Annotated in this window: 56 protein-coding genes and 1 tRNA gene (1 of these 57 only partly in view); 30 read left to right on the plus strand and 27 right to left on the minus strand. The window is 63.6% G+C overall.

The annotated features are described in order from the left end of the window. A partial coding sequence (locus AC1DXN_RS15700; RefSeq protein ID WP_477421591.1) for an aminotransferase class I/II-fold pyridoxal phosphate-dependent enzyme occupies positions 1-639 on the minus strand: 639 nt, incomplete at its 3' end. A gap of 279 nt (positions 640-918) precedes the next feature. Between AC1DXN_RS15700 and galE the strand changes: the two genes are divergently transcribed. The 3 genes from galE to AC1DXN_RS15715 all read left to right on the plus strand — a co-directional run bounded on the left by galE (position 919) and on the right by AC1DXN_RS15715 (position 5,105). Then, positions 919-1,914, plus strand: coding sequence for a UDP-glucose 4-epimerase GalE (gene galE, locus AC1DXN_RS15705; RefSeq protein WP_477241802.1), 996 nt, complete (start codon positions 919-921; stop codon positions 1,912-1,914). Positions 1,915-2,024: 110 nt separating this feature from the next. Beyond that, positions 2,025-3,275 (plus strand): D-amino acid dehydrogenase, encoded by a 1,251-nt coding sequence (locus AC1DXN_RS15710; RefSeq protein WP_477274948.1) that lies wholly within the window; start codon positions 2,025-2,027, stop codon positions 3,273-3,275. A 3-nt stretch (positions 3,276-3,278) separates the two neighbouring features. Further along, a complete protein-coding gene (locus AC1DXN_RS15715; RefSeq protein ID WP_477274946.1) occupies positions 3,279-5,105 on the plus strand; it encodes an alanine racemase in 1,827 nt (608 codons plus the stop codon). Here AC1DXN_RS15715 and AC1DXN_RS15720 read toward each other — a convergent pair whose 3' ends face one another. The 7 genes from AC1DXN_RS15720 to AC1DXN_RS15750 all read right to left on the minus strand — a co-directional run bounded on the left by AC1DXN_RS15720 (position 5,106) and on the right by AC1DXN_RS15750 (position 12,254). After that, positions 5,106-6,482, minus strand: a complete 1,377-nt coding sequence (locus tag AC1DXN_RS15720; RefSeq protein WP_477274944.1) for an FGGY-family carbohydrate kinase — start codon at positions 6,480-6,482, stop codon at positions 5,106-5,108. Beyond that, a complete protein-coding gene (gene rhaM / locus AC1DXN_RS15725; RefSeq protein WP_477274942.1) occupies positions 6,479-6,796 on the minus strand; it encodes an L-rhamnose mutarotase in 318 nt (105 codons plus the stop codon). Before rhaM ends, AC1DXN_RS15720 begins: the two co-directional genes overlap by 4 nt. Continuing rightward, entirely contained in the window at positions 6,796-7,797 is a 1,002-nt protein-coding gene (locus tag AC1DXN_RS15730; protein WP_477274940.1) for an ABC transporter permease, read from the minus strand. Before AC1DXN_RS15730 ends, rhaM begins: the two co-directional genes overlap by 1 nt. After that, positions 7,794-8,771, minus strand: coding sequence for an ABC transporter permease (locus tag AC1DXN_RS15735; RefSeq protein ID WP_477274938.1), 978 nt, complete (start codon positions 8,769-8,771; stop codon positions 7,794-7,796). The genes AC1DXN_RS15730 and AC1DXN_RS15735 overlap by 4 nt, the downstream gene beginning before the upstream one ends. Beyond that, positions 8,768-10,309, minus strand: a complete 1,542-nt coding sequence (locus tag AC1DXN_RS15740; protein WP_477274936.1) for a sugar ABC transporter ATP-binding protein — start codon at positions 10,307-10,309, stop codon at positions 8,768-8,770. Before AC1DXN_RS15740 ends, AC1DXN_RS15735 begins: the two co-directional genes overlap by 4 nt. Positions 10,310-10,393: 84 nt before the next feature. Beyond that, positions 10,394-11,389: a rhamnose ABC transporter substrate-binding protein gene (rhaS, locus tag AC1DXN_RS15745; protein ID WP_477241818.1), complete on the minus strand. Its 996-nt coding sequence runs from the start codon at positions 11,387-11,389 to the stop codon at positions 10,394-10,396. A gap of 55 nt (positions 11,390-11,444) precedes the next feature. Next, positions 11,445-12,254 carry a DeoR/GlpR family DNA-binding transcription regulator gene (locus tag AC1DXN_RS15750; RefSeq protein ID WP_477421593.1) on the minus strand — a complete coding sequence of 270 codons (810 nt, stop codon included), beginning with the start codon at positions 12,252-12,254 and terminating at the stop codon, positions 11,445-11,447. A gap of 187 nt (positions 12,255-12,441) precedes the next feature. Here AC1DXN_RS15750 and AC1DXN_RS15755 point away from each other — a divergent pair, with 187 nt between their 5' ends. The 3 genes from AC1DXN_RS15755 to ggt all read left to right on the plus strand — a co-directional run bounded on the left by AC1DXN_RS15755 (position 12,442) and on the right by ggt (position 17,868). Beyond that, positions 12,442-14,544 carry a bifunctional rhamnulose-1-phosphate aldolase/short-chain dehydrogenase gene (locus tag AC1DXN_RS15755; protein WP_477274933.1) on the plus strand — a complete coding sequence of 701 codons (2,103 nt, stop codon included), beginning with the start codon at positions 12,442-12,444 and terminating at the stop codon, positions 14,542-14,544. Between the two features lie 150 nt (positions 14,545-14,694). Next, positions 14,695-15,987 (plus strand): L-rhamnose catabolism isomerase, encoded by a 1,293-nt coding sequence (gene rhaI / locus AC1DXN_RS15760; RefSeq protein WP_477241824.1) that lies wholly within the window; start codon positions 14,695-14,697, stop codon positions 15,985-15,987. A 141-nt stretch (positions 15,988-16,128) separates the two neighbouring features. Next, positions 16,129-17,868 (plus strand): gamma-glutamyltransferase, encoded by a 1,740-nt coding sequence (ggt, locus tag AC1DXN_RS15765; protein ID WP_477274931.1) that lies wholly within the window; start codon positions 16,129-16,131, stop codon positions 17,866-17,868. Between the two features lie 10 nt (positions 17,869-17,878). Here ggt and AC1DXN_RS15770 read toward each other — a convergent pair whose 3' ends face one another. The 3 genes from AC1DXN_RS15770 to AC1DXN_RS15780 all read right to left on the minus strand — a co-directional run bounded on the left by AC1DXN_RS15770 (position 17,879) and on the right by AC1DXN_RS15780 (position 21,617). Continuing rightward, positions 17,879-18,223, minus strand: coding sequence for a hypothetical protein (locus AC1DXN_RS15770; RefSeq protein ID WP_477249589.1), 345 nt, complete (start codon positions 18,221-18,223; stop codon positions 17,879-17,881). Between the two features lie 150 nt (positions 18,224-18,373). Beyond that, on the minus strand, positions 18,374-19,729 hold the full coding sequence (locus tag AC1DXN_RS15775; RefSeq protein ID WP_477274929.1) for a sigma-54-dependent transcriptional regulator: 1,356 nt from the start codon (positions 19,727-19,729) through the stop codon (positions 18,374-18,376). A 13-nt stretch (positions 19,730-19,742) separates the two neighbouring features. Beyond that, a complete protein-coding gene (locus tag AC1DXN_RS15780) occupies positions 19,743-21,617 on the minus strand; it encodes a sensor histidine kinase (protein ID WP_477274927.1) in 1,875 nt (624 codons plus the stop codon). Between the two features lie 225 nt (positions 21,618-21,842). On the opposite strand from AC1DXN_RS15780, the gene AC1DXN_RS15785 reads away from it, so the two are divergent. Further along, the gene (locus AC1DXN_RS15785) at positions 21,843-23,177 is read left to right on the plus strand and encodes a dicarboxylate/amino acid:cation symporter (protein ID WP_477274925.1); all 1,335 of its coding nucleotides are present in this window, start codon (positions 21,843-21,845) and stop codon (positions 23,175-23,177) included. A 165-nt stretch (positions 23,178-23,342) separates the two neighbouring features. Further along, positions 23,343-23,918 carry a histidine phosphatase family protein gene (locus tag AC1DXN_RS15790; protein WP_477274923.1) on the plus strand — a complete coding sequence of 192 codons (576 nt, stop codon included), beginning with the start codon at positions 23,343-23,345 and terminating at the stop codon, positions 23,916-23,918. Between the two features lie 6 nt (positions 23,919-23,924). Here the strand turns inward: AC1DXN_RS15790 and AC1DXN_RS15795 are convergent, their stop codons facing one another. The 13 genes from AC1DXN_RS15795 to AC1DXN_RS15855 all read right to left on the minus strand — a co-directional run bounded on the left by AC1DXN_RS15795 (position 23,925) and on the right by AC1DXN_RS15855 (position 31,426). Beyond that, positions 23,925-24,680 carry a pseudouridine synthase gene (locus AC1DXN_RS15795; protein ID WP_477274921.1) on the minus strand — a complete coding sequence of 252 codons (756 nt, stop codon included), beginning with the start codon at positions 24,678-24,680 and terminating at the stop codon, positions 23,925-23,927. Between the two features lie 73 nt (positions 24,681-24,753). Beyond that, on the minus strand, positions 24,754-25,824 hold the full coding sequence (locus tag AC1DXN_RS15800) for a DUF4432 family protein (protein WP_477274919.1): 1,071 nt from the start codon (positions 25,822-25,824) through the stop codon (positions 24,754-24,756). A 143-nt stretch (positions 25,825-25,967) separates the two neighbouring features. Next, positions 25,968-26,246 carry a PilZ domain-containing protein gene (locus AC1DXN_RS15805; RefSeq protein ID WP_477249603.1) on the minus strand — a complete coding sequence of 93 codons (279 nt, stop codon included), beginning with the start codon at positions 26,244-26,246 and terminating at the stop codon, positions 25,968-25,970. Positions 26,247-26,490: 244 nt separating this feature from the next. Next, a complete protein-coding gene (locus AC1DXN_RS15810; protein WP_477274917.1) occupies positions 26,491-26,928 on the minus strand; it encodes a hypothetical protein in 438 nt (145 codons plus the stop codon). Positions 26,929-27,081: 153 nt separating this feature from the next. Then, positions 27,082-27,157, minus strand: a tRNA-Phe gene (locus AC1DXN_RS15815). A 194-nt stretch (positions 27,158-27,351) separates the two neighbouring features. Continuing rightward, a complete protein-coding gene (gene yacG, locus AC1DXN_RS15820) occupies positions 27,352-27,549 on the minus strand; it encodes a DNA gyrase inhibitor YacG (protein ID WP_477274915.1) in 198 nt (65 codons plus the stop codon). Next, the gene (locus tag AC1DXN_RS15825) at positions 27,546-28,172 is read right to left on the minus strand and encodes a Maf-like protein (protein ID WP_477274913.1); all 627 of its coding nucleotides are present in this window, start codon (positions 28,170-28,172) and stop codon (positions 27,546-27,548) included. The genes yacG and AC1DXN_RS15825 overlap by 4 nt, the downstream gene beginning before the upstream one ends. Positions 28,173-28,197: 25 nt before the next feature. Continuing rightward, entirely contained in the window at positions 28,198-28,416 is a 219-nt protein-coding gene (gene infA / locus AC1DXN_RS15830) for a translation initiation factor IF-1 (protein ID WP_006200926.1), read from the minus strand. Between the two features lie 151 nt (positions 28,417-28,567). Beyond that, positions 28,568-29,035: an arsenate-mycothiol transferase ArsC gene (locus tag AC1DXN_RS15835; protein WP_477274958.1), complete on the minus strand. Its 468-nt coding sequence runs from the start codon at positions 29,033-29,035 to the stop codon at positions 28,568-28,570. Next, positions 29,023-29,508 (minus strand): UPF0262 family protein, encoded by a 486-nt coding sequence (locus tag AC1DXN_RS15840; RefSeq protein WP_477248909.1) that lies wholly within the window; start codon positions 29,506-29,508, stop codon positions 29,023-29,025. The genes AC1DXN_RS15835 and AC1DXN_RS15840 overlap by 13 nt, the downstream gene beginning before the upstream one ends. 6 nt (positions 29,509-29,514) lie before the next feature. Further along, positions 29,515-30,807 (minus strand): histidinol dehydrogenase, encoded by a 1,293-nt coding sequence (gene hisD, locus AC1DXN_RS15845; RefSeq protein ID WP_477274911.1) that lies wholly within the window; start codon positions 30,805-30,807, stop codon positions 29,515-29,517. A gap of 10 nt (positions 30,808-30,817) precedes the next feature. Continuing rightward, positions 30,818-31,252, minus strand: coding sequence for a DUF2948 family protein (locus AC1DXN_RS15850; RefSeq protein ID WP_477274909.1), 435 nt, complete (start codon positions 31,250-31,252; stop codon positions 30,818-30,820). Positions 31,253-31,291: 39 nt separating this feature from the next. Next, on the minus strand, positions 31,292-31,426 hold the full coding sequence (locus AC1DXN_RS15855) for a hypothetical protein (protein WP_477274907.1): 135 nt from the start codon (positions 31,424-31,426) through the stop codon (positions 31,292-31,294). Between the two features lie 141 nt (positions 31,427-31,567). Between AC1DXN_RS15855 and tsaB the strand changes: the two genes are divergently transcribed. The 12 genes from tsaB to trmB all read left to right on the plus strand — a co-directional run bounded on the left by tsaB (position 31,568) and on the right by trmB (position 42,638). After that, a complete protein-coding gene (tsaB, locus tag AC1DXN_RS15860) occupies positions 31,568-32,245 on the plus strand; it encodes a tRNA (adenosine(37)-N6)-threonylcarbamoyltransferase complex dimerization subunit type 1 TsaB (RefSeq protein ID WP_477274905.1) in 678 nt (225 codons plus the stop codon). Further along, on the plus strand, positions 32,245-32,739 hold the full coding sequence (gene rimI / locus AC1DXN_RS15865; RefSeq protein WP_477241576.1) for a ribosomal protein S18-alanine N-acetyltransferase: 495 nt from the start codon (positions 32,245-32,247) through the stop codon (positions 32,737-32,739). Before tsaB ends, rimI begins: the two co-directional genes overlap by 1 nt. A 31-nt stretch (positions 32,740-32,770) precedes the next feature. Continuing rightward, on the plus strand, positions 32,771-33,571 hold the full coding sequence (gene olsA, locus AC1DXN_RS15870; protein ID WP_477274903.1) for a lyso-ornithine lipid O-acyltransferase: 801 nt from the start codon (positions 32,771-32,773) through the stop codon (positions 33,569-33,571). A 63-nt stretch (positions 33,572-33,634) separates the two neighbouring features. Beyond that, complete coding sequence (gene miaB, locus AC1DXN_RS15875) at positions 33,635-35,044, plus strand: tRNA (N6-isopentenyl adenosine(37)-C2)-methylthiotransferase MiaB (protein WP_477274901.1); 1,410 nt, start codon at positions 33,635-33,637, stop codon at positions 35,042-35,044. 83 nt (positions 35,045-35,127) lie between these two features. After that, positions 35,128-36,120 carry a PhoH family protein gene (locus AC1DXN_RS15880; RefSeq protein ID WP_477241582.1) on the plus strand — a complete coding sequence of 331 codons (993 nt, stop codon included), beginning with the start codon at positions 35,128-35,130 and terminating at the stop codon, positions 36,118-36,120. Between the two features lie 17 nt (positions 36,121-36,137). Then, positions 36,138-36,644, plus strand: a complete 507-nt coding sequence (gene ybeY, locus AC1DXN_RS15885) for an rRNA maturation RNase YbeY (RefSeq protein ID WP_477274899.1) — start codon at positions 36,138-36,140, stop codon at positions 36,642-36,644. Positions 36,645-36,672: 28 nt separating this feature from the next. Beyond that, positions 36,673-37,761 (plus strand): hemolysin family protein, encoded by a 1,089-nt coding sequence (locus AC1DXN_RS15890; protein ID WP_477274897.1) that lies wholly within the window; start codon positions 36,673-36,675, stop codon positions 37,759-37,761. A gap of 14 nt (positions 37,762-37,775) precedes the next feature. Continuing rightward, positions 37,776-38,246 (plus strand): VOC family protein, encoded by a 471-nt coding sequence (locus AC1DXN_RS15895; protein WP_477274895.1) that lies wholly within the window; start codon positions 37,776-37,778, stop codon positions 38,244-38,246. Positions 38,247-38,324: 78 nt separating this feature from the next. After that, positions 38,325-39,917 carry an apolipoprotein N-acyltransferase gene (gene lnt / locus AC1DXN_RS15900; protein WP_477274894.1) on the plus strand — a complete coding sequence of 531 codons (1,593 nt, stop codon included), beginning with the start codon at positions 38,325-38,327 and terminating at the stop codon, positions 39,915-39,917. A gap of 138 nt (positions 39,918-40,055) precedes the next feature. Continuing rightward, the gene (locus tag AC1DXN_RS15905) at positions 40,056-40,475 is read left to right on the plus strand and encodes a helix-turn-helix domain-containing protein (protein ID WP_477241592.1); all 420 of its coding nucleotides are present in this window, start codon (positions 40,056-40,058) and stop codon (positions 40,473-40,475) included. A 171-nt stretch (positions 40,476-40,646) separates the two neighbouring features. Next, positions 40,647-41,912, plus strand: a complete 1,266-nt coding sequence (gene metK / locus AC1DXN_RS15910; RefSeq protein ID WP_477274892.1) for a methionine adenosyltransferase — start codon at positions 40,647-40,649, stop codon at positions 41,910-41,912. 24 nt (positions 41,913-41,936) lie between these two features. Then, complete coding sequence (gene trmB / locus AC1DXN_RS15915; protein ID WP_477274890.1) at positions 41,937-42,638, plus strand: tRNA (guanine(46)-N(7))-methyltransferase TrmB; 702 nt, start codon at positions 41,937-41,939, stop codon at positions 42,636-42,638. Here the strand turns inward: trmB and AC1DXN_RS15920 are convergent. Together AC1DXN_RS15920 and AC1DXN_RS15925 are read right to left on the minus strand one after the other, a co-directional pair. Next, positions 42,614-44,029 carry a sensor histidine kinase N-terminal domain-containing protein gene (locus AC1DXN_RS15920; protein WP_477274888.1) on the minus strand — a complete coding sequence of 472 codons (1,416 nt, stop codon included), beginning with the start codon at positions 44,027-44,029 and terminating at the stop codon, positions 42,614-42,616. The two genes, trmB and AC1DXN_RS15920, sit on opposite strands and share 25 nt — an antisense overlap. Then, on the minus strand, positions 44,029-44,703 hold the full coding sequence (locus tag AC1DXN_RS15925) for a response regulator transcription factor (protein WP_477241888.1): 675 nt from the start codon (positions 44,701-44,703) through the stop codon (positions 44,029-44,031). The genes AC1DXN_RS15920 and AC1DXN_RS15925 overlap by 1 nt, the downstream gene beginning before the upstream one ends. 118 nt (positions 44,704-44,821) lie before the next feature. Here AC1DXN_RS15925 and AC1DXN_RS15930 point away from each other — a divergent pair, with 118 nt between their 5' ends. The 4 genes from AC1DXN_RS15930 to AC1DXN_RS15945 all read left to right on the plus strand — a co-directional run bounded on the left by AC1DXN_RS15930 (position 44,822) and on the right by AC1DXN_RS15945 (position 49,204). Further along, entirely contained in the window at positions 44,822-45,886 is a 1,065-nt protein-coding gene (locus AC1DXN_RS15930; RefSeq protein WP_477274887.1) for an ABC transporter substrate-binding protein, read from the plus strand. Between the two features lie 307 nt (positions 45,887-46,193). Continuing rightward, entirely contained in the window at positions 46,194-47,138 is a 945-nt protein-coding gene (locus AC1DXN_RS15935; RefSeq protein ID WP_477241600.1) for a Bug family tripartite tricarboxylate transporter substrate binding protein, read from the plus strand. Then, on the plus strand, positions 47,135-47,620 hold the full coding sequence (locus AC1DXN_RS15940; protein ID WP_477274885.1) for a tripartite tricarboxylate transporter TctB family protein: 486 nt from the start codon (positions 47,135-47,137) through the stop codon (positions 47,618-47,620). The genes AC1DXN_RS15935 and AC1DXN_RS15940 overlap by 4 nt, the downstream gene beginning before the upstream one ends. A gap of 27 nt (positions 47,621-47,647) precedes the next feature. After that, on the plus strand, positions 47,648-49,204 hold the full coding sequence (locus AC1DXN_RS15945; protein WP_477274883.1) for a tripartite tricarboxylate transporter permease: 1,557 nt from the start codon (positions 47,648-47,650) through the stop codon (positions 49,202-49,204). A gap of 5 nt (positions 49,205-49,209) precedes the next feature. Here the strand turns inward: AC1DXN_RS15945 and AC1DXN_RS15950 are convergent, their stop codons facing one another. Continuing rightward, positions 49,210-49,374 (minus strand): hypothetical protein, encoded by a 165-nt coding sequence (locus AC1DXN_RS15950; protein WP_477274881.1) that lies wholly within the window; start codon positions 49,372-49,374, stop codon positions 49,210-49,212. Between the two features lie 286 nt (positions 49,375-49,660). Here AC1DXN_RS15950 and rimP point away from each other — a divergent pair, with 286 nt between their 5' ends. From rimP to truB, 6 genes are all read left to right on the plus strand, one after another. Next, complete coding sequence (rimP, locus tag AC1DXN_RS15955) at positions 49,661-50,305, plus strand: ribosome maturation factor RimP (protein ID WP_477274879.1); 645 nt, start codon at positions 49,661-49,663, stop codon at positions 50,303-50,305. 49 nt (positions 50,306-50,354) lie between these two features. Continuing rightward, the gene (gene nusA / locus AC1DXN_RS15960) at positions 50,355-51,950 is read left to right on the plus strand and encodes a transcription termination factor NusA (protein WP_477241610.1); all 1,596 of its coding nucleotides are present in this window, start codon (positions 50,355-50,357) and stop codon (positions 51,948-51,950) included. Positions 51,951-51,988: 38 nt separating this feature from the next. Further along, complete coding sequence (locus AC1DXN_RS15965) at positions 51,989-52,639, plus strand: RNA-binding protein (protein WP_477274877.1); 651 nt, start codon at positions 51,989-51,991, stop codon at positions 52,637-52,639. Next, the gene (infB, locus tag AC1DXN_RS15970) at positions 52,636-55,206 is read left to right on the plus strand and encodes a translation initiation factor IF-2 (protein WP_477241614.1); all 2,571 of its coding nucleotides are present in this window, start codon (positions 52,636-52,638) and stop codon (positions 55,204-55,206) included. The genes AC1DXN_RS15965 and infB overlap by 4 nt, the downstream gene beginning before the upstream one ends. 110 nt (positions 55,207-55,316) lie before the next feature. Then, positions 55,317-55,760, plus strand: a complete 444-nt coding sequence (rbfA, locus tag AC1DXN_RS15975; protein WP_477241616.1) for a 30S ribosome-binding factor RbfA — start codon at positions 55,317-55,319, stop codon at positions 55,758-55,760. Continuing rightward, positions 55,760-55,845 carry the 5' portion of a tRNA pseudouridine(55) synthase TruB gene (gene truB / locus AC1DXN_RS15980; RefSeq protein WP_477241618.1) on the plus strand. Its footprint extends 892 nt past the window's final position, so the window shows 86 of its 978 coding nt (coding positions 1-86); the start codon lies at positions 55,760-55,762; the stop codon falls past the right edge of the window. The genes rbfA and truB overlap by 1 nt, the downstream gene beginning before the upstream one ends.

The raw sequence follows: 55,845 nt of genomic DNA on the forward strand, positions 1-55,845 counted from the left end.
GCGTTGTAGCGCTCGGGCGTTGTAGCGCTCGGCCAGCTCGACGATCTGCCGGATCGGCGCGATGTCGCCATCCATCGAATAGACGCTTTCGAAGACGATCAGCTTGGCGCGCTCGCGACCGGCCGCCTGCAGCAGGCTTTCGAGATGAGCGACGTCGTTGTGGCGGAAGATCTTCTTCTCGGCGCCCGAGCGCCGCACGCCTTCGATCATCGAAGCGTGGTTCAGCTCGTCCGAGATGATCAGGCAGTTGGGCAAAAGCCGCGCAATGGTCGAGATCGAGGCTTCGTTGGAGACGAAGCCGGAGGTAAAGACCAGGGCTGCTTCCTTGTCGTGCAGGTCGGCCAGTTCCAGCTCGAGCTCGACCAGCGGGTTGCTGGTGCCGGAAATGTTGCGGGTGCCGCCGGCGCCCGATCCCATCTTGCCGGCTGCGGCCTGGAATGCGGCGATGACGTCGGGATGCTGGCCCATGCCGAGATAGTCGTTGGAGCACCAGACGGTGATTTCCTCGGCGCGGCCGTTGGAACGCCAGATGGCACGGGGAAATTTTCCGACGATGCGCTCGAGGTCGGCGAAGACGCGGTAGCGACGCTCTGCATGGAGCTGGTCGATCGCTTCCTCGAAGAACCGCTGATAATTCATGTCGACTTTCCAATTTTGCGCGGGATCATAATCATTGCCCCATTCGGCGTCCACCGGACCTTTTTGGTCAAAATGCCACGCCCCAAGCCTGTTCCTAACGATCCCAGATCGTGGCCTATTCCCTTGATGTGGATCAATTTTGTTTCCGTACGATGCCACAGGCCGGTGAGACTGTTACAGATTTAACATTCAGGCGTTTCTAATGGCCTTGCCACAGGCTTTCCAGTAAGGCGGTCGTTGAGACAGTTTCCGATAAATCATGAGTAAAAGAGGACGCGGATGACGGTTTTGGTAACGGGCGGCGCCGGCTATATCGGCAGCCATATGGTCTGGGAATTGCTGGATGCGGGCGAGAGCGTCGTCGTTCTCGACCGGCTTTCGACCGGTTTTGAGTGGGCAGTGGCGCCCGAGGCCAAGCTCGTCGTCGGCGATGTCGCCGACAAGGAGCTGGTTGGCGGGGTCATCCGCGACAACAAGGTCGACGCTATCATCCATTTCGCCGGCTCGATCGTGGTTCCCGAATCGGTCTCCGATCCGCTTGGCTACTACGAGAACAACACTTCAAAGACGCGCACGCTGATCGAGACCGCGGTGCGCGAAGGCGTGCCCCATTTCATTTTTTCCTCGACAGCTGCCGTCTATGGCGCCGCCGGGCTGGAGCCGGTGCGCGAGGATGCCCGCCTGGCCCCCGAATCGCCCTACGGCCTTTCCAAGCTGATGAGCGAATGGATGCTGCGCGATGCCGCTATTGCCCACGGGCTGCGCTATACCGCGCTGCGCTATTTCAACGTTGCCGGCGCCGATCCGAAGGGCCGCACCGGCCAGTCGACGCCGGGCGCCACCCACCTGATCAAGGTCGCCTGCGAGACCGCGCTCGGCAAGCGCCCCTTCATGCAGGTCTTCGGCACCGACTATTCGACGCCGGACGGCACCTGCATGCGCGACTATATCCATGTCAGCGACCTGGCGGCGGCACATCGCCTTGCCCTGCAGCGGCTGCGTGACGGTGGCACCAGCCTGGTCGCCAATTGCGGCTACAGCCATGGCTATTCGGTGCTAGAGGTGATCGATAGCGTGCGCCGCGCCTTCGGCCATGATTTCGAGGTGAAGATGGGCGATCGCCGCCCCGGCGACGCCGCCGCCGTGGTCGCCAATTCGGAGCTGGCGCGCGGCGAACTCGGCTGGACGCCGCAGCGCGACGACCTCGACCTGATCGTGGCCGACGCGCTGGCCTGGGAACGCATCCTGACCAGCAAGAATTCCGCGCGGGGCTGAGGACAGTTCTTCATCCAAGGGCTCGTCGGCTGGGCGCTTAAGCGCTATTGAAGGGGTTCGCGGCGAAGCGTGGAGGCGCTTCGGCCGAATTGATCCTTTTGGGGGGCCGCATGAAGATATTGGTGCTCGGAGCCGGCGTGGTCGGTACGGCGGCGGCCTACTACCTGGCCAGCGACGGCCACGAGGTGACCGTGATCGAGCGCCATCCGGCGGCGGCACGCGGCACCAGCCAGTCGAATGCCGGCCTGGTCTCGCCCGGCGACGCCACCGCCTGGGCCTCTCCCGCCGCTCTGAAGACGTTCCTGCGCGCGCTTTATAACCATGATCTCGGCATCAAGGTGCGGCTGCGCTTCGATCCGTATTTCATCGCCTGGAGCCTGCGCTTCCTGCGCCAGTGCACGAAAGAGCGCCTGCGCGCCAACAGCCGGGTCAAGTTGCGCCTGGCGCTCTATTCCCGCGACTGCATCAATGCCATCTCGTCCGACGCCGGCATCCACTATGACGAGCGCAAGAAGGGCATTCTCTATTTCTTCCGTTCGCAGCACAGTCTCGACACCGGCACCGACAATTACCGCTTTCTTGCCGAACACGGCCTGCCGATCGAGATCGTCGGCCGCGACCGGCTGATCGAGATCGAACCCGGTCTTGCCGGTGTGAAAGACAAGATCGCCGGTGGCGTCTATTCGCCGATCGACCAGACCGGCGATTCCAGCCAGTTCACGCAAAATCTCGCCGCTTACGCCGCCGAAAAGCTCGACGTGAAATTTCTCTACGACACCACGGTTGAGGGCCTCGACATAGAGGGCGACCGGGTACGCGCGGTGATCACCTCGGCCGGACCGATAGCGGGCGACGCGGTGGTGATCGCGATGGGGCCGGAGAGCGGTCTGCTCGGCCGCCGCTACGGCATCGACCTGCCCGTCTACCCCGTCAAGGGTTACACCGCGACCATTCCCTTGGAGGACGAGAGCAAGGGGCCGACCATGGGCGGCGCCGACGAGGACCAGCTGATCGGCTATTCCAGGCTCGGCAACCGGCTGCGGCTCGCCTCGACCGCGGAGTTCACCGGCTTCGACCGCACCCACAAACCAGGTGATTTCGCCACCATGTTCAGGACCGGCAAGGATCTTTTCCCCGGTGCCTTCGACGAGAAGAAGGCCGTTCTCTGGGCGGGCCTGCGGCCGATGATGCCGAACTCGGTGCCGGTCATCGGCCAGGCGCGCTACAAAAACCTCTACCTCGACACCGGCCACGGCCATGTCGGCTGGACCATGGCTTGCGGCTCGGGAAAATTCCTCGCCGATCTGGTCGCCGGCCGCAAACCGGAGATCGACCCGCAAGGGCTGGTCTACGGGGGCTAGGCCATGTCGGGACCGCAAGTCGCCATCGACCTTGGCCGCATCGAGCGCAATGCGCGCACCATCGTCGACCGCTGCGCGCTGTCGGGCATCAAGGTTTTCGGCGTCACCAAGGGGACTTGCGGCATGCCGCAGGTGGCGCGCGCCATGCTGCGCGGCGGCGTTGCCGGCATCGCCGAATCGCGCTTCGAAAACATCCGGCGCTTGCGCGACAGCGGCATCAACGCGCCGATCATGCTGCTGCGCAGCCCGCCTATGGCGCGCATCGAGGAGATGGTGCGCACCGTTGACATCAGCCTGCAATCCGAACTCGCCACCATCCGCGAACTGTCGCGTATCGCCGAGCGCATGGGCCGCGTCCACGACATCATGCTGATGATCGATCTCGGCGACCTCAGGGAAGGCATTTGGCCGAACGACCTGGTGCCGACGGTCGAGCAGATCCTGACGCTCAAGGGCGTGCGCATCGCCGGCATCGGCACCAATCTCGGCTGCTTCGGCGCCATCATGCCGACGCCGGAAAATCTCGGACAACTCGTCGCCCATGCCTACAAGACCGAGCGCCTGGCCGGCGCACGGCTTGACTTGATTTCCGGCGGGGCATCCTCGTCGTTGACGCTGCTGCTCGAAGGCAAATTGCCCGCCGGCATCAACAATCTGCGCGTCGGCGAAGCGATCCTGCAAGGCGGCGTCGAGACCTTCCGCGACACGCCCTGGGCTGAACTCGAACCCGATGCCTGCCGCCTGACCTGCGACATCATCGAGGTCAAGCTGAAGCCGTCACGGCCGATCGGGCAATCCGGCTACGACGCGTTCGGCAACCAGCCGGTGTTTCCCGACGAGGGCGACCGGCTGCGCGCCATTGCCAATATCGGCCGCGAGGACGTGCTGATCGAAGGGCTGACGCCGATTGCCAAGGGGGTGCGGGTGCTCGGCGCGTCCAGCGACCACCTGTTGCTGGACGTCAACGACGCCAACCCACCGCCCGCCGTCGGCGATCGCGTCGCCTTCCGCATGAGCTATGGCGCCATGCTGCTGGCGATGACCTCGGAATATGTCGAAAAGGCCCCGATGCACGATGTCGAGGATTTTTCCGGCCGCAAGATGGTGCAGATATCGGCCGAACAGGCTGCGGTAGGCATTCTGGCCCGCGAGGCGACCGGCGCGCGGCTGGAGGCGATGAATTTTGATGTCGTCGAACTCGCCGATGTCGAACGGCCGCCCTCCGGCCTGATCCGGCTGACCGCCGGCGGCGATCGCCGCATCGCCCACAAGGCGCTGACGACGACCGCGCGGGCGACCCACTCCTTTGGCCTGATCTGGATCGATTCCATCGCCGCGCTGATGCCGGAAGACGAGGAAGGCATCGACCTGGCTGAGGGCTCGGTGCTGGCGCGCACGCTCGGCCTCGATCACAAGCCCGGCGCGCTGCAGCCGCAGCTGTCCCCGGAAAACGTCGTCATCGTCGGCTTGCGCCATGCCGATCCGGCCGAGGCGCGGGTGCTGAAGGATTCGCGCGTATCGGCCTTCACCATGACCGATATCGACGCCATGGGCATGCGCGACCTGATGCATGAAGCGATCCGCATCGCCACCTCGGGTACGCAAGGCTTCCATGTCAGCTATTCGCCTGAGGTCACCGAATTCGCCGGCTGGCCGGCCGGCTCGGGCGGCCTCACCGTGCGCGAAACCCATCAGGCGATGGAGGCGATCGCGCTCTCCGGTGGATTGTTGTCGATGGATGTTTCGGGCCTGACCGCGGATCTGGAGCCTCGGATCGGCACTGATGTGGTCAACTTCGTCATGTCGGCCTTCGGCAAGCGGATCTTGTAGTCAGTCTTGGGCGTCGACTGCCGCGCGCCATGAGCGCGCGTAGCTCGCCCAGGCCGGATCATCAGGCGGTTCGGTTCTTTGGCCTTTGCCTCGCGCCATTGCCTGATCCGACGCCAGCAGCGCGGCGCCGATGCTGGTGCCGGTGGCGGCCTCGGACGCAATGACCGCGCGCCCCGTTGCCGCTGCGAGCATGCTGACGAAAAGCCGGTTGCGGGCAAAGGGGCCTTCGACAATGGTCGGGCCGTCGCCGCCGATCAGGTCGAGGCAGGTCAACGTCATCAGCGCCAGATAGAACGAGATTGCGGCAAAGCGCTGGCCGGTGCTGATGCCATCGGCATTGAGCCATGCGGAGGCGTGATGCGCAAACGGCCCCGAGCCTTGCTGGGTCGAGGGCAGCAGCAATGTCCCTCGCGCCAGTACGGCCGCGATATCACCTTCGCTCCAGTCTTCCGGCTGGCCTTGCGTCAGCACCGAAAATTCCCGGCCGCCCATGAAGCGGGCCGAAGGCACCGGATCGCCGAGCGCGTTGACATTGACCAGCGTGTCGCGCGCCGGGTCGAGCGTGACCGGTCTGCCGCTGACCGCCATCGACACCACCCAGGTGCCGGTCGAGACCACGGAGAAAGGCGGCGTGTCGGACAGGAGATGCGGCAGCAGCGACGCGTTGGAATCATGCAGGCCTGAGAATACCGGCGCCTTCGGATCAAGACCGGTCCGCGCGGCGAGAGCCGGCAGGATCGCGCCGAGGCGGTCCTTGGCCAGTCGCACCGGTGCCATCAGCCGACGCCAGTCCATTGTGTCGACCAGCGACGAGAAATCGGCTTTCCACGGGTTCCACAGATCAGTGTGGCAGCCGAGCGACGTCGCCTCGTTGGCGGCGACACCGGTCAGGCGGAGGGCCCAATATTGCGGATACATCAGCATCGCTGCTGCCTTGGCGAACTCCGTGGGAAAGCGCCTCTGCTGCCAGAAGAATTGCGCGCCGAGATTGAGACCGATCGGCAGGCGCGGCGTGCCCGTCTGGTCGAAGGGCGGACGGATCGCATCATACTCCGCCGCAAGGCTGTCCGGGCCATCGAATTCATAGTCGAGGACCGGCAGCGCCAGTGCGCCGGATGCATCGACCAGCACGCCCGTCGCGCCATGCGTGGTGATCGATATTGCGTCGATGCGCTGCTCGCGATTGATTTCGGCAAGGCTGTCGAGAATGAAGCTCCACAATCGTTCGACATCATGGTGCGGGTAGGGGCCGTCCGTGGCGGGCGCGTTCGCCATGCGGCGCAGCGCGATCTCGCTCAATGTAGAGAGATCGACCAGCGCCACCTTGGCGTTGGTCTTGCCGATATCGATGACGGCGATGTGTCTGATATCAGTCATTCCATATGGAACACGGTTTCCAGCGGCACCGCCACCGGCTCGTTGTCCGGCCTGGTCTCCATGATGTCGGCCATGTGAGCCCACCAGCGCTGCATCACCGGATGATTGGGCAGGTCGGCCATGCTGTGATCGTCGCGTCGCCACAGCACGCCGAACAGCGTGTTGGTTTCCGCATCGAGATGGATCGAATAGTCGGAAACGCCGGCTTGTTTCAAAAGCGCCACCAGCGATGGCCAGATCTCGTCATGGCGCTTCTTGTACTCGGCCTTCATGCCTGGCTTGAGCTGCATCTTGAACGCGTATTTCTGAGGCATCAGGCAAAACGCTCCCGCCGCAGCCGCCGCCAGACGATCGGGAGAGCGATGACGATGATCAGGAGCAGGCCGATGAAGATCGACATGACGATGCCGGGCACGTTGAGCAGGCCAAGGCCGAAGGTCACCAGCCCCATGATGAAGGCGGCCAGCACGACGCCCAATATGCTGCCGGCGCCGCCGAGGATGCTGACGCCGCCGAGCACCACCATGGTGATGACTTCGAGTTCGTAGCCTTGCGCGATCGATGGCCGCGTCGAGCCGAGCCGCGAGGTGATCAGCACCGAGGCTATGCCCGCCATCAGCCCGGTCAGGCAAAACAGAATGAATTTGATGCGGCCGACGCGCACGCCGGAAAACTGCGCCGCGACCGGATTGTTGCCGATGGCGAAGACACGGCGGCCAAAACTCGTCCGGTGCAGCAGGAACCAGTAGACGACGGCCGCAATGAGGAACAGCACCAGTTCGAACGACACCACCCACCAGACATAGCCCTGGCCGAAGAAGGCAAGGCTGTCGGGATAGCCCTTGTAGGCCTGGTCGCCGAGAATGATGAAGGCGATGCCGCGAAACAGGCTCATCGTACCGATGGTGACGACGATGGACGGCAGGCCCAGCTTTGTCACCAGCAGGCCGTTGAAGGCGCCGCAGCCGAGCCCGACAACGATGCCGATCGCCACCAGCACCGGCGTGTCGGCGCCGGCCTGCACCGCCATGCCCATCATCGTCGATGCCAGCGCAATGATGGCAGCCACCGACAGGTCGATCTCGCCCGAAATGATCAGCAGCGCCATGGCGAACGCGATCAGTCCCTTCTCGGTGAAATTGAAGGTGAGATCCGATAGCGAATACGGGTCGAGGAAATAGGGCGAGGCGAAGCTGTTGATGGCAAAGATCGCCACCGCGACCACGACCAGCAGCGCCTCCCAGGAAAAGACGGCCGAACGGAGCGGCTTGTCGAGCCGGTTGGGAATATGGCGTGGGGCAGAGATGTCGGTCATGCCGCTTCCGCCTTTCTGAGGATGATGCGGCCTTGCCGGCGTTCGCCGCGTGCGTTGAGCACAACGGCCAGGATGATGGCGCTACCCGAAATCGCCATCTGCCAGAAGGGCGAGATGTTGATCACCGGCAATGCGTTGGAGATGATGCCGAGGAACAGCGCACCCAGCACCGCGCCGCCGACCGAACCGATGCCGCCGGCGATCGAGATGCCGCCGATGACGCAGGCGGCGATGATGTTGAGCTCATAGCCATTGGCGACCTCGACCGAGGCGATGACGTAGCGCGAGATCCAGAGATAGCCTGAGAGCCCGCCGATCATACCGGAGAGGCAGAAGACGATGAATTTGGTCCGGCCGACATCGATGCCGGCATAGACCGACGCGGTCGGGTTGACGCCGATGGCATAGATCGAGCGGCCAAGTGCCGTGCGCGTCATCAACAGGAAGAACAAAGCGATGACCAGAATGGCGATCCACGACAGCACCGGAATGCCGAGGAAGGCGGCGCGCTGGAAGCCGATGAACTCAGGGCTCATCTTGTCGGCATTGACCCAGGCACCGCCCGAAATGACGAAGGTGGCGCCGCGATAGATGGTCAGCGTGCCCAGTGTCACCACGATCGAGGGGATGTTCAGCCGCCAAACCAAAAGCCCGTTGATGGCGCCGAGCCCCAGGCCGACGAGAAGGGCGATGACGATCAGCAGCGGGATCGGAATGGCCGGATGCGCAGCGTTCAGCATCGCCACCACCATGCCGGTGAAGCACAGGTTCGAGGCCATCGACAGGTCGATCGAGCGGGTCAGGATAATTGCCATCTGACCGAGCGCCAGGATCATCAGGATCGAAGTGTCGTTGAACACCTGGCGCAAATTGGCGGGATCGGCAAAGGCCGGAAAGCGCGTCGAGATCAGCCCGATCAGCACGATGATGGCCGCGAGCAGCCAGACTTCGCGATATTTGACGAGAGTTTTCATGCCGCGATCCCCGCTGCTGTCCTGACCAGCGTTTCAGCGTCGAGCTCCTTGTTGTCGTAGACCGCAGCGATGCGGCCCTCGCGCATGACAACGACCCGGTCGGACATGCCGAGAATTTCCGGCAGTTCGGACGACACCATGATCACCGACAGGCCTTGCGCCACCAGCTCGGCCATGAAGCCGTGGACGGCGGCCTTGGAGCCGATGTCGATGCCTTTGGTCGGCTCGTCCAGGATGATCACCTTGGGTGCCGTCGCCAGCCATTTGGCGATGACGATCTTCTGCTGGTTGCCGCCCGACAGGGTGCCGACATCCTGGCTGAGCGAGGAGGCGCGCAGGTCGAGCCGCTCGGTGTAGGAGCGGGCCAGATCGAACTCCTCCGCCAGCCGCAGCAGGCCGGATTTGGAGGTGCGCTTGAGCGAGGGCAGAGAGACATTCTGGAAGATCGGCAGGCCGATCACCACGCCCTGCTTGCCGCGCTCCTCCGGCACGTAGACGATGCCGGCATCGATCGAATCCGCTGCCGATTTCGGCGCGATTGTTTCGCCTTCCAGCGTGATCGTCCCGGCCGAGGTGCGGGTGATGCCTGAAATCGCCTGCATCACCTCGCTGCGCCCGGCGCCGACGAGGCCGTAGAAGCCGAGGATTTCGCCCTTGTGCAGTTCGAAGCCGATGTCGTCGAATTCCGTGGGATGCGACAGGCCGGCGACCGAGAGCACCGGCGCGCCGATCTCGGCCTTGCGCTGCGGAAAGATGTGGTCGACCGAGCGGCCGACCATCATGCGCACGATCTGGCTCTGGCCGGCATCCTTGATCAGGCCTTCGCCGACCATCTCGCCGTCGCGGAACACCGTATAGCGGTCGGCGATGCGGTAGATCTCATCGAATTTGTGGCTGATGAACAGGATCGCCTTGCCTTCGCTCTTGAGGAATTCGATCAGCAAAAAGAGTTCCTCGATCTCCTTCATCGATAGCGCCGCGGTCGGCTCGTCCATGATGACGATCTGCGCATCGATCGACATCGCGCGGGCAACGGCAACCAGATGCTTGTTAGCGATGCCGAGATCCTTCAGCCGCGCGTCGGCGTCGATATGGCCGGCACGCATGGTGTCGAGCACTTCCTTGGCGTTCTTGCGCATGGTGCGCCAGTCGATGGTGCCGAAGCGCGTGCGCGGCGCGTGGCCGAGAAAGATGTTTTCGGCGACGCTGAGGTCGTCGAACAGCACGGTTTCCTGGTGGATGGCGGTGATGCCGTGCCCGAAAGCCGCGTGCGCGCTGGACAGAGTGACAGCCTCGCCGTCGATGCTGATGGTGCCCGCGTCAGGCTGGTAAATGCCGGTCATGATCTTGACCAGCGTCGACTTGCCGGCGCCGTTTTCGCCGATCAGCGCGGTCACCTCACCGGCATAAAGCGACAGGCTGACATCGTGCAGTGCGCGTACGCCGGGAAAACTCTTCGAGATGCCGGACAGCGTCAGCCGCGGGCCGGAAGGCAAAGGCGCTTGCTTTGCCAATTCGTGTTGGGCTGTCGTGTCCATATCCGTATCAAGCCCTGAAACTAGGTCCGTTTAAAGCCGCGGCGGGATCTGGTCCCGCCGCGCCAGGTCGAAGGCTGCCCGAGATCAATAGATCTTGGAGAACTTTTCGATGTTGGTCTTGTCGAACTGGAAGGGCGGAGCCATCGCAGCCGAGTTGGTGTCGTCGAGCGTCACCTTGCCGACGCGGCCGATCGACAGCGTGGCGCCTGGCTTGGCCTCTTCCTTCTTCACCGCCAGATCATGGGCAAGGTAGACGGCGGAGTAGCCGAGGTCGATCGGGTTCCACAGCGCGACCGCCTGGCTGGAACCATTGTCGATGAACTTCTTGAACTCCGACGGCAGCGCCAGCCCGGTGACGTTGACCTTGCCGATCAGGCCTGCGTCGGTCACCACCTGGGCAGCGGCAACGACGCCGACCGTGGTCGGTGCGATGATCGCCTTGAGGTTCGGATAGGACTTCAACAGGCCCTTGGCTTCGTCGGTGCTCTTGGCCGAGTCGTCATCGCCATAGACGGTGGCGACGAGTTTGATCTTGGGGAACTTCTCCGGCAGGATTTTCTTGGCCGCATCGATCCAGGCATTCTGGTTGGTCGCGGTCGACGATGCCGACAGGATGGCGACCTCGCCGCCTTCCGGCAGGTAGTCGGCGGCAAGCTTGATGATGGTCTCGCCGATCAGGCCGGTGTCGGACGGGTTGAGGTGGAGCTGCCGGCCTGCCGGAGCAACGCCCGAATCCCACGAGATGACGGTGATGCCGCGTTCCATCGCCTTCTTCAGCGCCGGCACCAGAGCGTCGGCATCATTGGCCGAAATGGCGATGGCGTTGACCTTCTGCGCGATCAGCGCGTTGACCACTTCGATCTGCGCTTCGGCGGTCGCCTTGGTCGGGCCGGTGTAGATGATGTCGACATCACCGAGTTCCTTGGCCGCCTCTTCGGCGCCCTTGTTGGCGGCGTCGAAGAAGCCGTTGCCGAGCGACTTCACCACCAGTGCGATCTTGACGTTCTCGGCATAGGCGGCGTTCACGAACATGGCGGCAGAAAACGCCGCCGTAACCATCAGTTTCCTAAGAAAGCTCATCGAATATCCTCCCTTGAGCGTTGCATTCCATCGCCGCTGCTGGCGTGAGCCTGTCTCAGGCCTGCAGTGAAGATTCTTCCTTGTTGCTAGTCTGTTTGCTGGCGACGATCAGCGTCACGCCTGCGGTCTCCAACATTTTGGCTTCCCGGTCCTCGATGCCGTCATCGGTGATGACGGTGGCGATGCGCGACAGGCCGCACAGGATCAGGCTGGAGCRTTTGCGGAACTTCGAGGAGTCGACCAGCACCACCAGCTCGTCGGCCTGGTCGATCAGTTTCTGCTCGGCCTGGATCAGCAGCGGGTCGCCTTCCATCAGGCCGAGCGGCCCGAGCCCTTGCGCGCCCATGAACATGCGGCGTGCATAGAAATTGCGCGTCACATCGTTGTCGAAGGGCGACAGGATGATGTTCTGCTCGCGGTAAATGGTGCCGCCCGACAGCATCACGGTGTTCTTGGAATGCTTGAGCAGGTGCTCGGCGATCGGGAAGGAATTGGTGAAGATCGGCATGCGGCGGCCGGTCAGGAAATGCACCATCTGGAAGGTGGTGGTGCCGCCATTGATGATGATCGGCTCGCCATCCTTGCACAATTCCACCGCTTCCCGGGCGATTGCCCGCTTCTGCGAGGCGTTCAGCGTCTCGTTGACGGAAAAGGGCCGGCCGGCAAGGCCGATGAATTGCGGCGGCGAGATCGCCTCGGCGCCGCCACGCACGCGGCGCAGCCGCTTTTGCACATGCAATGCAGCGATATCGCGCCGGATCGTCGCCTCGGACGAGTCCGTCAGGTCGACCATCTCCTGCACCGTCACCACAGGTTTTTCCTGGACGGCGGACAGAATGATCCTGTGGCGCTCTTTCTCGTGCATGGTTCCTCCCTGCCTGACCATCTAGGCACCCAAAACGCGCAGTGTCAATCATTTCCGATCATATAATTTCATTGTGCAGTGCAATATGATCGATATTGATCGTTTGTGATTGACAAGTCGAACGCTTCCATGGACATTCAGCCAAAATCGACGGCACAGTCTGCGCGTCTTACGGGAGGATATTCCAATGCTCGACAAGCGCTCCGGCACGCGCCTCGCAAACCTGTGGGACGAGGCAAAAGCCCAGGCGATGAGTGAGCCGGAGCGTCTCGTCTATCGCTCGAATGTGCTCGGCTCCGACAAGCGCGTCACCAACTATGGCGGCGGTAACACCTCCTCCAAGATCTGGCAGACCGATCCGCTTACCGGGCAGAGCGTCGAAGTGCTGTGGGTGAAAGGTTCGGGCGGCGACAGCGCCTCGATCAAGCTCGACGGCTTCGCCACGCTCTACATGGACAAATTGCGCGCGCTGAAGGGTCTCTATCGCGGCGTCGAGCATGAAGACGAGATGGTCGGCTTCCTGCCGCACTGCACCTTCAACCTCAATCCACGCGCCGCCTCCATCGACACACCGCTGCACGCCTACGTGCCGAAGCCCTTTGTCGACCACATGCACCCCGACGCCATCATCGCCATCGCCGCTGCCAAGGATTCCAAGGCGCTGACCAAGGAAATCTTCGGCGACGCCATCGGCTGGTTGCCGTGGAAGCGCCCAGGCTTCGAGCTTGGCCTGTGGCTGGAAAAGTTCTGTTTCGACCATCCCGCCGCCAAGGGCGTAATTCTCGAAAGCCACGGTCTGTTCAGTTGGGGCGACACCCCTAAGGAATGCTACGAAACGACGATCTCGGTGATCAACCAGGCGATCGAGTGGTTCGAGCGCCGCTCCGATGGCGTGGCGATCTTCGGCGGCGAAGTGGTCAAATCGCTCGATACGCCGGCGCGCCGCGCCGTCGCCGCAAAACTGATGCCGAGGATCCGTGGCTTGATCTCGGAAAAGAGCCACAAGCTCGGCCATTTCGATGATTCCGCCGCCGTGCTCGAATTCGTCAATTCGAAGGATTTGCGGCCATTGGCGGCACTCGGCACATCCTGCCCCGATCATTTCCTGCGCACCAAGATCCGGCCGCTGGTCATCGAGTTCGATCCCGCCAAGCCGGATGTCGATGCCGTCATCGCCCGTCTTGCCGACGATGTTGCCGCCTATCGCGCCGGCTATCAGGCTTACTACGACAGCTGCAAGCATGCGGATTCGCCTGCCATCCGCGATCCCAATGCCGTGGTCTATCTGATGCCCGGCGTCGGCATGTTCACCTTCGCCGGCGACAAGGCGACGGCGCGCATTTCGGCCGAGTTCTACGTCAACGCTATCAATGTCATGCGCGGTGCCTCGACCGTTTCGTCCTATGTCGGCCTGCCCGCACAGGAAGCCTTCAACATAGAATACTGGCTGCTCGAGGATCTGAAGCTACAGCGCATGCCGAGGCCGAAGTCGCTTGCCGGCCAGATCGCGGTCGTCACCGGCGGCGCCGGCGGCATCGGCCGGGCAACGGCCAGCCGGCTGCTGCGCGAAGGCGCCTGCGTCGTGCTGGCTGACATCGATGAGACGGCTCTCGCCAGCGCCAACGAAGAGCTGGCCAAGGCCTATGGCAAGGATTTCGTCCGGCCGGTGCTGATCAACGTCACATCCGAGGATCAGGTCGTCTCCGGCTTTGCCGAAACATCGGTCGAATTCGGCGGCATCGACATCCTGGTATCCAACGCCGGCCTTGCGTCCTCGGCGCCGATCGAGGAGACGTCGCTGGCACTGTGGAACAAGAACATGGACATCCTGTCGACCGGCTATTTCCTGGTCTCGCGGGAAGCGTTCCGGCTGTTCCGCGTGCAAAAAATCGGCGGCAACGTCGTCTTCGTCGCCTCCAAGAACGGGCTCGCCGCATCGCCCAACGCCGCCGCCTATTGCACCGCCAAGGCGGCCGAGATTCATCTGGCGCGCTGCCTGGCGCTGGAAGGCGCGGAAGCGCAGATCCGGGTCAATGTCGTCAATCCGGACGCCGTGCTGCGTGGCTCAAAAATTTGGAGCGGCGAGTGGAAGGAACAGCGCGCTGCCGCCTACAAGATGTCGACCGACGATCTCGAGGAACACTACCGTTCGCGCTCGATGCTGAAGCGTTCGGTGTTCCCCGAGGACATCGCCGAGGCGATCTATTTCTTCGCCTCCGACATGTCGGCCAAGTCGACCGGCAACATCATCAATGTCGACGCGGGCAACGCACAGAGCTTTACGCGATAGTCGCTCGTCCTTCTCCCCGTCTCTATACGGGGAGTTGAGGAGTGGTCCGCGTAGCGGACGAAAAACCAATTGCTTGGCTTTTCGAACGACGAAAGCCGGCAGGCGGATGAGGGGCAGCGCTGCCCGAACGCATTTTGGGAGGAATAATACTTGTCCGAATCCATCATATCCGCCGACCTCGTCGACAAGGACAACACCGCGCGCAAGGCCAACCTCGAACGCGACTACGCCTCGCTCGGTGAGCGTCTCGACCGGCGCGGCATCGCCATCGACGCCATCCGCGACAAGGTCGAAAAATTCGCCGTGGCGATCCCGTCCTGGGGCGTCGGCACTGGCGGCACCCGCTTTGCCCGCTTTCCCGGTGCCGGCGAGCCGCGCGATATTTTTGACAAGATCGAGGATTGCGCCGTCATCCGGCAATTGACGCAAGCAACCCCCACCGTCTCGCTGCACATTCCGTGGGACAAGGCCGATCCGAACCGGCTGAAGCAGGCGGCCTCCCGCTTCGGCCTCGGTTTTGATGCCATGAACTCCAACACCTTCTCCGACGCAAGGGACCAGAAGCTTTCCTACAAGTTCGGCTCGCTCTCGCATGCCGATGCCGGCACGCGCCGGCAAGCTGTCGAGCACAATCTCGAATGCATCGAGATCGGCAAGACGCTCGGATCCAAGGCGCTGACGGTGTGGATCGGCGACGGCTCGAATTTCCCCGGCCAGGTCAATTTCGCGAGAGCGTTCGAGCGCTATCTCGATGCCATGAAGGAGATTTACGCCGGGCTGCCGGATGACTGGAAGCTGTTCACCGAGCACAAGATGTACGAGCCGGCCTTCTATTCGACCGTCGTGCAGGATTGGGGCACCAACTACATGATCTCAAAGGAGCTGGGCGACAAGGCGTTCTGCCTGGTCGACCTTGGCCATCATGCGCCCAACGTCAACATCGAGATGATCGTGTCGAGGCTGATCCAGTTCAGGAAACTAGGCGGCTTCCATTTCAACGATTCGAAATACGGTGATGACGATCTCGACGCCGGCTCGATCGATCCCTACCGGCTGTTCCTCGTCTTCAACGAACTGGTCGATGCCGAGCTGTCCGGCGCCGAGGGTTTCGACCCGGCCCATATGCTCGACCAGAGCCACAACGTCACCGACCCGATCGAGAGCCTTATGCTGTCGGCGGTCGAGGTGCAGCGCGCTTATGCGCAGGCGCTGCTGGTCGACCGCAAGGCGCTGGAAGGGTTTCAGGACGCCAATGACGCGCTGATGGCGACGCAGACGCTGAAAGTGGCCTACCGCACCGATGTCGAGCCGATCCTGGCCATGGCGCGGTTGAAGACCGGCGGCGCCATCGATCCGGTTGCCGCCTATCGGGCCGCGGGCTATCGGGCCAAGGTTGCGGCAGAGAGGCCAGCGGTGGCCGGCGGCAGCGGCGGCATCGTTTGAGGTTGGCTAATCTCCCCCACGAGGGGGGAGATTGGCTGGCCTCGGCCAGCAGGCGAACACCAATATGTGTTCGCTCATATTGATGATGGACTCAGCCGCTCCAAGTAGCTCTTCTAGGCACACTGCACTTGGAGCACCGCTATGCCCTTGACCCGCCGGACGCTGATTGGCGTCACCCTTTCGCTCGCAATAGCGCTGACACCATCCGCAGCCACCTATGCCGCCTCGCCGCAGCCGGCGAAGGGCGAGCATGGCATGGTGGTAACCGCTCAGCACCTGGCCTCGGAAGTCGGCGTCGAGGTGCTGAAGAAGGGCGGCAACGCTGTCGATGCCGCGGTCGCCGTCGGCTACGCGCTGGCTGTCGTCTATCCCAATGCCGGCAATATCGGTGGCGGCGGCTTCATGACCATCCGCTTCAAGGACGGCCGCTCGACTTTCCTCGATTTCCGCGAGCGCGCGCCGCTGGCCGCGACCAAGACCATGTATCTCGACAAGGACGGCAAGCCGGTGAAGGGCGCCAGCCTCGACGGCTATCTCGCCGTCGGCGTGCCGGGCTCGGTGGCTGGTTTCGAGATGGCGCGGGAGAAATACGGCACCTTGTCCAGACAGGACCTGATGGCGCCAGCCATCCGCTATGCAAAGGACGGCTTCGCGTTGGAGCAGGGCGATGTTGCCTCCCTGGAGAGCGGCGCCAAGCGATTGGCAAAGGATCCCGCGGCAGCCGCCATTTTCCTAAAGCCGGACGGCAAACCGTACGCCGTGGGGGAACACCTCATCCAGACCGATCTGGCCACCTCGCTCTCGGCCATTTCGCAGCAAGGCGCGGACGCCTTCTACAAGGGCCCGATCGCGGACGCCATCGTCAAGGCGAGTGGCGCCAAGGGTGGCATTCTGGCCAAGGCCGATTTCGAGAATTACACAGTCCGTGAACTCAAGCCGATCACCTGCAACTACCGCGGCTACGAGATCACCTCCTCGCCGCCACCCAGCTCAGGCGGCGTCATCATCTGCGAAATCCTCAACGTGCTGGAATTCTACCCGCTATCCTATCTCGGCTCCGGTTCGGCGGAGACCGTCCACGTCATGGTCGAAGCCATGCGCCATGCCTATGTCGACCGCAATTCGACGCTCGGCGATCCCGACTTCGTCGACAACCCGGTGACCAAACTGCTGGACAAAAACTATGCCAAGGACATCCGCGATAAGATCGATCCGTTCCGGGCCGGCGTATCGCAGGAATTGATGCCGAAGGGCTTTGGCGAGAGCAAGGAGACGACGCACTATTCGATCATCGACAATGACGGCAATGCGGTGGCGGTGACCTACACGCTGAACGGCTCCTTCGGTGCCGGCGTCGTCGCCGACGGCACCGGCATCCTGCTCAACAACGAGATGGACGATTTCACCCAGAAACCGGGCGTGCCCAATCTCTATGGCCTGGTCCAGGGCGAAGCCAACGCCATCCAGCCGAGAAAGACGCCGCTGTCATCGATGAGCCCGACCGTGGTGGCCAAGGACGGCAAGCCGTTCATGGTCATCGGCAGCCCCGGCGGCTCGCGCATCATCACCATCACGCTGGAGGCGATCGTCAACGTCATCGACCACGGCATGAACATCCAGGAGGCGATCGACGCGCCGCGCATCCACCATCAGTGGCTGCCCGACACGGTCTATGTCGAGCCGTTTGGTCTGTCGCCGGATACCGAAAGACTGCTTGCCGGCATGGGCTATCACCTCGATCTTGGCGATACGACCTGGGGCCAGGCGGCCGGCATACTGGTCGGTGGCAAGAGCCTCTCGGAAATCGAAAAAGGCGGCGGCGCCCGCTACAACGGCGCCATCGACAGCCGCGCCGCGTCCGGCGAGGCGTTAGGCTACTGAACGCACCCGCCTAAACGACTAGCGTAATGGTCGACGCAACCAGCATCAGGGCGGCGATGCCGACGAACAGCGCATAGATGCGCGGCCGGTCGAGCAGCAGCGCATTGCCGGAAATCCAGGCCGACGTGGCGCCGCCAAGCGCGAACAGGAAGCCGTTGCGGTGACCCAAGGTCAAGCCGGCTGCCATCAGTCCGCCAATAATCACCGCGCCGAACACGATGATCACGGCGACGGCGTATTTCTCGAAGTCGTTGCCGCCACCCATGCCTGGGCCGATCGCGTTCAAGTTTGGCAGATCGTCCGGATCGAACGGACTGGTCGACCCATACTCATCTTGACCGGCAGGTTCTTGCATCACTCATTCTCCGCTAACCGGCAACAAACCATCAAGGCTTGCCAAGCGCAACCGGATCACGCTTCATTGAAGGCGGCCGATACGGTCTTCAACACCTTCTGATGCTGACTCGCCACTGTTTTTTGGAGCTGGCCGCAGCCATACCTCAACCTATCTGGAAAAATCGCTGCGCACGATGCCGTGCCGCTGCAGCTTGTCGTAGAAGGTCTTGCGCGGAATCCCCAGTGCTTCGATCGTGCGCCGGACGTCGCCGTCATTGCGGCCAAGTGTCTCGCGGATGATGTCGGCCTCGTAGCGGTCCAGACGTTCCGGCAATGGCATGGCGCCATTCGGCGAAGCCGGGGCAGGCGGCGGCGCTTGCGCTGCCTCTTCCAGGCCCAGCACGAAGCGCTCGGCAAAATGTGCCAGCTCGCGCACATTGCCCGGCCAGTCATGCTCCCTGAGATGGCGGTGGACGGTTGCCGGCACGGCTGGCATCGACCGCCGGAACCGCGCGGCGGCGCGCTCGGCAAAGTAGAAAAACAGCAGGGCAACATCGTCACGGCGCTCGCGCAGCGGCGGGATCGAGATCGTCACCACATTGAGCCGGTAATAGAGATCCTCGCGGAAGCTGCCGCGCTGGCGCGGATCGCCGAGGTCGATCTTGGCCGCCGCAACGACGCGCAAATCCACCGGCCGCAACTCATTGGTGCCGAGCGGTGTCACCTCGCGCATTTCCAGCACCCGCAGCATCTGCACCTGCGTCGACGGCGGCATGCTCTCGATCTCGTCGAGAAACAGCGTGCCGCCGCTGGCGTGCTCGATGCGGCCGATCCGCTTCTTCTGCGCCCCGGTGAAGGCGCCCGCCTCATGGCCGAACAACTCGCTCTCGATGACCGTTTCGGGCAGCGTACCGCAATTCAGCGCCACGAAATTGCCCTTGGCGCGGCGGCTCCAGCGATGCAGAAGGCTCGCCACCACCTCCTTGCCGGAGCCGGTCTCGCCGGTCACCAGCACGTCGACATCGGTGTCGGCGATCTGTCGCAAGGTTCGGCGCAGCCGCTCCATCGCCGGCGTCTGGCCTATCAGCGGCAGGCCGTCCTGCGCCTGCTCGGCTCCCTCGCGCAAGGCCCGGTTCTCCATCACCAGGCGCCGCTTTTCCGCCGCCCGGTGCACGCTCTGCACCAGCCGGTCGGCGGCGAACGGCTTGGTGATGAAATCGTAGACGCCATCCTTGATCGCCTTGACGGCAACCGCGATATCGCCATGCCCGGTGACGAGGATGACCGGAATGTCGGCGTCGAGGCGCAGGATGCGGTCGAAAAGCTGCAGCCCGTCGATTTCGGGCATGCGAATGTCGGACACCACCACGCCGGCAAAACCGGCATCGAGCCCGGCCAGTGCCTCGGCCGCCACCGCAAAGGCCGACACTGAAAAGCCGGCAAGCCCCAGCGTTTGCGCGGTGGCTTTCAAGAGATCGCTGTCGTCGTCGATCAGGACGACTGGCGCCGCGCCGTTTTCCATCATGCCGCCTTTGCCACTACGCTGCTCTCGAAAGATGGATGGTGAAACGGGTGCCGCTGTCGCCACTCGCAACCTCGACGCGGCCGCCATAGTCGGCGACGATGTCCTTCGAAATGACAAGGCCGAGGCCAAGGCCCTTTTCCTTCGACGTGTTGAACGGCGTAAACAGCGATTTGAGGATCTCGGGCGGAATACCGGGTCCGTTGTCGGACACGCTGACCGTCACCCCGTCCGCGGTCTCTTCCACCGAAACCTGCACCTTGGCGTCGTCGCGGCCCTCCAGTGCCTCCAGCGCGTTCTGAAACAGATTGATCAGCACCTGTTCGAGCCGGACGCGGTTGCCCATCACCTTGAGGCTTGGCGGCGGCAATGCGATATCAAGGGCCTCCAGCCGGCCGGCAAAGCGGCTTCTAAGCAGCACCACGGCGCCCTCGATGACGCCGCGCAATTCGACCGGTTCGGCAGCGGTGCGGCCCTTGCGGGCAAAGGCCTTCAGCTCCTCGGTGATGGTGCCGATGCGTTCGGTCAGTGCTGCGATGGCGCCGAGATTCTCCACGGCCGGCGAGGTCTGCTTGCGGTCGAGGAAGACGCGGGCATTGTCGGCATAGGCGCGGATGGTGGCGACCGGCTGGTTGATCTCATGGGCGACGCCGGCGGCGACCTGGCCGAGGATGGCGAGACGGTTGGCTTGCACCAGCTCCTGCTGCACCACCTGCAGCTTGGCTTCCGTGCTGCGGTGCCCCGTGATCTCGGCCTGCAGCCGGTCGCGGGCGCGGCTCAGATCCTCGGTGCGTTCGACGACGCGGCGTTCGAGTTCGGTGCGTGCTGCCTGTTCGGCGGCGATCCGCATCTGCGCCGACTGCCGGCGCCACAAGAGATAGGCGGCGAGACCAAGCAGCGGGATGACGACGCCGAGCGCCAAAAGCCGCATCTCGCGGGCCGCGGCGGCGATCGGCGCTTCGGCCGGCACGAGATAGTCGAGCCGCCAAGGCGTCGAGGGGACCAGCGTGGAGAGGCGCAAATATTCCGCGTCGCTGCCGCCCGGTGTGATCGCATGGACGATCGCCACGTCCGGGCTCAAGGTTTCGGGGCGCGCGATCGGCAACGGCACCAGTGGCGCGTCGCCGAATTGCTGGCTGTCGCGGATGGCGGCAATCGTCGGTCCGGCCAGCGGCGCGGTTGTCATGAAGCGCCATGACGGCACGCTGGTGATCAGCACGACGCCATGGTCGTCGCTGACATAGGCTGGGCGGTTCGCCTCGTGCCAGTCGGCCTCGAGCTGGTCGAACTCCATCTTGACGACGACGACGCCGAGCGGCGCGGCAGCATTGCCGACTCGCCGCGAGATGTAGAGGCCGGGCCGCTTGCTGACATTGCCGAGCGCGAAGTATTCCGCGGTTCCGTTCTGCATTGCCCCAGAGAAATAGGCGCGGAACCCGTAATCGTTGCCGACGAAGCTGATCGGCTCGCGCCAGTTGCTGGACGCAATCGCCAGCCCGTCGGTGCCGGTGACATAGAGCACCGAAGCCTTGGTGCCGGAGACCAGCCCTTCGAGCTTGCGGTTCAACAGATCGATCGCCGCGGCACCGCCTTGCGTCAGCGCATCATGCACCTGCTGATCCTCCGCCAGCAGCAAGGGCAGGGCGCGGGGGCTTTCCAGCACGGCGCGCAGCAGCGCCACCTTCAGATTGGCATCGGTGCGCCCTTGCGTCGCCAGGGTCGCGACCTCGGCGGTGCGGCCGTAGAGGCCGGCGCCGTAGAGTGCTGCCGCGGTGATCGCAAAAGCGACCGCCGCAAACAGCAACCATGCGCGGCGCGCCCGCCTGCGCAGTTGCTCGGGCGTCGAAGACAAGGCAGCGGCAGCGCGTTGTAGCATCGCCCATTTGTGCATGATTTCGCACAAAGGGCAATTCAGACCATGCGGATGTTCGCACTACCTGTGTGTGAGATGCGGTCACCGATTCGAAAATACCCAACAAAATCAACGAATCGACCGATCGGCGCAGTCTGGCACGACAGTTGCAAATACCGATCCAGCAGTCGCGAGGCTGCTGGAGGTCATAACAATTGCCCCGGGAGGTCGAGCTTTCGATCGGGGCGCCCAATGGAGGACGTCATGCAGCCAGCATTCGCTGCCGCCGAACCGCGCGGCAAGGTTCCCTTATACCGGCATCTCTACGTGCAGGTCCTGACGGCGATCGCCGCCGGCGTGCTGCTCGGTCACTTCTATCCCGAACTCGGTGCTTCGCTGAAGCCGCTCGGCGATGCCTTCATCAAGCTGGTCAAGATGGTGATCGCGCCGGTCATCTTCCTGACGGTGACGACCGGTATCGCCGGTGTCTCCGACCTGAAAAAAGTCGGCCGCGTCGCCGGCAAGGCGATGATCTATTTCCTGGTGTTCTCGACGCTGGCGCTGGTCGTCGGCCTGGTCGTCTCCAACGTCGTCCAGCCGGGCGCCGGCATGCACATCAATGCGGCGACGCTCGACCCCACCAAGGTGGCGACCTTCACCGAGAAGGCGCATGACACGACCATCGTCGGCTTCCTCCTCAACATCATCCCCGACACCATCACCGGCGCTTTTGCCCAGGGCGATATCTTGCAGGTGCTGTTCTTCTCGGTGCTGTTCGGCATTTCTCTCGCTCTGGTCGGTGACCGTGGCCGCCCGGTCGTCGATTTCCTGCAGGCGCTGACCTCGCCGATCTTCCGCCTCGTCGCCATCCTGATGAAGGCCGCCCCCATCGGCGCTTTCGGCGCCATGGCCTTCACCGTCGGCAAATACGGCATTGGCGCGATCGCCAACCTCGCCTTCCTGATCGGCACGTTCTATTTGACGTCGCTGCTCTTCGTGCTGGTCGTCCTTGGCACCGTCGCCTGGTACAACGGCTTCTCGATCCTCGCCTTGATCCGCTACATCAAGGAAGAGTTGCTGCTGGTTCTCGGCACCTCGTCGTCGGAAGCAGCACTGCCGGGCCTGATGGCCAAGATGGAGCGCGCCGGCTGCAACCGCTCGGTGGTCGGCCTTGTCATCCCGACCGGCTACTCCTTCAACCTCGACGGCACCAACATCTACATGACGCTGGCCGCTTTGTTCATCGCCCAGGCGACCGACACGCCGCTCACCTATGGCGACCAGATCCTGTTGCTGGCTGTCGCCATGCTGAGCTCCAAGGGTGCCGCCGGCATCACCGGTGCCGGCTTCATCACGCTGGCCGCAACGCTCTCGGTGGTGCCTACGGTGCCGGTTGCCGGCATGGCGCTGATCCTCGGCGTCGACCGCTTCATGTCGGAGTGCCGGGCGCTGACCAACTTCGTCGGCAACGCGGTTGCGACGGTTGTCGTCGCGCGCTGGGAAGGCGAACTCGACCAGACGAAGTTCGCCGCAGCGATGGCCGGCACATTGTCCGAGGAGGCCGATCTGGCGCTGTCGGGCGATCTGCAGGCCGCCTGATCGCAGAGCAGAACGAGACGTTCGACCCCAAGACTGTTCAGGCCGCAGCCGGTGCCCCGGTTGCGGCCTGCTTCTTGTCGCCAACCGAGGTGCACACCCGGCTGGTGCCGGCCGGGTCTTCCCGGCTAGGGTGCAGGCCGCGCAAGAGAATCGAAAGGCCCGCGAATGAGCAGCCAGTTTCCCGAGATCTACCTGGTTCGCCATGGCGAAACGGAATGGAGCGCGTCGGGAAAACACACCGGCCGCACCGACATCCCGTTGACGGCGAAGGGCGAGGCCGCTGCCCGCGGCGTGGCCGACCGCCTCAAGGGCCAGTCGTTTTCCGCTGTCTGGTCGAGCCCCTCGCAACGCGCTTTCAACACCTGTACGCTGGCCGGGTTCTCCGGCGTCAAGAAGGATGATCTGCAAGAGTGGGACTATGGCGCCTATGAGGGGCTGACCACCAAGCAGATCCTTGTTGATCGGCCGGGCTGGAACGTCTTTCGCGACGGCTGTCCGGGCGGTGAAATGGCTGAAAATGTCGGCGCACGAGCCGATGCGATCATCAGTCAGCTTCGCGCCGCCAATGGCAGCGTCCTGGTGTTTTCGAGCGCGCATTTCCTCAGAGTGCTGGCGGCGCGCTGGCTCGGCCTGCCGCCAGAAGACGGCGCGCTGCTGGTTCTCGACACCGCAAGCCTGAGCATACTCGGCTACGAGCACGATTTGACCGAGCCGGTCATCCGCAAATGGAACCAGAGATAGTTAGCGTCAGGCCGGCAGCAGCGCCAGTTCTTCTGATGTAAGGTGCCGCGCCTTGCCCTTGGCGAGATCGCCGAGCAGAAGCGAGCCGATCGCCACCCGCACCAGCCTCAGCACCTCGACGTCAAAGGCGCCGAGCAGCCGGCGGATCTGGCGGTTGCGGCCCTCGTCGAGCACGATCTCCAGCCATGCCGTGCGGCCGCCGCTGCGCAGGAGTTCGATCGAGCGCGCGCTCGACAGCTCGCCATCGAAGACCGCGCCGTCGCGAAGCCGCGCCAGCATCGCTTCGTCGGGCGGCGTGCCGATCTGCACGTGATAGGTCTTCGCGACATGCGAGGCGGGATCGAGCAGGCCATTGGCCCAGCGCGTGTCGTTGGTCATCAAAAGCAGACCTTCGCTCGCCTTGTCGAGGCGGCCGACCGGCGACACGAACGGCAGGTCGAGGTCCAAGAGGCAGTCAAAGACGGTGCCGCGCCCCTGCGGATCGTCGCGGGTGGTGACCAGCCCACGCGGCTTGTTGACCATCAGATAGACCTTGGCCTCGGCAACGACACGCTCGTCGTCGACCGTGATGCGGTCGCGATTGAGGTCGACGCGCAGTGACCCGTTGCGCACCACCTTGCCGCCCACACGAACGCGTCCTTCGGCAACCAGAAGCTCCGCCTGCTTGCGTGAACAGAGCCCGAGCTTCGACAGCGCACGGCAAAGGCTGACGCCAGCAGGGGCCGCCGCGGATCGTCGGGCAATGTCTGGTGGCCGTGTCATGGTCTGGCGGTCTCGCAATGAAGGGTGACAGATGCCATGCCCCGCAATGGCTCCGCAACCCGCATGGGCATCTCTAGAGGCCTGCGGCCTTTGTCCTGGCAATGGCCTGTTCTTGCCTTGCTGCCTCCTCCGCTGTCATTGCGCCGAAGCGCAGGGCACAGCGGAATGCTTCCCCTGGAGCGACGACAACCAGCCGTCCCCTTTCCTTGGCCGCGAGATAACCGTCGGGCTCGGCGGTCGCCGGCAGCACGAGGCCAAGCGCGTCCTGGTCGGCGCCGCGCGTGATCCAGCGCACGGCATAGTTCAGCTCTTCGGGGCGAGAGCTGACGAAATCCGCGGTTCCGTCCGGATGAACCTGCAAGGCGTGCGCCCAGCCTTCTGCGTCCGCCTTCGCTTTCATGGTCAACACCAGTTCGGGGTCGATCGGCTCGCCCTTGGTCAGCACACGATGGCGCGACGGATCGGCGACGATGGCATTGCGGTAGGCAAGATAGCGCTCGCTCGGCGTGAAGAACGGTGGCAGCACCTGCCGCACGACGATATCGGCGCGATCGTCGGCCACGCTGTCGACAAGGCGGCCATCATCCGCCGGCCTGAAATTGATGTGCGCCAGATACATCAGCTCCATCGGCGAGCGTTTCAGGTTCTCGATGGCAAGGTCGACGGCGACGCCGGTCGCATTGTGCTGCAGCCGCACGGTGGGCTGCGCCACATAGTCGTGGCTGAAGGCGACAGTCTGGCGGCAGCGGCCGGTCAGCGCCATGAATGACCCTTCCGCGTTGTCGCCGACAATCAGCTGCACATCCCTGTAGGGCGCATTGGGCAAGTCGCCATGCAATGGATGGCGGTCATTCGCTCCTGGGTTTCCCATCGCAGTGGCGCCGCAGTGAATGAAGAACGCGCCATAGTTGGAGAGATAGTCCCGCGTCGCAACCGGCTCATCGAACATCGAGCGCATGGTCAACGAGCGGCCGAGGAATGTCGCATCCCAGATCTGCTGCCCCTGGAACGGCAGCATGACAATTTCACCATGCTCATTGCTGATCCGCAGACCGGCGACGCCGGACCGGTAGCGAAACGCGGTGGCGATGAGGCCTGCATATCGGGCGACGACCGCTTCTGACGAGCCAAATTGCTCTGGCATCAAGTCGATGAGAACGTGATCCGGATGCACTCTTTCGACCTCGGTCTGCCGTACGCGAACGCCTGTTTCCTAGAGTTTTTGGGGCGACGGCAACGGTCAAATTCATCCAGCTTCGAGCGATGAATGAAGCACCAGTGCCTTTCTCATTTCAGCCTTGGTTCTTGCATCCCGTAGAACTGCACGCCAAGCCGCTCGTTCCTCCGCCACCTCACGACGGTTTGATAGACAACGCCATCATCGGGCACATCCAGGAAGAATCGGTCCGGTACGGATGCATCGGCAGCCACGCGCAACTCGGCGCCGCTTTTGTGCTGATTCCTCACCGAGCACGGTATTTCAGAACTCCCCGCCAGGATGATTGCCTGCTTCAACACATTCGGGCGGCTGAGAAGGCGGCGCTCCGGCTTGGGTTCTTCTTCCACTGTCTGGTTCCACCGAGTCGGCCCCGTGCCGAATCTGCCGCGAACTTACCTTGCATGGCTCAGTCTGCAAAGACAGACCAAAGCCCGAAGCCGACTTCGGTCAAACGCATTTTTCTGAAGCCATTGCATGCGGTGACGGTTAACCCCGGGTGCAGGCGGCGTTCGTGGCATGGGAGATGAACGTCAGCTCGCCATCCGAATTGCCGCAACTCGTTCGCAGCGCCTTGCAATATACCGCGATTGTTTATCCTCGAGCCGGCGGCAGCTCGAACAGATTGGCGCCGTTCTCCTGGCCGCGCTCGACATAGCCGATGATGCGGAACCATCTGGCGACGTCGGCCCGCTGCAGCCAGCTGCGCGAGTGGATGGGAAGGTTGCCGGCCAGCGCCTGGATGTGGCGGATGTGCCGCCTGCAGAAGCGGATGGTCGCGGCGCTGAAAAAGCCCTCCTGCGCGGCAAACAGCGTGTCGGCGGCGTCGCTGTTCTCATGCCAGGCGATGATCGCCACCGTCCTGTCGCCCTCGACCAGCGCATGAGCGCGGCCTTCCTTCAAATTCATCATCAGATTATCATAGGCAACTTTGCTGTCCTTGCCGGCCGCCGCGTATTCGTCCGACATCCGCGTGGACAGATCCCGGAAAACACCTTCGAGATCGCCGATCGTAGCTGCGCGTGCTCGCATTGCTCCTCCTGCAGCCCCGGCAGAAGTTTGCCCTAAGGTTGGGGGATCACCAAGCAAATCGAATCCGCGATTTGGCTGATGAGAGCAAAGTGATTTCGGCAGCGATATCGCGCAGCTCAGGGGCAGGCGACGCCGATACGGACATTGAAAATATGGTGCCCAGAGGCGGATTCGAACCACCGACACGCGGATTTTCAGTCCGCTGCTCTACCAACTGAGCTATCTGGGCCTCGCCGGCAAACGAAATCTCGCTGACCGGATTTCACGAAAGCGCCGTGCGGCGCCCCTTGAAAGCGCGTGGGTTATAGCACGGGAATCCGGCCTGTCCAGCGCCTAAGCGTTGATTTCCCGCAGGAAACGAGACTGGGTCCGTAGAGCCAATTCATCCGTCACGGTCACCGGCGCAAACCTTCCCCAACAGCCTCATTTCTGGCCGTCGGGATCCGTTTCTTCCTCATCATCGCGGGCTGATATGACGTAGGCGCCCTTGAGCCAGCGGTTGAGGTCGACGTCCTTGCAGCGCGTCGAGCAGAACGGATAGGTATCGCGCGCCGTCGGCTTGCCGCATTCGGGGCAGGGGCGCCGGGGGCGCAGGGGCGTTACCTTGGCGTCAGCACTCATGGCCGCGCGACCAGCCAGCTGGCGTGCACCTTGAAGCCTTCGCCGGAGAGCAGCGCCACCGTCTCGTACAGCGGCAGGCCGACGATGTTGGTGTAGGAGCCCACAAGCTTGACGACGAAGGAGCCGGCCAGCCCCTGGACGGCATAGCCGCCGGCCTTGCCGCGCCATTCGCCCGAGGCGACATAGGCGTCGATCTCTTCGCGCGGCAGCCGCTTGAACCGCACTCTGGTCTCGACCAGCCGCAAACGCTGCTTGCCGCCCGGCGTGATCAGGCAGATGCCGGAATAGACCCGGTGCGAACGGCCGGACAGCAGGCCGAGGCAGTTGGCGGCGTCGTCGAGCGTCTCGGCCTTGGGCAGGATGCGCCGCCCGACGGCGACCACCGTGTCGGCGGCCAGCACGAAGCTCGGCGTATAGTCGTCCTCGGTCTTGAGCGACGCCAGCGCCTTCTCGGCCTTCTCCTGCGACAGCCGCTTGGCCAGCGAGCGCGGATGCTCGGCGCGCAGCGGCGTCTCGTCGACATCGGCCGGCAGCACGCGGTCCGGCTCGATGCCGGCCTGCTGCAGCAGTTCGATCCGGCGCGGCGACCCCGAAGCAAGCACGAGCTTTTGCAAAATGCTCATCGCGGGACCAGGCCGGCTCTAAATCTTACTTGAAACGATAGGTGATGCGGCCCTTGGTCAGGTCGTAGGGCGTCATCTCGACCAGGACCTTGTCGCCGGTCAGCACGCGGATGCGGTTCTTGCGCATGCGGCCGGCCGTGTGGGCGATGATTTCGTGTTCGTTTTCGAGCTTCACCCTGAACATCGCGTTGGGCAACAATTCTGTCACGACACCCGGAAACTCGAGGACTTCTTCCTTCGGCATTCGATACCTTTGCTTGGATTGCAGTTCCGGCGCTTAGAGCATGATGCCGAAAAGTGTGAAGCGGTTTTCGGACGACATCATGCTCTGCTTCTTTGACTCGAGCCGGAATTTCGGCGGAACCTATATGATAATCGTGCGCTTGTGAACACGCTTAATCCGTCGCGTTTTTTGCCTCTGGAAGCAAAAAACGTCGGCTGATACGCGCCCTCAGCCGCTCGCGCACATCGCGATAGGCGGCCAGGATCTGTTCTCGCCGGCCGCCGACATCGGTCGGGTCGGGCATCGGCCAGTATTCGACATCGACGGCCAGCGAGCGGGTGAGTTCGAGTGCGGCGTGATGCGCTTCCGGCGCCAGGGTGACGATCAGATCGAAATAGTCGTCTTCCAGATCGTCCATCGCTCTGGGCTGGCGCTCGCCCAGCGACAGGTCGTCTTCGGCCAGCACCGCGTCGACGAACGGATCGCGCTCGCCGCGGTGCACGCCGGCCGAGGCGACGAAGGTCGCGGGCGGCAGCATCCGGCGCGCCAAAAGCTCGGCCATCGGCGAGCGCACGGCATTCATGCCGCACAGGAACAGGATCGAGCGGGGCAAAGGGGCGGGCAGAATTAACCCCGCCAGTGCAGCACGCAGACCAGCGTGAACAGCCGTCGCGCTGTGTCGAAGTCGATGTCGATCTTGCCGGAGAGTCGGTCCATCAGCGTCTGCGAGCCCTCATTGTGCAGGCCGCGCCGGCCCATGTCGATCGCCTCGATATGGCTCGGCGTCGACGAGCGGATGGCGTCGTAGTAGCTCTCGCAGATCATGTAATAGTCCTTGACGATGCGCCTGAGCGGCGTCAGCGACAGGATGTGGGTGACCACGGCCGCGCCATCCTCGCGCGTCACGGCAAACACCAGGCGCGATTCGGCCAGCGACAATTTCAGCCGGTAAGGCCCGGCGCCGTCGTCATTGACCGGCTGAAAGCTGTTCTCCTCGATCAGGTCGAAGATCGCCACCGCGCGCTCATGTTCGACATCGGGCGTCGAACGGCCGATCGATTCGTCGAGTTCGACGTCGATCAGCTTGGCGCGGGTTCGATCGTCGTCCGACATGGTGGCCTACATGTTCAGCCGTATGGCGACGGAGCGGCCATGCGCATCGAGGCCTTCCGCCTTGGCCAGCGCGATGGCCGCCGGCGCCAGCGCCCGCAACTGCTCGGAGCCCAGCTTCAGGATCGAAGTGCGCTTGACGAAGTCGAGCACCGAGAGGCCCGACGAGAAGCGCGCCGAGCGCGCCGTCGGCAGCACGTGGTTGGAGCCGCCGACATAGTCGCCGATGACCTCCGGCGTATGGCGGCCGAGAAACACGGCGCCGGCATTGCGCATCCTGGCCAGAAAGGCTTCCGGATCGTCGATGGCGAGCTCGACATGTTCGGCGGCGATGCGATTGACCAGCGGCAGCGAGGCTTCGATCGTTGGCACCAGGATGACAGCACCGAAATCGCGCCAGCTTGCCGCCGCCGTCTCGGCCCGCGACAGTTTTTGCAATTGCCGCTCGACCGCCTGCTCGACCGCTTTGCCGAAGGCTGGATCGTCGGTGATCAGAATCGACTGCGCCGACACGTCATGCTCGGCCTGCGCCAACAGATCGGCGGCGATCCAGTCCGGGTCGTTGCTGCCGTCCGCCACCACCAGCACTTCCGACGGCCCGGCAATCATGTCGATGCCGACGGTGCCGAACACCTGGCGCTTGGCCGCCGCGACATAGGCATTGCCGGGGCCAACGATCTTGGCCACCGGCTTGATGGTCTGGGTTCCATAGGCCAGGGCTGCGATCGCATGCGCGCCGCCGACACGGTAGATTTCCGACACGCCCGAAATATCGGCCGCCACCAGCACCAGCGGATTGATGATGCCTTGCGGCGCCGGCACCACCATGACGATGCGCTCGACGCCGGCGACGCCGGCCGGCACGGCATTCATCAGCACCGAGCTTGGATAGCTCGCCGTGCCGCCCGGCACATAGAGGCCGACCGCCTCGATCGCCGTCCAGCGCGACCCGAGTTCGACGCCGATGGCGTCGGTGTAGCGGTCGTCCTTTGGCCGCTGCCGCTCGTGATGGGCGCGGATACGCTCGCGCGCGAATTTCAGCGCTTCGATCGTCTGCGGGTCGGCGGCTTTGTAGGCCTTGGCGATATCGTCCCCGGAGACGGCGATGCCGAGGCTTTTCAAATCGGCATGGTCGAACTTTTGCGTGTAGTCGATCAGCGCCGCATCGCCCTCGGCGCGCACCCGCGCGATGATGGCGCGCACGGCGGCATCGACGTCCTCGGACGCCTCCCGCTTGGTCAGCAGGAAGGCGGCGAAACGCTGCTCGAAATCGGCGTCGGACTGGGCAAGCGTGATGGCCATCGGATAACGCTCAGGCCCTGTGGACGGGGCGCGACGTGGCGCCCCAGGCGCCGCCAATATCGGCAAGCCGCGCCTCGATGCACTCGACATCGAGCATGATCGTGCCGCCGCCCGAAAAGATCAGCTCGACTATGCCGGCAGGCTTGCTGATCTCGACGAAGCTGATCGCCAGCAGCGACAGAACCTCGGCCGGCCTGTCGCGGGCAATGCCATTGGTCTTGGCGCCGAGCACGCGGTCGAAATGCAGCACCGCCTGCCGCCGCTCATTGTGCTGGCTGAACAGGCCGGACTTCGCCTCCCAGACGAAGCGGTTCATGGTCAGTACGAAACGCTTGGCGGTCGGCAGGAATTCGAGGTCCGCCACCTTCATCACGGCGTCCTGGACATGGGCCGAAACGATGGCCAGGTCCTGGTCGTCGAGCGCGATGAGCTTGAGAGCTGCCATATGGATTCCGCACCTGAAAGTTGACTGTTCAGCCTTCTGTTAGAGCATGATCCCGAAAAGTGGAAACCGGTTTTTGGAAAAGATCGTGCTCAAAAACCGGAAACTGGCGGTCTTGGCGATCGGTGCAACCACCCCAATGGCATCAGATTTGCGCTGCCTCAGCGTTGCGGCCACGTGCGGCTCTCCCTTCTCCCCTTCACAGGAGGAGAAGGAACGGGCCTTCACGAAACAAGCCGCTTAACGATTTATGCACTATCCCCTTGCGGTCACGGGCCATGGCGGGCACAGGGAATTGTTTCTCGAACCGGCCGCCTCATGAAGTTGCTTGCCATCGACTGTGCCGCCTCTCTCTGTGCTGCCTGCGTCTACGACGCGGCGGCCGGGAAGGAGCTTGGCCGCTCGGTGCTCGACCTCGGCAAGGGTCATGCCGAGCATCTGATGGCCGTCATCGATACGGCGTTGAAGGCCGGTGGAACCGACTTTGCCGGCCTCGGCGCCATCGCCGTCTCCATCGGTCCCGGCTCCTTCACCGGCCTGCGCGTCGGCGTTTCGGCGGCGCGTGGCCTGGCGCTGGCGCTGAAAATTCCGGCGATCGGGGTGACCACGCTGGAAGCGCTGGCCGCGGAAGCCGCAGCTGGATTTCCCGGCCGTGCCGTGCTTGCCGCGCTCGATGCCGGGCGCGAGGAGATCCATGCAGCGCTTTACGATGAATTGTCGGTTTTGCGCTATGGTCCTGACGTGACCACGCTCTCGCAAGCCGCCACCATGGCGGCGGACAAGTCTCCGGTCCTTGCCGGTACCGCTGCCATGCAGATCGCCGCGACCGTCGGGCACGCCCTAGACATCGGTCCAACGGCTGCCACCGCCGACATCGCCGTCTACGCACGGCTCGCCGCCGCCAAGGGCGAGGGCGAAAAGCCGAAACCGCTCTATCTGCGTGGTGCCGACGCAAAGCCGCAGGCCGGCTTTATTCTTTCGAGGCAGGAAAAATAATGCGCATTCCCTTCCTCCAACCGCGCCGTAGGGATTATGCGCTCGAACCGCTGACCATTGCCGACAGCCCGGCGGTGTCGGTTCTGCATCGCGAGGATTTCGTGCGACCGTGGACCGATGGCGAATTCGCCGCGCTGCTCGAGCAGGACACGGTGTTCGGCTATGCCGCGCGCGAGACCGGACACGGCGCCAAGCCGCCGGTCGGCTTCGTGCTGGCGCGGCTGGCGGCCGGCGAGGGCGAAATCCTGACCGTCGCGGTGGCGCGCTCGCACCGCCGCCAAGGGCTCGGTTGGCAATTGATGGACGCCGTGCTGCGCGAACTGCACGCCCAGCGCGCGGAAGCACTTTTCCTCGAGGTCGACGAGACCAACGTCGCCGCCATCGCGCTATACCGGCGGCTCGGCTTCCGTGAGGTCGGCAAGCGCGCCAACTATTACAAATCGCCGGAACACGGCCCGACCGGCGCGCTTGTCATGCGCCGCGATCTTCGCTAGCAGGGCGCGGGCAGGGCCAGGGCCAGGGCGAATGATCAAGAAAATCCGGATTTTCCTGGCGCTGGGCCTCGTTGTCGTCAGCTCGCTGATCCTTGTGCCGCTGCAGATCCTGTCGATGAAGACCGGGATTTGGCCCGAGACCTTCATCCTCAAGATCTGGCACAGGATCATCGTCAGGGCGCTCGGCATGCGCGTCCATGTCAAAGGCACGCTGTCCAACCAGCGTCCGCTGCTGGTGGCGTCCAACCACATCTCCTGGACCGACATCATGGTGCTGGGATCGATGGTCGATGTAAAGTTCATCGCCAGGGCCGATATGGAAGGCTGGCCGCTGATCGGCATGCTGTCGAAGCTGCAGCGCACCGTCTTCATCGAACGCGAGCGCAAGCGTTCGTCGGGCGATCAGGCGAGCGAGATCGCCAACCGCATGGCCAAGGGCGACGCCATGGTGCTGTTTGCCGAAGGCTCGACCGGCGATGGCAATTTGCTTTTGCCGTTCAAGAGCACGCTGTTCGGCGCCGCCTCGATGGCGCTCTCGGAAGGCGCAGTCGACCAGGTGTTCATCCAGCCGGTGGCGATCGTTTACACGCGCCTGCATGGCGTGCCGCTCGGCCGCCGGCACCGGCCGATTGCCGCCTGGATCGGCGACGAGGACCTGATGCCGCATCTCAAGGTGTTGCTGGCCGAGGGCGCTCTCGATGTCGAGGTGCATTTCGGCGAGCCGGTTCCCTTCTCCAAGGGCTCGAACCGCAAGGAAACGTCGAAGCTGATGGAAAACCAGGTGCGCGCGATGATGCAGGCGGCACTCGCCGCGCCGCGGCCGAGCCGGTAGTTCCAAGCCGCTACGGGCAAAAGCGTCTGTTTTTTGTCACCAAAAGGCGTTAGAAGCCGCCGGATGGATTTGAACACGATAGAACGGGACGACATTGCCACGGCGGCCGAAAGCGCGGTCACGCCGGCTGCCACGACCAGGAAGGTCTTCGTCAAGACCTATGGTTGTCAGATGAACGTCTATGATTCACAGCGCATGACCGATGCGCTGGCCGCCGACGGCTATGCGGCGACCGATGCCATCGGCGAGGCCGATCTGGTGCTGCTCAACACCTGCCATATCAGGGAGAAAGCGGCGGAAAAGGTCTATTCCGAACTCGGCCGCATTCGCGAGATGAAGGCTCAACGCGCTCTGGCCGGGCGCGAGATGGTGATCGGCGTCGCTGGCTGCGTGGCTCAGGCGGAAGGGGCGGAGATCCTGCGGCGGTCGCCGGCCGTCGATCTGGTCATCGGCCCGCAGACCTATCACCGGCTGCCCGATGTGCTGGCAAGGGTGCGTGGCGGCGAGAAGGTCATCGAGACCGACTACGCCGTCGAGGACAAGTTCGAGCATTTGCCGCAGCCCGGGCGCGCCGAAGTGATCAAGCGCGGCGTCACCGCCTTCCTCACCGTGCAGGAAGGCTGCGACAAGTTCTGCACCTTCTGCGTCGTGCCCTATACAAGAGGCTCGGAAGTGTCGCGGCCGGTGGCGCAGATCGTTGCGGAGGCCGAGCGTCTGGCGGAAGCCGGCGTGCGCGAGGTGACGCTGCTCGGCCAGAACGTCAACGCATGGCATGGCCAGGGCGAAAACGGCGCGGAATGGGGCCTTGGCCGCCTGCTGTTCCGGCTGGCCGAGATTCCCGGCCTTGCCCGGCTGCGCTACACCACCAGCCACCCGCGCGACATGGACGACGAGCTGATATCAGCCCACCGCGACCTGCCGGCGCTGATGCCCTACCTGCATCTGCCGGTGCAATCGGGCTCCGACCGCATCCTCAAGGCGATGAACCGCAGGCACACGGCAAAGGACTATCTGACTCTGCTCGACCGTGTTCGCGCCGCGCGCAGCGACATCGCGCTTTCAGGCGACTTCATTGTCGGCTTCCCCGGCGAGACGGAAGCCGATTTCGAGGCGACGATGCAACTGGTCCGTCAGGTAAATTATGCCTCGGCCTTTTCGTTCAAATATTCGCCGCGTCCCGGCACGCCGGGCGCCGAGATGACCGATCATGTGCCGGAAGCGGTCAAGGACGAGCGCCTGCAGCGTCTGCAGGCTCTGCTTGTGAAACAGCAGCAGGATTTCGGCGCCAGCCTGGTCGGCAGGACCATTGATACGCTGATCGAGAAGCCCGGCCGCCAGGCCGGCCAGAAGGTTGGCCGCTCGCCATGGCTGCAGCCAGTTATTGTTGATGAAAAGGCCGGCGAAATCGGTGACATTATCCAGGTGCGAATCACGAAGACGGGCTACAATAGCCTGTTCGCCGAATTGGCCTGACGGCCTCGGCAGATGAGGAGAGACGGTTGAGCGCTGCTGAAGTGAAGAATCTGCCTCAGAGTTTGACGTCTGGGGCCTCGGATATGGCGCACATCGTTCTGACTTTCGACAACAACAAGCTTGCCAGCGCCCTTTACGGCCAGTTCGACGAGAATCTGGCCCGACTTGAACAAAAGCTCGGTATCGATATCCGCTCGCGCGGCAATCAGCTGACCATCAAGGGGTCCGCTTCGGCAGCCGAGCAGGCGCGCCGCGCACTCGACAATCTCTACGGCATTCTCCAGAAAGGCGTCGATATCGGCCAGTCGGACGTCGATGGCGCCGTGCGCATGGCGATCGCCGCCGACGATCAGCTGACGCTGCCGACGCTGGAGCGCAAGGGCAAGGTATCCGCCGCCCAGATCGCCACCCGCAAGAAGACGATCTATGCCCGCTCGCTCAACCAGGACGCCTATATGCGGGCGCTGGAGCGGTCCGAGCTTGTCTTCGGCATCGGCCCGGCCGGCACCGGCAAGACCTATCTGGCGGTGGCGCATGCGGCGATGCTGCTCGAACGCGGCATGGTCGAACGCATCATCCTGTCGCGGCCGGCGGTCGAGGCTGGTGAAAGGCTCGGCTTCCTGCCCGGCGACATGAAGGAAAAGGTCGATCCGTACCTGCGGCCGCTCTATGACGCGCTCTACGACATGATGCCCGCCGACAAGGTCGAGCGCGCCATTGCCGCCGAGGTGATCGAAATCGCGCCGCTGGCCTTCATGCGCGGCCGCACGCTGGCGCATGCCGCCGTCATCCTCGACGAGGCGCAGAACACCACGCCGATGCAGATGAAGATGTTCCTCACCCGTCTCGGCGAGAACTCGCGCATGATCGTCACCGGCGATCCGACGCAGATCGACCTGCCCTCCAACACCAAATCGGGCCTGGTCGAAGCGCTGCGGGTCCTTGATGGCGTGGACGGCGCGGTAACGGTGCGCTTCAACGACGGCGACGTGGTCCGCCACCCGCTGGTGGCCGAAATCGTCAGGGCCTATGACCGCGACGCCAAGCTGGCGCGTGGTCTCGGCGTCGAGAGCTGATGTGACGATGCCGGCTCATGCCTGAAGACTTAAAACCTGGCGACGGGGATTTTTCGGTTCCCGTCGAGATCGACATCTCTGTCGAAGCCGGCGACTGGCCCGATGAGGCAAGCTTGACGCGGCTGGTCGATCGCGCCGTTGCTGCCGCGTTTGCCGAAACCGGTGTTGCGGGGCAGTCCGAGCTCAGCATCGTCTTTTCCGACGATGCCCATATCCGCACCCTCAACGCCGATTGGCGCGGCAAGGACAAACCCACCAACGTCCTGTCTTTCCCGGCTTTTCCGTTCGTCATGGGCGGTCCGTTGCCGCCGATGCTGGGCGATATCGTGCTCGCCGCCGAGACCGTCGCGCGCGAAGCGGCACTGGAAGACAAGCCGATGGACAACCATATCACCCATCTCGTCATCCATGGCCTGCTGCATTTGCTGGGCCACGATCACGAGACCGATGCCGAGGCAGAGGCAATGGAAGCCATCGAGCGCGCCGCGCTGGCAAGGCTTGCCATTCCCGATCCCTACGCGTAACTACAAAAGACCAAATGACCGGACGACGATGAACGACAAACCAGAAACTGCCGCCCGCCCCGACGCCGGCAGTGCGACCAAGCCTTCCGATACGACGGAAGAGGGCTCGAGTCCCAGTACCACGACCGGCAGCCCCGTTTCTGGCAGCATTGCCAGCGAGCCATCGCCTGCCGGTCCTTCCCTGTTCGACCGTGTGATCGGCCTGTTCCGGCAGCGCAACGGCACCAGCCTGCGCGAGGAAATCGCCGGCGCCCTGGCCGAAACGACAAGCGACGCCGGCGCCTTTTCGCCCGGCGAACGCGCCATGCTCAACAACATCCTGCGTCTGCGCGAAGTGCGCGTCGAGGATGTCATGGTGCCGCGCGCCGACATCGAGGCGGTCGAGATCACCACGACTTTGGGCGATCTGCTCGGCCTGTTCGAACAGTCCGGCCATTCCCGCATGCCGGTCTATTCCGAGACGCTCGACGATCCGCGCGGCATGGTCCACATCCGCGACGTGCTGGCGCACATCACCAAGGTCGCCCGCGTCAAGAAGGGCAGGACATCGAGGAAAGCCCCAGCCGCCACGCTGCTCGACCTCGCCCAGGTCGACCTTGCGCGCACCATCGGTGAGTTGAGCCTGATCCGCCCGGTGCTCTTCGTGCCGCCGTCGATGCTGGCTTCCGACCTGATGGGACGGATGCAGGCGACGCGCACCCAGATGGCGCTGGTCATCGACGAATATGGCGGCACCGATGGTCTCGCCTCGCTGGAAGACATCGTCGAGATGGTGGTCGGCGACATCGAAGACGAGCATGACGATGACGAGCCGATGATCACCCAGACCGGCGATGGCGTGTTCGTCGTCGATGGCAAGGCCGAGATCGACGAGGTCGCCAAGATGATCGGCGAGGACTTTACCGCCGGCGAGCATGGCGAATATGTCGATACGATCGGTGGCATGATCTTCAACACGCTGGGCCGCGTGCCGGCGCGTGGCGAAGTGGTGCAAGCCATACCCGGCTTCGAGTTCCACGTGCTCGATGCCGATCCGCGCCGCGTCAAGCGGGTGCGCATCGTGCAGAGCCAGAAAGGCGAGCGCCGCCGGCGCGCCGTCCGCACCGAGCAGGCGTAAGGAAGCGCCGACCAATGGCGGTCGACGATCCGTTCAAGCACTCGACCCTCGGCTCCGGCATATTCTACAAGGACCCGCGCGCCGCCTTGCGATGGCTTGAGACGGCCTTCGGCTTCGAGCCAAGCATGGTCGTCAGTGATGCCGACGGGAAACTCGTCCATTCCGAAATGCGCTTCGGTGACGGCTATATCATTGTCGATTCCGAATGGGCCGCTCACATCGCCAGCCCGGCTTCGGTGGGCGGCAGGAACACCCAATCGGTCTATATGAGGCTGAAAGACGGCCTGGACGCTCATTGCGAGCAGGCGCGGGCGGCCGGCGCCGACATCGTCCAGGAGCCCGCCGATCAGTTCTACGGCGAGCGGCTGTATCGGGCGCGCGACCCCGAAGGCCATGTCTGGACCTTCACGCAAACCCTACGCTCGGTTCCCCGCGAAGAGGCCGAGCGGGTCGGTGATGTGCAGATCGAGGGTTGGCACCGCTAGATCACATTTAAGCGGTTTGGAGCGCGGACTGCAGCCTGCTAAATCTTCTGCCGTGATTCGCGCGATGTGGAAGCCTCGATGCAGCGCCTTGCCGGCCGGATAATTCTGCTTTGGGGCTGGCGGCGCGCGCTGGTAGCGTTTCTCGCCGGGGCATTGGCGGTTCTGGCCCAGGCGCCCTACGATTTTTTCGCTGTCTGTTTCGTTTCGTTTCCGCTGCTGGTCTGGCTTCTCGATGGCGCCACCGGCGAAGCCTCCGACGGCTGGCTGCGGCGCCTGCGGCCGGCCTTTGCCGTCGGCTGGTGGTTCGGTTTCGGTTATTTTCTCGCCGGCCTGTGGTGGATCGGCTCGGCACTTCTGGTCGAGGCCGACAGTTTCGCCTGGGCCTTGCCGTTCGCAGTCATCGGCATCCCCTTCGCGCTCGCCTTTTTCTATGGTTTCGCCACGGTCGTCGCCCGGCTGCTGTGGAGCAACGACATCGGCCGCATCGCCGCGCTGGCCTTTGGTTTTGCCCTGGCGGAATGGCTGCGCGGCTTTCTGTTCACCGGCTTTCCCTGGAACGCCGTCGGCTATGCGGCGATGCCGGTGCCCTTGCTGATGCAGAGCGTCTCGCTCACCGGCATGATCGGCATGAACGCGCTGGCGGTCTTTGTTTTCGCGCTGCCGGCGCTGCTTGCGGCGCAAAGGCATCTGCGCCTGGGTGCCGCGCTGCTGGTCATTCTTGTCGGCGCCCATGTCGGCTTCGGCTATGTCAGGCTTACCGCTGCGGTCGCGCCTGCAACCCGCACCGTCGATGTCCGCATCGTGCAGCCTGACGTCGATCTCAGCGAGAAGTGGGACGCCTCGGTGCGCGACCGCATCTTCGCCACCCTGATGGGGTTGTCGGCCAAGGCGCCGGAGCCTGGCCACGGCAAGCCGCAGCTGATCCTGTGGCCGGAGACGTCGGTGCCGTTTCTGTTTACCGAGCGCCCGGATGCGCTGACGGCGCTGGGCGAGATGCTTGGGGCCGGCCAGGTGCTGGTTGCCGGCGTCGTGCGCGAGGAGGGCGGCTCGGCGGCGAATGTCAGCAGCCGCTATTACAATGCCGTGGTGGCGATCGACGACAAGGGTGAGATCACCGATGCCGTCGACAAGGTTCATCTGGTGCCGTTTGGCGAATATCTGCCTTTTGCCGACCTGCTTGGCCGTTTCGGCGTCGATCAGCTCGTTGCCGGGCCGATGAATTTCGCCGCCGGCAATGAGCGCCACCCGATCGCGCTCCCCGGCGGCATCCGCGCGCTGCCCTTTATATGTTACGAGGTGATCTTTCCTGATCTGGTAGCAGTTGACGCTGCGTCAGCCGAGCTTATTGTGAACGTCACAAATGACGCATGGTTCGGCGACACGCCGGGTCCGTACCAGCACTTCAGGCAGGCTCAGATTCGCGCGGTCGAGAATGGATTGCCCTTGTTGCGTGCCGCCAATAACGGCATTTCCGCCGTTGTCGACGCGCACGGACGCATCGTCGACGCTTTGGCCGTCGATGCGCGAGGCGCCATCGACGTGCGGGTGCCGGTCTCCGGACAGGCTCTCGTCTCCGCCGGCCAGAGGCGCATTAACGGAATGCTGATCATGTTGCTGTTTGCCATGATCGCCCTCGCATTGAATGTAAGGCAACGGCTACGGGTGAATTGACAGTCGACACATTAGAAACTCATACTGTACGCGCCTAAAATTTCTCGAAGTCGGTTGGAGGTTCTGTTGGGGCAGTTGGCTCCGGCTTCGTTTGGGCAAGAAAAATAGAAAAAGCCGGAAAAATTCGGCGAGGAAAAAATGACAGAAGAAAACAAGAAAAAACCGAATCCGATCGACATCCATGTCGGAAGTCGCATCCGGCTTCGGCGCAATATGCTTGGAATGAGTCAGGAAAAGCTGGGTGAGAATCTCGGCATCACGTTTCAACAGATCCAGAAATATGAAAAAGGCACGAATCGCGTCGGCGCCAGCCGCCTGCAGGCAATAGCGTCCATACTCAGCGTGCCCGTTGCCTTCTTCTTCGAGGATGCCCCGGGTCAGGAGCCCGTAGGCAATCGCGGATTCGCTGAAGATGCTTCGATGGCTTTCGCCGTCGAATTCTGCGGCAGTCCCGAAGGGCTTCAGCTCAACCGCGCCTTCGTCAAGATCGTTGATGTGAAGGTGCGCCGGCGGATCATAGATCTGGTGAAATCTCTTTCCACCGAAGGTGCCGACTGATCCGGAGGCTCGACTGCCGGCGGCGCCATGCTGCCGGTGGTACAAGATAATAACTGCTGCGACATTCGTGCCAGAACTGCGGCACCGCTTGACGAGCGACGCCCGGCACCGCTAACACGTGGCGCGCCAAAGTCGGCAGCCCTGCCGATCCGTTTTCAAGAGGGGACACCCGTGACGCGGCAGAATTACTTCTTTACCTCGGAATCCGTTGCCGAGGGCCATCCCGACAAGGTTTGTGACCGTATCTCCGACGAGATCGTCGATCTGGTCTATCGTGAGGCCAAGAAGACCGGCATGGACCCGTGGAAGGTTCGTGTCGCTTGCGAGACGCTGGCGACCACCAACCGCGTCGTCATCGCCGGCGAAGTGCGTGTTCCAGACACGCTGCTCAAGCGAGACAAGGCCGGCAATATTCTGAAGGACGCGGCCGGGCATTCGGTCGTCAATCCGGCGAAATTCAAGTCGGTTGCGCGCAAGGCGATCCGCGAGATCGGCTACGAGCAGGCCGGTTTCCACTGGAAGACGGCAAAGATCGAGGTTCTCCTGCACGGCCAGTCGCCTGACATCGGCCAGGGTGTCGACAACGCGTCCGACCGCCAGGGCGAGGAAGGTGCCGGCGACCAGGGCATCATGTTCGGTTATGCCTGCCGCGAGACGCCGGACCTGATGCCGGCGCCGATCTATTACAGCCACAAGATCCTCGAATTGCTGGCCGCCGCGCGCCACGAAGGCAGCGGCGACGCCGGCAAGCTCGGCCCGGATGCCAAGAGCCAGGTCACCGTCCGCTACATCGACGGTAAGGCCGCCGAGGCGACGCAGATCGTGCTGTCGACCCAGCATCTCGATGCAAGCTGGGATTCGAAGAAAGTCCGCAAGGTCGTCGAACCCTATATCCGCGAGGCGCTTGGCGATCTGAAGATCGCCGACGATTGCATGTGGTACATCAACCCGACCGGCAAGTTCGTCATCGGTGGACCCGATGGCGACGCCGGCCTGACCGGCCGCAAGATCATCGTCGACACCTATGGTGGTGCCGCACCGCATGGCGGCGGCGCCTTCTCCGGCAAGGACACCACCAAGGTCGACCGTTCCGCCGCCTACGCGGCACGCTACCTCGCCAAGAACGTGGTGGCGGCCAAGCTCGCCGATCGCTGCACCATCCAGCTGTCCTACGCCATCGGCGTCGCCCAGCCGCTGTCGGTCTATGTCGACCTGCACGGCACCGGCAAGGTTGACGAGGCAAAGCTCGAGGAAGCGCTGCGCACGGTGATGGATCTGTCGCCGTCCGGCATCCGCCGTCACCTCGACCTCAACAAGCCGATCTACGCCAAGACCTCGTCCTACGGCCATTTCGGCCGCAAGGCCGGTCGCGACGGTTCTTTCTCCTGGGAAAAGACCGATCTCGCCAAGGCGCTCAAGGACGCGGTTGCCGCCTGATCGGTGGCCGCCACGCGTCAGCCCATGGATCCCAAAGACAGGCCAAGCCGCGCGACCGAAGCATTTTTCGGCCGCCGGCGCGGCAAGACCATCCGCCCGCAGCAGGCGGCCGCACTCGAAAGCGGTTTCAGCACTTACAGGCTCGACCTGACGGCCAAACCGCCTGCCGATCTGCGTGATCTGTTCGCGACGGATGTTTCCGCGGTTCAGCTGGAAATCGGTTTTGGCGGTGGCGAACACCTTTTGCACCGGGCGACGGCGGCGCCTGCCACCGGTTTTGTCGGCGTCGAGCCGTTCGTCAACGGCATGGCCAAGATGATGATGGCGGTGCGGGAAAGGCCGCTTGCCAATCTTCAGGTCTATGACGACGACGCCACGCGCCTGCTCGACTGGTTGCCGGAGGCTTCGCTCGATGGCATCGACCTGCTTTATCCCGACCCGTGGCCGAAGAAAAAGCACTGGAAGCGGCGCTTCGTCAGCCCGCTCAATCTCGACCGTTTTGCGCGCGTTCTGAAGCCTGGTGCAAAGTTCCGCTTCGCTTCCGACATCGACACCTATGTGAACTGGACGCTGCTGCACTGCCGGGCGCATGGCGCATTCGCGTGGCAGGCGCAGGAAGCGGCCGACTGGCACCGGCCCTATGATGGCTGGCCGGGCACGCGCTACGAGGCGAAGGCCATTCGCGAGGGCCGGCGGCCGGCCTATCTTACCTTCGTGCGAAGCTGATCCTGGTTCGCATTTGAAAAGGCGACGCGGACGCGCAGGCCGCGATCGTCCTTGCCCGCCGACAGATCGAGCCGTCCGCCAAACAGTGCCGCGATCTCCTCGACGATCGGCAGGCCGAGCCCCGCTCCTGGTTTGCCGCCGACACCGCCGCGCACGAAGCGCTGGCGCACGCCTGCCAATTCATTGGCCGCGATACCCGGTCCACTGTCTTCGACTTCCAGCATGACATCGTTGCTGTCGGCGAAAACCCTGACGGTCGCCTCCGTCCCGCTGCCGGCATAGGCGAGCACGTTTTCGATCAGATTGCGGATCATTTCGCTCAACAGCATCGGCTCGCCGCGGACGAACTGCGCCTGTTCGCCCTCGAAGCCGAGGTCGATGCCGGCGCTGTGGGCCTGAGCGACAAAGTCGGCGGTCAGCGTCTGCGCAAGTTCGGTCAGATTGATCGCGCCAAGGCTCTTCAGCCGATCGGACATCGCTTCGTCGACCTTGGCCAGCAGCAGCAGCTGGGCGATGACGCGTTCGGCATGGGCAACCGCCTCGTCGCCGATCGTTGCGGCATGACGGGCCTCTTCAAGCGAATGGGCGCGCGCCGAAAGCGCCAGCTGCGTGCGGATGATGGCCAGCGGCGTGCGCAGCTGGTGGCTGGCATTGCCGGTGAAATGCCGCATCGCGCCAAGCGCCGAACCAAGTCTTCCCATGAACGAATTGACGGTGTCGACCAGGCCGCGCACCTCTTTTGGCACCGATTGTTCGATCGGGTGCAGATCCTCGGGGTTACGCTCGGAAATGGCGTCGCGCAGCCGATAGAGCGGCCGCAGCGAAAAGGTGACGGCGAGCCACATGATTGCCGCTGCGCTGCCGATCAGGATGGCCAGCCGCAATGCGGAGCGCAACAGGATTGTCCGCGCCAGTTGCGTGCGGGCGATCGTCGTTTCGGCGATGGTGACGACGAAAGGCACCGAACTCGCCCCGGTCGAAGCGGCGCGCGACAGCGATGTCAGCCGGATGGGCTCGCCGCGAAAGCTGGCATCGGCATAGCCGCTTTCCTCGCGCGCAAGCCCTTTGATCACCGGCAACGTCTGATAGCCGGTTATGAAGACGCCACCGGGGCCGTCGACCCGGTAGAACACGCGGTCCTGCGCTGCCGACGTCAGCATTTCGAGCGCCACATAGGGGACGTCGACCTCCAGCACGCCGTTCTCGGCAACGACTATGCGCTCGGCAATGGCCAGCGCCGAGCCGGCAAGCACCCGGTCCGAGACGGCGTTTGCCGTATTCACGGCCTCGCGATAGGTGTCGGCGAGCGCAATCAGGCCGATGATGACCAGCGGCACCAGCAGCCAGACCAGCAGCCGCCTGCGCAGCGAATATGGCTTTGCCGGCACCATCAGCCGCTTTGGATCTTTTCGAGGTAATAGCCGATGCCGCGTGCGGTCCTGATCGTCAGGCCGTAAGGCGCCAGCCGCTTGCGCAGGCGGCTGGCATATTGCTCGATGGCGTTGGCGCTCAGATCCTCGTCGAAACCGGCAAGCGATTCGATGATGGCCTGCTTGGCCACCACCTTGCCGGCGCGCATGAACAGCGTTTCGAGAAATGCCAGTTCGCGCGCCGGAATGTCGATTGTTGCTCCCTGCGAAGAGAAGCTGCGCGTGTTGAGGTCGAGAACCACTTCGCCGAAGGCAACGGTCGCTGCCTTGAGGCCGGCGCGGCGGCGCAGCAGCGTGCGAACCCGCGCCTCCAGTTCGCCGACATCGAAGGGTTTGACCATATAGTCGTCGGCGCCAAGGTCTAGCCCTTTGACCCTTTCGTCCAGCGAGTGGCGCGCCGACAGGATCAGCACCGCCGCGTCATGCTGGCGACCGCGCATGGTGCGCAGCACTTCCAGACCATCCATCTGCGGCAGGTTGAGGTCGAGAATGACGAGGTCGAACCGCTCGGTGGCAAGGACGGCCACGGCCGATGCGCCGTCGCCGACCACGTCGACAGCATAGCCGCTGCCCTTCAGCACGGCTGCGAGACCGGCGGCCAACGTCTGACTGTCCTCTACCACCAGAATGCGCACTGGGTTCTCCCTGCACCGACGATGCCTATTCGACAGGCAAAGGTCCAGAGCCGTGTCACTAGCGTCGTGGCGTGTCGCCGTTGTGCAGTCCCCGTTGTTGAGGCATGGTCTGGCGACCATGCGCCTGGCCATCCTCACCGTTCTGGTTTGTCTCTCGGCGCCCGCATGGGCGGACGTCACCCTCTTTCCCGCACTTGACGGGGCTTCGAATGCCCGCACGCTGGTCGTCTATTCCTCGCTGGACGCGCCTTTGGCCAAGCCGATGATCGACGGCTTCCAGAAGGCCAATCCCGACGTCGCCGTGCGCTACGAGGATCTGTTGACGACCGACATCTATGATCGCGTCGTTGCCGAAACCGACGCCGGCAAGGGTACCGCCGACATCGCTTTTTCCTCGGCCATGGACCTGCAGGTCAAGCTCGCCAATGACGGCTACGCCCAGGAAAGCCGCCTGCCGCTTTCCGATCTCTGGCCACGCTGGGCAAACTGGCGCAACACCGCCTATGCGCTGACCTTCGAGCCCGCGGTGTTCGTCTACCACAAGCCGAGCTTCAAGGACGCTCCGCCGCCCGCCACGCGCGGCCAGTTCGTCGATTTTCTCAAGACCCAGGGCGACAAGGTCTATGGCCGTATCGCTACCTACGACATCGAGCGCTCCGGGGTTGGTTTCATGTTCATGGCGCGCGACCAGGAGCAGTACCCGGACATCTGGTCGGTCATCCGTGCCATGGGAGCGTCCGGCGTGAAGCTTTACTCGACCAGTTCCGCCATCCTCGAGCGCATTGCCGATGGCCGCTTCGTGCTTGGCTACAACATACTGGGTTCCTATGCCGCCGATTGGGCCGCCAGGGATCCCGACGTCGGCATCGTCCTGCCCAAGGACTACACGGTGGTGATGTCGCGCATCGGACTGGTGCCCACCGCCTCCCGCTCGCCGGACCTTGGCCGCCGTTATCTCGAATATTTCATGTCCGCCGAAGGACAGACGGTGATGGCGCGCAAATTGCAGATCGCCGCCGTCAATCCGGAAGTTTCGGGTGAGAACACGGCAAACAGAATGCAGGCGGTTCTCGGCGGACAATTGCGTCCGGTCCCGGTCAGCCCGGGCCTGATGGTCTATCTCGACCAGGTCAAGCGCATGCGCCTCATCGAACGCTGGAATGCGGCGCTGCGCAGTCCTTGATCGTACGATATTCCTATCCTGTTGCATCGGTGTCAGTCTGATGTCAGGTTGCTGCGCTAGGTAGGTTTTGGCCCATCCGTGGAGGCGGCGAGGCTCGGAAAGTTCGGGAGGACTTCGAACACGTTTCCGCAAAGACCACCCGACGGCGGCAACCGGCGCCGCGAGTGGTTTGGAAACGCTGCCCATATCGGCCGGCCCTGAGCCGGGCCGGTTCCTTCCCCAGTTATTTCGAGACGCAGCCTGACGCGGGCTTCGAAACTGAACAGGCATTTGCCCCGCGCATGCGGGTCGCAAGGGAGGAACGGCAATGAAGCAATTCGTGTTGGCATCCATCATCGCGGGCGCACTCGCCCTGCCGGCCGCAGCGGCCGACTACAAGATCATGGCTCCTGCAGCCCCTGGCGGCGGCTGGGACCAGACGGCGCGTTCGATGCAGACCGCGCTCCAGGACGAAAAGATCTCGGGCAGCGTCCAGGTCAACAACGTCCCGGGCGCCGGCGGCACCATCGGCCTCGCGCAATTCGTCAATCAGGCCAATGGCGATCCGACCCAGCTTATCGTCGGCGGCTATGTCATGGTCGGCGCGATCCTCACCAACGCTTCGCCGGTGACGCTCGACCAGATCACCCCGATCGCCCGCCTGACCGGCGAATATGAAGCGATCGTCGTTCCAACCGCCTCCGACATCAAGGATATGGCTGGGCTTGTTGCCAAGCTCAAGGCCGATCCGGGCGCGGTTTCCTGGGGTGGCGGCTCGGCCGGTGGCACCGACCATATTGCTGCCGGGCTAATTGCCAAGGCCGTTGGCGTCGATCCGACCAAGATCAACTACATCGCCTTCTCCGGCGGCGGTGAAGCGCTTGCCGCTATTCTTGGCGGTCAGGTGACCGTCGGCATTTCCGGCTACGGCGAATTCGACTCGCAGATCAAGGCCGGACAGCTGCGCATCATCGGCATCACCAGCGATGCCAAGGTCGAAACCATCGATGCGCCGACCCTCAAGGAAAGCGGCGTCGATGTTTCCATCCAGAACTGGCGCATGGTTGCGGCCGCTCCCGGCCTCTCCGCCGACCAGAAAGCCGCCGTGCTGGCTGACGTCGACAAGATGGTGCAATCGGCTTCGTGGAAGAAGATCCTCGCCGACAAGGGCTGGGCCAACACCTATCTCGCCGGCGACGATTTCGCCGCACAGCTCAAGAAGGACACCGAAGCCACGGCGGTGATCCTGAAAGACATCGGTCTGGTGAAATGAGCCAGACTGACCAAAACGAAGCGAAGCGCCGCCCGGATCGGGCGGCGCTTGTCATTGCCGCTATCCTGGGCGTGGTGGCTGTGGTGATCGCGTGGAGCACCGCCAGCCAAGGTGCCGGCGCCAATTATGCCCGTGTTGGCCCGACAACCTTTCCCTATTTCATTGCCGCGGTGTTTTTCGGTCTGTCGATCTGGACGGCGTTCGAGGCCGTTCGCGGTGATTTTCCCGAACGCGAGCATCAGGAAATCGGCCCGATCCTGTGGATCGTCGGCGGCCTCGTGGCTCAGATGCTGCTGCTGAAAGTGGCGGGTTTCGGGATTGCCACGGGCCTGCTCTTCGCCGCGACCGCGCGCGCATTCGGCCGCGGCCCGTTGTGGCAGACGATCCCCATCGGCATCGTGCTGTCGTTCGTCATCTGGATCATCTTCGCCAAGGGGCTGCAGCTTTCGCTGCCTGCCGGCCCGCTCGAACGCCTGTTCTGAGCGATTTTCATGGGAGTTCGGCCCTAGATGGATACGTTCGGTCTGCTGGCTAACGGGTTGTTGACGGCTCTCCAGCCGATGAACATGCTTTATGCGCTCATCGGCGTCACGCTTGGCACCGCTGTCGGCGTTCTTCCGGGCATCGGCCCCGCGCTCACCGTGGCGCTGCTGTTGCCGGTCACCTACAAGCTGGATCCGGCGGGGTCGCTGATCATGTTTGCCGGTATCTATTATGGCGGCATGTATGGCGGCTCGACGACGTCGATCCTGCTCAACACGCCGGGCGAAAGTGCCTCGATCGTGACCGCGCTGGAAGGCAACAAGATGGCGCGCGCCGGGCGCGGCGGGCCGGCCCTGGCGACGGCGGCCATCGGCTCCTTCGTCGCCGGCCTGATTGCCACTATCGGCCTCGCCTTCATCGCGCCAACCATCGTCAAGATGGCGCTGTCCTTCGGCCCGGCCGAATATTTCGCGCTGATGATCCTCGCTTTCATGACCGTTTCGGCTGCCTTCGGCGACTCGACCCTGCGCGGTCTCACCGCGCTGTTCATCGGCCTGGCGCTCGGCTTGATCGGCATTGACCTGCAGACAGGGCAGGCACGCCTTGCCTTCGGTATTCCCGATTTGCTCGACGGCATCGAGGTGACCACGCTTGCGGTGGCGCTGTTTGCCATCGGCGAGGCGCTGAGTGTCGCTGCCAGCAACAGCAGCAGTTCAACCATCCAGGCGGTCAAGGGTTCGGTCTGGATGACCCGCGAGGACTGGCGCCGGTCCTGGAAGCCGTGGCTGCGCGGTACCGCCATCGGCTTCCCGATCGGTGCGATGCCCGCCGGCGGTGCCGAGATCGGCACGTTCCTGTCCTATTCGGTGGAAAGGCAGCTGGCGGAAAAGCCGGAAGAGTTCGGTCACGGCGCGATTGAGGGCGTTGCCGGCCCGGAAGCGGCCAACAACGCGTCGGCCGCCGGCACGCTGGTGCCGTTGCTGACGCTCGGACTGCCGACCACGGCCACGGCCGCGATCATGCTGGCCGGCTTCCAGCAGTTCGGATTGCAACCCGGTCCGCTGCTTTTCGCCACAAACCCCCAGCTTGTCTGGGGTCTGATCGCCAGCCTGCTCGTGGCCAATTTTATGCTGCTGGTGCTCAACCTGCCGCTGATCGGTGTCTGGATCAAGCTTTTGACCATACCGACGCCTTGGCTCTATGCCGGCATCCTGCTGTTTGCGACGCTCGGAACCATAGGTGCCAACGCGGCGGTGTCACAGGTCAACATCCTCGGCCTGTTCACTTTGCCCGTTTCCTTTGAACTGGGCATGCTTTTAGCGTTCGGCCTGCTCGGCTATGGCCTGCGTCGCTTCGGCTATCCGATCGCGCCTGTCGTGGTGGGGCTGATCCTGGGGCCGATGGCCGAGCAGCAGCTGCGCCGCGCCCTGGCCATCAGCCAGGGCGATGTGTCGATCCTTGTCGGGTCACCGATTGCGGTGGTGCTGTTGCTGCTGGCGGCGACTGCCGTGCTGCTGCCGCTCTATTTGCGCGCCCGTGGCCGGGGCAAGGTGCTGGCGCAGCTTGGCGCCAGCGAGGACTGACAGGCTTAAAAGCGCCGGATGCTGTGGAAATCGCGGGGCTCGATGCTCAGCGTCACCAGGTCCCGATTGTTGGGGCGGCGACCGCGCTCAACAGCGGCGGACACAGCAATGGCGCTGCCAAACAGGCGCACCAGTTCGCCAATGGCGCCAAACGGCTTATGGGTACTCATCTTTTCATCCTTACTGCCGCACATTGTGGAAATCGTCCTGCTAAACGCAGGTAGGTGCCGCAAAGACAGTCGGTTAGGGGTGCAGATGCATGCTTGCCATGCGTCTGCTGCAACGGTCGATAGAATCCGCTTGGGTGGGCGCTGCCTGCGACGGCACTTGAAAGGCGAGCCACCTTCGTTTATATCAACGTCAAATTCTTGGTCGGTATGACGAAGAGTGGGTCCACCCGGTCCCGCTCTTTTTTATTACCTGCCGGTCAGCCACCAATCGAACGACAGGGATCGAATGACTGCAACGGCAAGCGAAGGCGACGACCGCATCATCCGCGAAAGCGGTATCGATGCGCGCATCGCGCTGATCGTACAGCCGGTCCTGCGCGGCATCGGCTTCCGCCTCGTCAAGGTGCATCTGTCAGGCCAGAACGGGCTCACGCTGCAGATCATGGCCGAACGCGAGGACGGCACCATGACCGTCGAGGATTGCGAAGAGGTCAGCCGCGCGGTGTCGCCGGCACTCGATGTCGATGACCCGATCGAGAAGGCCTATCATCTCGAAGTGTCGTCGCCGGGTATCGACCGGCCGCTGGTTCGTAAATCGGATTTCGTCACCTGGACCGGTCATCTGGTGAAGCTGGAAACGTCGGTCCTCGTCGCCGACCGCAAGCGCTTCAAGGGCAAGATCACTGAGGCCGGCGAAGACGATGTTGTGATCGCGCGCGACAAGGCCGCCTATGGCGAGGAGCCGACGGTGCGCATTCCTTATGACGCGATCGCCGAGACACGGCTGATCCTCACCGACGACCTCATCCGTGACGCGCTGTCGAAGGACAACCGCGCGCGCAAGGAAGCCAAGAAACGCCGCGGCGAACCGGACGACGCGCCAGAGGGTGCTGAAGACGGCGCGGAAGACGAAATCGAACAGGAACTATGATTGAGCGGCCGGGCCTAAAGGCTCGGCAACCAAGCTCGGGAGAAAAAAGATGGTTGTAAGCGCCAACAGACTTGAACTGCTGCAGATCGCCGACGCGGTCGCGCGTGAAAAGTCGATCGACAAGTCGATCGTCATCGCCGCCATGGCCGATGCGATCCAGAAGGCGGCGCGCTCGCGCTACGGCCAGGAAACCAACATCCGCGCCGACATCAACCCGAACACCGGCGAGATGAAGCTGCAGCGGCTGATGGAAGTGGTCGAGAAGGTTGATGACTACGCGACGCAGATCGCTATTTCCTCTGCCCGCGAGCGCAATCCCGACGCGCAACTCGGCGATTTCATCGCCGAACAGCTGCCGCCGATGGATTTCGGCCGCATCGCCGCCCAGTCGGCCAAACAGGTCATCGTGCAGAAGGTGCGCGAAGCTGAGCGTGACCGTCAGTATGACGAATACAAGGATCGCATCGGGGAGATCGTCAACGGCACCGTCAAGCGTGTCGAATACGGCAACGTCATCGTCGATCTCGGCCGCGGCGAGGCGATCATCCGCCGCGACGAGCTGATTCCGCGCGAAAACTACAAATATGGCGATCGCGTCCGCGCCTATGTCTACGACGTCCGCCGCGAACAGCGCGGCCCGCAGATCTTCCTGTCGCGCACCCATCCGCAGTTCATGGCCAAGCTGTTCACCATGGAAGTGCCGGAAATCTACGACGGCATCATCGAGATCAAGTCGGTTGCCCGCGACCCGGGCTCGCGCGCCAAGATCGCCGTCATCTCGCGTGACAGTTCCATCGATCCGGTCGGCGCCTGCGTCGGCATGCGCGGCAGCCGCGTTCAGGCGGTCGTCGGCGAGCTGCAGGGCGAGAAGATCGACATCATTCCGTGGTCGCCCTCGGCCGCTTCCTTCATCGTCAACGCGCTGCAGCCGGCCGAAGTCGCCAAGGTGGTGCTCGACGAGGATGCGGAGCGCATCGAAGTCGTAGTGCCGGACGACCAGCTGTCGCTGGCCATCGGCCGTCGCGGCCAGAACGTTCGGCTGGCTTCGCAGCTGACCGGCTGGGACATCGACATCCTGACCGAGGCTGAGGAATCCGAGCGCCGCCAGAAGGAATTCGTCGAACGTTCGTCGCTGTTCATGGAAGCCCTCGATGTCGACGAGATGGTCGGCCAGGTGCTGGCTTCGGAAGGCTTCACCAGCGTCGAGGAAGTCGCCTATGTCGACGCCGGCGAAATCGCCTCCATCGACGGCTTCGACGAAGACACCGCCTCGGAAATCCAGACCCGCGCCCGCGAGTATCTGGAGAAGATCGAGGCCGAGCACGACGACAAGCGCAAGGCGCTGGGCGTGACCGACGAATTGCGCGAAATCCCCGGTGTCACCACCGCCATGATGGTGACGCTCGGCGAGGACGGCGTGAAGACGATCGAGGATTTCGCCGGCTATGCCGCCGACGACCTGACCGGCTGGAAGGAACGCAAGGACGGCGAGACCAAGGTATTCCCCGGCGTGCTCGCCAATCACGGCGTGTCGCGCGCCGACGCCGAGCAGATGGTTCTGGCTGCCCGCCTCAAGGCCGGCTGGATCACCGAAGACGAGCTTGCAGCCGAAGAAGTCCCGGCTGACGAAGCCGTTGGTGCGTGAGGTGAAACCGCATCGCACCGAACCCGCCCCAGGACGAGATGAACGATCGCACCTGCATCGTCACCCGCAAGCAGGCCGAACCGGATGATCTGATCCGTTTCGTCGTCGGCCCGGATTCGGCCGTCGTTCCGGATATCAAGAGAAACCTGCCCGGCCGTGGTTGCTGGGTGACCGCCGACCGCCTACATATCGACAAGGCGGCGGCGAAGAACCTGTTTGCCCGTGCCTTCAAGGCGCAAGTGACCGTGCCACCCGATCTCGGCGGCATGGTCGATGGACTGCTTTCCAAAGCTGCTTTGGGCATGCTCGGCCTCGCCCGCAAGGCAGGCGCAATTTCCCTCGGCGCCACCAAGGTCGAGAGCGCGGTGCGCGGCGGGCTGGCGCTTTTTGTGCTCCATGCCGCCGAAGCATCGGACGATGGCGTGCGCAAGATCAGCCAGGCGAGACGGGCCACCGTCCATCTCGGCGGGCCTGCCATCCTTGCCTACAAACTTTTCTCCGAGGCCGAGTTGAGCTTGGCATTGGGGGGTACAAATGTGATACATGCTGCCGTTCTCGCGGGAGACGCGGGCAAGGCGGTCCAGAAGCGCATGGTTGCGCTCGACCGATATCGGGGCGGTACCCCGGACGATCTGGCAATGCTTGCGGCCGTTGCTGACGAAGATGATGCCGCAGAGGATATGGAATGAGCGATACGAAATCGGGCGACGACAAGACGTTGAGTGTTACGCCGAAGAAGACCTTGACGCTGAAGCGCCCCGGTACGGAGCAGGGCATTGTGCGCCAGAATTTCTCGCATGGCCGCACCAAACAGGTCCTGGTCGAGACCAAGAAGCGCAAGTTCTCGATGCCTGGCGACAAGCCAGAGCCGGTCGCAGCCCCTGCGTCCGTGTTCACGCCGAAGCCGCCAGTGGCGGCAGCGCCCGTTGTGCAGGAAGCGCCCAAGGCGCCACCGCCTCCGCCGCCGGCTGAACGCGGCGGCATGGTGCTGAACGAATTGTCGCGCAATGAAATGGAAGCCCGCCGCAAGGCGCTCGAAGGCTCCAAGGTCCGCGACGTCGAGGATCGCCAGCGCGCCATCGACGAGGCCAAGCGCCGCAACGAGGATGAAGAGCGCCGTAAGCGCGAGCGCGAGGAATCCGCGCGCCGCCAGGCCGAGGAGGAAGCCCGGTTGCAGACCGAGGCCGAGTCCCGCCGTCGCGCCGAGGAAGAGGCACGCCGCCGCGCGCCGCTTGCCGCCGAACTGGCGACCGTCGACGATGAAGAAGACGTCAAGCCGAAGCGCACCGGCGCCGGCGCCCCGGTGCGCCGTCCGGTTACGCCCGAAGTGGCGCGCCCGGCCAAGCCCACCAAGGGCGAGGAAGACCGCCGTCGCGGCAAGCTGACGCTCAACACCGCGCTTTCCGACGAGGATGCGCGCGCCCGCTCGCTGTCGTCGATGCGCCGCCGTCAAGAGAAGTTCAAGCGCGCGCTGCACAATGAGCCGCGCGAGAAGGTTATGCGCGAAGTGATCCTGCCCGAAACCATCACCATCCAGGAACTGGCGCAGCGCATGTCCGAGCGCGCGGTCGATGTGGTCAAGTTCTTCATGAAGCAGGGCCAGATCCTGAAGCCGGGCGACGTCATCGACGCCGATACGGCCGAACTGGTTGCTACCGAATTCGGCCACACGGTCCGCCGCGTTGCCGAGTCCGACATCGAGGAAGGCCTGTTCAACATCGCCGACAACGCGGAGGATCTCGAGTCGCGTCCGCCGGTGGTGACGATCATGGGCCATGTCGATCACGGCAAGACCTCGCTGCTCGATGCCATCCGCAATGCCAATGTCGTCTCCGGCGAAGCCGGCGGCATCACCCAGCATATCGGCGCCTATCAGGTCGAGAAGAACGGTCACAAGATCACCTTCATCGACACGCCCGGCCACGCCGCCTTCACGGCAATGCGCGCCCGTGGCGCTCAGGCCACCGACATCGCCATCCTTGTGGTGGCGGCCGACGACAGCGTCATGCCGCAGACGATCGAATCGATCAGCCATGCCAAGGCGGCCGGCGTTCCGATCATCGTGGCCATCAACAAGATCGACAAGCACGACGCCGATCCGCAGAAGGTCCGCTCGGAGCTGCTGCGCCATGAGGTGTTCGTTGAATCGATGGGCGGTGAAGTGCTGGACGTCGAAGTCTCGGCGACCAAGGGCACCAACATCGACAAGCTGCTCGAAGCGATCCTGCTGCAGGCCGAAATCCTCGACCTGAAGGCCAATCCGGACCGCACCGCCGAAGGTGTCGTCATCGAAGCCCAGCTCGACAAGGGCCGTGGTCCCGTCGCCACCGTGCTGGTGCAGACCGGCACCCTGATGCCGGGCGATATCCTCGTCGCCGGCAACGAATGGGGCCGGGTGCGCGCGCTGGTCAACGACCGTGGCGGGCAGATCAAGGAAGCTCCGCCGGCAATGCCGGTCGAGGTGCTTGGCCTGCAAGGCACGCCGCAGGCCGGCGACCGTTTCGCCGTGGTCAACAACGAGGCCCGCGCTCGCGAGATCACCGAATATCGTCAGCGCCTGGCGCGCGAGAAGGCAGTGGCCAAGCATGCCGGCCAGCGCGGCTCGCTCGAACAGATGATGTCGCAGTTGCAGACGAGCGGGCTGAAGGAATTCCCGCTGGTCATCAAGGGCGACGTGCAGGGCTCGATCGAGGCGATCAATGCCGCGCTCGACAAGCTCGGCACCGACGAGGTGCGCGCCCGCATCGTTCATGCGGGTGCCGGCGGCATCACCGAAAGCGACGTGTCGCTGGCGGAAACCTCTGGCGCCGCGATCATCGGCTTCAACGTCCGCGCCAATGTGCAGGCGCGTGCGGCTGCCGCGGCAGCTGGCATCGAGATCCGCTACTACTCGATCATCTACAATCTCGTCGATGACGTGAAAGCTGCTCTTTCCGGCCTGCTGTCGCCGGAGCGTCGCGAGACCTTCATCGGCAATGCCGAGATCCTCGAAATCTTCGACATCACCAAGGTCGGCAAGATCGCCGGCTGCCGTGTCACCGAAGGCAAGGTCGAGCGTGGTGCGGGCGTCCGTCTGATCCGCGACAACGTCGTCATCCACGAAGGCACGCTGAAGACCCTGAAGCGCTTCAAGGACGAAGTCTCGGAAGTTCCGGGTGGCCAGGAATGCGGCATGGCCTTCCAGAACTACGAGGACATGCGCGTCGGCGACGTCATCGAGTGCTTCCGCGTCGAGATGGTAACCCGGACGCTCTGAGTTCGAGTGCCCTGTTGAGACCGGGCGGTGGTCGAAAGGCCGCCGCCCAACACATTTGAGACATGCGGCACGGTCCCATCCCGCGCCCCACGCTTTCAGGATTGAGAAAAATGCCCCGTCCAACCACATCAAGTCCATCCCAGCGCATGCTGCGCGTCGCCGAACAGGTGCGCCATGCGCTGTCCGAAACCTTGCAGCGCGGCGAGATCATCGATCCGCTGATCGAGAACACCGTGGTTTCGGTCTCGGAAGTGCGCATGTCGCCCGACCTGAAGGTCGCCACGGCTTTCGTTTCGCCGCTCGGCGCCAAGGACACCGGTGCGGTGATCGACGCGCTCAACAAGCATGCGAAATTCGTGCGCGGCCGCGTTTCCGGCGCGCTGCGGCAGATGAAGTTCATGCCGGAGTTCCGCTTCAAGCTCGACACGTCGTTCGACAATTTCGCCAGGATCAACGATTTGCTGAAGTCGCCCGAAGTCGCGCGCGATCTCGGCCCCGTTGATAGCGACAAAGACAACGACCAGGATAAAGACGACAAGAAGGACAGCGAATAGTGGGGCGTCGCGGCAAGAAGAAGGGCCGGCCGATTTCCGGCTGGCTGGTGCTCGACAAGCCCGTCGGCATGGGCTCGACCGAAGC

This window comes from Mesorhizobium sp. P2_H9 (assembly GCF_056403215.1).

What these genes read in the sequence shown, in the direction of transcription:
- AC1DXN_RS15890 (WP_477274897.1), top strand. Translation starts at nt 36,673, where the DNA reads ATGAACGACAAACCAGAAACTGCCGCCCGCCCCGACGCCGGCAGTGCG.
- AC1DXN_RS15735 (WP_477274938.1), bottom strand. Translation starts at nt 8,771, where the DNA reads ATGAAAACTCTCGTCAAATATCGCGAAGTCTGGCTGCTCGCGGCCATC.
- AC1DXN_RS15935 (WP_477241600.1), top strand. Translation starts at nt 46,194, where the DNA reads ATGAAGCAATTCGTGTTGGCATCCATCATCGCGGGCGCACTCGCCCTG.
- AC1DXN_RS15840 (WP_477248909.1), bottom strand. Translation starts at nt 29,508, where the DNA reads ATGTCGGACGACGATCGAACCCGCGCCAAGCTGATCGACGTCGAACTC.
- trmB (WP_477274890.1), top strand. Translation starts at nt 41,937, where the DNA reads ATGGATCCCAAAGACAGGCCAAGCCGCGCGACCGAAGCATTTTTCGGC.
- hisD (WP_477274911.1), bottom strand. Translation starts at nt 30,807, where the DNA reads ATGGCCATCACGCTTGCCCAGTCCGACGCCGATTTCGAGCAGCGTTTC.
- AC1DXN_RS15825 (WP_477274913.1), bottom strand. Translation starts at nt 28,172, where the DNA reads ATGAGCATTTTGCAAAAGCTCGTGCTTGCTTCGGGGTCGCCGCGCCGG.
- ggt (WP_477274931.1), top strand. Translation starts at nt 16,129, where the DNA reads ATGCCCTTGACCCGCCGGACGCTGATTGGCGTCACCCTTTCGCTCGCA.
- infA (WP_006200926.1), bottom strand. Translation starts at nt 28,416, where the DNA reads ATGCCGAAGGAAGAAGTCCTCGAGTTTCCGGGTGTCGTGACAGAATTG.
- tsaB (WP_477274905.1), top strand. Translation starts at nt 31,568, where the DNA reads ATGAAGTTGCTTGCCATCGACTGTGCCGCCTCTCTCTGTGCTGCCTGC.
- lnt (WP_477274894.1), top strand. Translation starts at nt 38,325, where the DNA reads ATGCAGCGCCTTGCCGGCCGGATAATTCTGCTTTGGGGCTGGCGGCGC.
- nusA (WP_477241610.1), top strand. Translation starts at nt 50,355, where the DNA reads ATGGTTGTAAGCGCCAACAGACTTGAACTGCTGCAGATCGCCGACGCG.
- AC1DXN_RS15940 (WP_477274885.1), top strand. Translation starts at nt 47,135, where the DNA reads ATGAGCCAGACTGACCAAAACGAAGCGAAGCGCCGCCCGGATCGGGCG.
- AC1DXN_RS15850 (WP_477274909.1), bottom strand. Translation starts at nt 31,252, where the DNA reads ATGGCAGCTCTCAAGCTCATCGCGCTCGACGACCAGGACCTGGCCATC.
- AC1DXN_RS15785 (WP_477274925.1), top strand. Translation starts at nt 21,843, where the DNA reads ATGCAGCCAGCATTCGCTGCCGCCGAACCGCGCGGCAAGGTTCCCTTA.
- AC1DXN_RS15965 (WP_477274877.1), top strand. Translation starts at nt 51,989, where the DNA reads ATGAACGATCGCACCTGCATCGTCACCCGCAAGCAGGCCGAACCGGAT.
- AC1DXN_RS15895 (WP_477274895.1), top strand. Translation starts at nt 37,776, where the DNA reads ATGGCGGTCGACGATCCGTTCAAGCACTCGACCCTCGGCTCCGGCATA.
- AC1DXN_RS15810 (WP_477274917.1), bottom strand. Translation starts at nt 26,928, where the DNA reads ATGCGAGCACGCGCAGCTACGATCGGCGATCTCGAAGGTGTTTTCCGG.
- infB (WP_477241614.1), top strand. Translation starts at nt 52,636, where the DNA reads ATGAGCGATACGAAATCGGGCGACGACAAGACGTTGAGTGTTACGCCG.
- AC1DXN_RS15780 (WP_477274927.1), bottom strand. Translation starts at nt 21,617, where the DNA reads ATGCACAAATGGGCGATGCTACAACGCGCTGCCGCTGCCTTGTCTTCG.
- AC1DXN_RS15950 (WP_477274881.1), bottom strand. Translation starts at nt 49,374, where the DNA reads ATGAGTACCCATAAGCCGTTTGGCGCCATTGGCGAACTGGTGCGCCTG.
- AC1DXN_RS15795 (WP_477274921.1), bottom strand. Translation starts at nt 24,680, where the DNA reads ATGACACGGCCACCAGACATTGCCCGACGATCCGCGGCGGCCCCTGCT.
- rbfA (WP_477241616.1), top strand. Translation starts at nt 55,317, where the DNA reads ATGCCCCGTCCAACCACATCAAGTCCATCCCAGCGCATGCTGCGCGTC.
- rhaM (WP_477274942.1), bottom strand. Translation starts at nt 6,796, where the DNA reads ATGCCTCAGAAATACGCGTTCAAGATGCAGCTCAAGCCAGGCATGAAG.
- ybeY (WP_477274899.1), top strand. Translation starts at nt 36,138, where the DNA reads ATGCCTGAAGACTTAAAACCTGGCGACGGGGATTTTTCGGTTCCCGTC.
- AC1DXN_RS15740 (WP_477274936.1), bottom strand. Translation starts at nt 10,309, where the DNA reads ATGGACACGACAGCCCAACACGAATTGGCAAAGCAAGCGCCTTTGCCT.
- AC1DXN_RS15800 (WP_477274919.1), bottom strand. Translation starts at nt 25,824, where the DNA reads ATGCCAGAGCAATTTGGCTCGTCAGAAGCGGTCGTCGCCCGATATGCA.
- AC1DXN_RS15920 (WP_477274888.1), bottom strand. Translation starts at nt 44,029, where the DNA reads ATGGTGCCGGCAAAGCCATATTCGCTGCGCAGGCGGCTGCTGGTCTGG.
- olsA (WP_477274903.1), top strand. Translation starts at nt 32,771, where the DNA reads ATGATCAAGAAAATCCGGATTTTCCTGGCGCTGGGCCTCGTTGTCGTC.
- AC1DXN_RS15930 (WP_477274887.1), top strand. Translation starts at nt 44,822, where the DNA reads ATGCGCCTGGCCATCCTCACCGTTCTGGTTTGTCTCTCGGCGCCCGCA.
- rhaS (WP_477241818.1), bottom strand. Translation starts at nt 11,389, where the DNA reads ATGAGCTTTCTTAGGAAACTGATGGTTACGGCGGCGTTTTCTGCCGCC.
- miaB (WP_477274901.1), top strand. Translation starts at nt 33,635, where the DNA reads ATGGATTTGAACACGATAGAACGGGACGACATTGCCACGGCGGCCGAA.
- AC1DXN_RS15720 (WP_477274944.1), bottom strand. Translation starts at nt 6,482, where the DNA reads ATGACTGATATCAGACACATCGCCGTCATCGATATCGGCAAGACCAAC.
- AC1DXN_RS15790 (WP_477274923.1), top strand. Translation starts at nt 23,343, where the DNA reads ATGAGCAGCCAGTTTCCCGAGATCTACCTGGTTCGCCATGGCGAAACG.
- galE (WP_477241802.1), top strand. Translation starts at nt 919, where the DNA reads ATGACGGTTTTGGTAACGGGCGGCGCCGGCTATATCGGCAGCCATATG.
- AC1DXN_RS15710 (WP_477274948.1), top strand. Translation starts at nt 2,025, where the DNA reads ATGAAGATATTGGTGCTCGGAGCCGGCGTGGTCGGTACGGCGGCGGCC.
- AC1DXN_RS15905 (WP_477241592.1), top strand. Translation starts at nt 40,056, where the DNA reads ATGACAGAAGAAAACAAGAAAAAACCGAATCCGATCGACATCCATGTC.
- AC1DXN_RS15755 (WP_477274933.1), top strand. Translation starts at nt 12,442, where the DNA reads ATGCTCGACAAGCGCTCCGGCACGCGCCTCGCAAACCTGTGGGACGAG.
- rimI (WP_477241576.1), top strand. Translation starts at nt 32,245, where the DNA reads ATGCGCATTCCCTTCCTCCAACCGCGCCGTAGGGATTATGCGCTCGAA.
- rimP (WP_477274879.1), top strand. Translation starts at nt 49,661, where the DNA reads ATGACTGCAACGGCAAGCGAAGGCGACGACCGCATCATCCGCGAAAGC.
- AC1DXN_RS15770 (WP_477249589.1), bottom strand. Translation starts at nt 18,223, where the DNA reads ATGCAAGAACCTGCCGGTCAAGATGAGTATGGGTCGACCAGTCCGTTC.
- AC1DXN_RS15880 (WP_477241582.1), top strand. Translation starts at nt 35,128, where the DNA reads ATGGCGCACATCGTTCTGACTTTCGACAACAACAAGCTTGCCAGCGCC.
- AC1DXN_RS15715 (WP_477274946.1), top strand. Translation starts at nt 3,279, where the DNA reads ATGTCGGGACCGCAAGTCGCCATCGACCTTGGCCGCATCGAGCGCAAT.
- yacG (WP_477274915.1), bottom strand. Translation starts at nt 27,549, where the DNA reads ATGAGTGCTGACGCCAAGGTAACGCCCCTGCGCCCCCGGCGCCCCTGC.
- AC1DXN_RS15730 (WP_477274940.1), bottom strand. Translation starts at nt 7,797, where the DNA reads ATGACCGACATCTCTGCCCCACGCCATATTCCCAACCGGCTCGACAAG.
- AC1DXN_RS15945 (WP_477274883.1), top strand. Translation starts at nt 47,648, where the DNA reads ATGGATACGTTCGGTCTGCTGGCTAACGGGTTGTTGACGGCTCTCCAG.
- AC1DXN_RS15775 (WP_477274929.1), bottom strand. Translation starts at nt 19,729, where the DNA reads ATGATGGAAAACGGCGCGGCGCCAGTCGTCCTGATCGACGACGACAGC.